General features: G+C 58.9%; 61 protein-coding genes and 1 pseudogene (1 of these 62 only partly in view). 37 read left to right on the top strand and 25 right to left on the bottom strand.

Features of this window, described 5'->3' with window-relative positions:
- Positions 1-1,332 carry the 5' portion of a sodium:proton antiporter NhaD gene (gene nhaD, locus BG841_RS05500; protein WP_083260185.1) on the bottom strand. It extends 138 nt beyond the left edge of the window, so only the first 1,332 of its 1,470 coding nucleotides appear in the window; the start codon lies at positions 1,330-1,332; its stop codon lies beyond the left edge, outside the window.
- A gap of 363 nt (positions 1,333-1,695) precedes the next feature.
- On the opposite strand from nhaD, the gene BG841_RS05495 reads away from it, so the two are divergent.
- The 6 genes from BG841_RS05495 (at position 1,696) to BG841_RS05470 (ending at position 6,206) form a co-directional block, all read left to right on the top strand.
- Positions 1,696-2,184: a GNAT family N-acetyltransferase gene (locus BG841_RS05495; protein ID WP_070056736.1), complete on the top strand. Its 489-nt coding sequence runs from the start codon at positions 1,696-1,698 to the stop codon at positions 2,182-2,184.
- Between the two features lie 52 nt (positions 2,185-2,236).
- Complete coding sequence (locus tag BG841_RS05490) at positions 2,237-2,704, top strand: DUF1643 domain-containing protein (RefSeq protein ID WP_070056735.1); 468 nt, start codon at positions 2,237-2,239, stop codon at positions 2,702-2,704.
- A 12-nt stretch (positions 2,705-2,716) separates the two neighbouring features.
- Positions 2,717-3,079, top strand: a complete 363-nt coding sequence (locus tag BG841_RS05485) for an MliC family protein (protein ID WP_070056734.1) — start codon at positions 2,717-2,719, stop codon at positions 3,077-3,079.
- Between the two features lie 87 nt (positions 3,080-3,166).
- Complete coding sequence (locus BG841_RS05480) at positions 3,167-4,717, top strand: glutamate synthase-related protein (RefSeq protein ID WP_070056733.1); 1,551 nt, start codon at positions 3,167-3,169, stop codon at positions 4,715-4,717.
- A 19-nt stretch (positions 4,718-4,736) separates the two neighbouring features.
- Entirely contained in the window at positions 4,737-5,135 is a 399-nt protein-coding gene (locus BG841_RS05475) for a GFA family protein (RefSeq protein ID WP_070056732.1), read from the top strand.
- A gap of 204 nt (positions 5,136-5,339) precedes the next feature.
- Entirely contained in the window at positions 5,340-6,206 is an 867-nt protein-coding gene (locus BG841_RS05470) for a delta-class carbonic anhydrase (protein ID WP_070056731.1), read from the top strand.
- A gap of 36 nt (positions 6,207-6,242) precedes the next feature.
- Here BG841_RS05470 and maiA read toward each other — a convergent pair whose 3' ends face one another.
- The 6 genes from maiA to BG841_RS05440 all read right to left on the bottom strand — a co-directional run bounded on the left by maiA (position 6,243) and on the right by BG841_RS05440 (position 12,320).
- Positions 6,243-6,908, bottom strand: a complete 666-nt coding sequence (gene maiA, locus BG841_RS05465) for a maleylacetoacetate isomerase (protein ID WP_070056730.1) — start codon at positions 6,906-6,908, stop codon at positions 6,243-6,245.
- Positions 6,909-6,938: 30 nt separating this feature from the next.
- Positions 6,939-7,958, bottom strand: coding sequence for a fumarylacetoacetate hydrolase family protein (locus tag BG841_RS05460; protein WP_070056729.1), 1,020 nt, complete (start codon positions 7,956-7,958; stop codon positions 6,939-6,941).
- Positions 7,959-8,023: 65 nt separating this feature from the next.
- Positions 8,024-9,331 carry a homogentisate 1,2-dioxygenase gene (hmgA, locus tag BG841_RS05455; RefSeq protein ID WP_070056728.1) on the bottom strand — a complete coding sequence of 436 codons (1,308 nt, stop codon included), beginning with the start codon at positions 9,329-9,331 and terminating at the stop codon, positions 8,024-8,026.
- Positions 9,332-9,346: 15 nt separating this feature from the next.
- Positions 9,347-9,583, bottom strand: coding sequence for a DUF2783 domain-containing protein (locus BG841_RS05450; protein WP_070056727.1), 237 nt, complete (start codon positions 9,581-9,583; stop codon positions 9,347-9,349).
- Positions 9,570-11,282 carry an FAD-dependent oxidoreductase gene (locus BG841_RS05445; protein ID WP_070056726.1) on the bottom strand — a complete coding sequence of 571 codons (1,713 nt, stop codon included), beginning with the start codon at positions 11,280-11,282 and terminating at the stop codon, positions 9,570-9,572. The genes BG841_RS05450 and BG841_RS05445 overlap by 14 nt, the downstream gene beginning before the upstream one ends.
- Before the next feature lie 69 nt (positions 11,283-11,351).
- Positions 11,352-12,320 carry an MBL fold metallo-hydrolase gene (locus BG841_RS05440; protein WP_070056725.1) on the bottom strand — a complete coding sequence of 323 codons (969 nt, stop codon included), beginning with the start codon at positions 12,318-12,320 and terminating at the stop codon, positions 11,352-11,354.
- 296 nt (positions 12,321-12,616) lie between these two features.
- On the opposite strand from BG841_RS05440, the gene BG841_RS05435 reads away from it, so the two are divergent.
- From BG841_RS05435 to BG841_RS05395, 9 genes are all read left to right on the top strand, one after another.
- Positions 12,617-13,672, top strand: a complete 1,056-nt coding sequence (locus BG841_RS05435; protein WP_070056724.1) for a TRAP transporter substrate-binding protein — start codon at positions 12,617-12,619, stop codon at positions 13,670-13,672.
- A 38-nt stretch (positions 13,673-13,710) separates the two neighbouring features.
- Positions 13,711-14,253, top strand: a complete 543-nt coding sequence (locus BG841_RS05430) for a TRAP transporter small permease (protein WP_070056723.1) — start codon at positions 13,711-13,713, stop codon at positions 14,251-14,253.
- Positions 14,246-15,541 carry a TRAP transporter large permease gene (locus tag BG841_RS05425; RefSeq protein ID WP_070056722.1) on the top strand — a complete coding sequence of 432 codons (1,296 nt, stop codon included), beginning with the start codon at positions 14,246-14,248 and terminating at the stop codon, positions 15,539-15,541. Before BG841_RS05430 ends, BG841_RS05425 begins: the two co-directional genes overlap by 8 nt.
- Before the next feature lie 12 nt (positions 15,542-15,553).
- Entirely contained in the window at positions 15,554-16,090 is a 537-nt protein-coding gene (locus BG841_RS05420) for a MarR family winged helix-turn-helix transcriptional regulator (RefSeq protein ID WP_083260184.1), read from the top strand.
- A gap of 19 nt (positions 16,091-16,109) precedes the next feature.
- Positions 16,110-16,718 (top strand): LysE family translocator, encoded by a 609-nt coding sequence (locus BG841_RS05415; protein ID WP_141737061.1) that lies wholly within the window; start codon positions 16,110-16,112, stop codon positions 16,716-16,718.
- A 261-nt stretch (positions 16,719-16,979) separates the two neighbouring features.
- Complete coding sequence (locus BG841_RS05410; RefSeq protein WP_070056720.1) at positions 16,980-17,360, top strand: nuclear transport factor 2 family protein; 381 nt, start codon at positions 16,980-16,982, stop codon at positions 17,358-17,360.
- A gap of 433 nt (positions 17,361-17,793) precedes the next feature.
- Positions 17,794-18,846: a 2,5-dihydroxypyridine 5,6-dioxygenase gene (locus tag BG841_RS05405; RefSeq protein WP_070056719.1), complete on the top strand. Its 1,053-nt coding sequence runs from the start codon at positions 17,794-17,796 to the stop codon at positions 18,844-18,846.
- A 90-nt stretch (positions 18,847-18,936) separates the two neighbouring features.
- On the top strand, positions 18,937-19,968 hold the full coding sequence (locus BG841_RS05400; protein ID WP_070056718.1) for an aromatic ring-hydroxylating dioxygenase subunit alpha: 1,032 nt from the start codon (positions 18,937-18,939) through the stop codon (positions 19,966-19,968).
- Between the two features lie 79 nt (positions 19,969-20,047).
- The gene (locus tag BG841_RS05395; protein WP_198929156.1) at positions 20,048-21,058 is read left to right on the top strand and encodes a hypothetical protein; all 1,011 of its coding nucleotides are present in this window, start codon (positions 20,048-20,050) and stop codon (positions 21,056-21,058) included.
- Positions 21,059-21,099: 41 nt separating this feature from the next.
- Here BG841_RS05395 and BG841_RS05390 read toward each other — a convergent pair whose 3' ends face one another.
- From BG841_RS05390 to BG841_RS05370, 5 genes are all read right to left on the bottom strand, one after another.
- Complete coding sequence (locus BG841_RS05390) at positions 21,100-21,576, bottom strand: MarR family winged helix-turn-helix transcriptional regulator (RefSeq protein WP_070058701.1); 477 nt, start codon at positions 21,574-21,576, stop codon at positions 21,100-21,102.
- Positions 21,577-21,809: 233 nt separating this feature from the next.
- Positions 21,810-22,445 (bottom strand): N-carbamoylsarcosine amidohydrolase, encoded by a 636-nt coding sequence (locus BG841_RS05385; protein ID WP_070056716.1) that lies wholly within the window; start codon positions 22,443-22,445, stop codon positions 21,810-21,812.
- A gap of 12 nt (positions 22,446-22,457) precedes the next feature.
- Positions 22,458-23,210, bottom strand: a complete 753-nt coding sequence (locus tag BG841_RS05380) for an Asp/Glu racemase (protein ID WP_070056715.1) — start codon at positions 23,208-23,210, stop codon at positions 22,458-22,460.
- A gap of 67 nt (positions 23,211-23,277) precedes the next feature.
- Positions 23,278-24,084, bottom strand: a complete 807-nt coding sequence (locus BG841_RS05375) for an alpha/beta fold hydrolase (RefSeq protein ID WP_070056714.1) — start codon at positions 24,082-24,084, stop codon at positions 23,278-23,280.
- Positions 24,081-25,235 (bottom strand): FAD-dependent monooxygenase, encoded by a 1,155-nt coding sequence (locus BG841_RS05370; protein ID WP_070056713.1) that lies wholly within the window; start codon positions 25,233-25,235, stop codon positions 24,081-24,083. Before BG841_RS05370 ends, BG841_RS05375 begins: the two co-directional genes overlap by 4 nt.
- Positions 25,236-26,040: 805 nt before the next feature.
- Here BG841_RS05370 and BG841_RS05365 point away from each other — a divergent pair.
- The 6 genes from BG841_RS05365 to BG841_RS05340 are packed head-to-tail and all read left to right on the top strand — an operon-like array spanning position 26,041 to position 31,707.
- On the top strand, positions 26,041-27,048 hold the full coding sequence (locus BG841_RS05365) for an aromatic ring-hydroxylating dioxygenase subunit alpha (RefSeq protein ID WP_070056712.1): 1,008 nt from the start codon (positions 26,041-26,043) through the stop codon (positions 27,046-27,048).
- Positions 27,049-27,083: 35 nt separating this feature from the next.
- Complete coding sequence (locus tag BG841_RS05360; protein ID WP_070056711.1) at positions 27,084-27,398, top strand: 2Fe-2S iron-sulfur cluster-binding protein; 315 nt, start codon at positions 27,084-27,086, stop codon at positions 27,396-27,398.
- 50 nt (positions 27,399-27,448) lie between these two features.
- Positions 27,449-28,684 (top strand): NAD(P)/FAD-dependent oxidoreductase, encoded by a 1,236-nt coding sequence (locus tag BG841_RS05355; protein WP_070056710.1) that lies wholly within the window; start codon positions 27,449-27,451, stop codon positions 28,682-28,684.
- A gap of 45 nt (positions 28,685-28,729) precedes the next feature.
- Entirely contained in the window at positions 28,730-29,548 is an 819-nt protein-coding gene (locus BG841_RS05350) for a hypothetical protein (RefSeq protein WP_070056709.1), read from the top strand.
- Between the two features lie 32 nt (positions 29,549-29,580).
- Positions 29,581-31,002 carry a purine-cytosine permease family protein gene (locus BG841_RS05345; protein ID WP_070056708.1) on the top strand — a complete coding sequence of 474 codons (1,422 nt, stop codon included), beginning with the start codon at positions 29,581-29,583 and terminating at the stop codon, positions 31,000-31,002.
- A 15-nt stretch (positions 31,003-31,017) separates the two neighbouring features.
- The gene (locus tag BG841_RS05340; RefSeq protein ID WP_070056707.1) at positions 31,018-31,707 is read left to right on the top strand and encodes a cysteine hydrolase; all 690 of its coding nucleotides are present in this window, start codon (positions 31,018-31,020) and stop codon (positions 31,705-31,707) included.
- A gap of 129 nt (positions 31,708-31,836) precedes the next feature.
- Here BG841_RS05340 and BG841_RS05335 read toward each other — a convergent pair whose 3' ends face one another.
- The 4 genes from BG841_RS05335 to BG841_RS05320 form a co-directional block, all read right to left on the bottom strand.
- Complete coding sequence (locus BG841_RS05335; RefSeq protein ID WP_070056706.1) at positions 31,837-32,250, bottom strand: carboxymuconolactone decarboxylase family protein; 414 nt, start codon at positions 32,248-32,250, stop codon at positions 31,837-31,839.
- 66 nt (positions 32,251-32,316) lie between these two features.
- Entirely contained in the window at positions 32,317-32,766 is a 450-nt protein-coding gene (locus BG841_RS05330; protein ID WP_141737060.1) for an NfeD family protein, read from the bottom strand.
- Between the two features lie 50 nt (positions 32,767-32,816).
- Positions 32,817-33,761 (bottom strand): SPFH domain-containing protein, encoded by a 945-nt coding sequence (locus BG841_RS05325; protein ID WP_083260183.1) that lies wholly within the window; start codon positions 33,759-33,761, stop codon positions 32,817-32,819.
- A gap of 90 nt (positions 33,762-33,851) precedes the next feature.
- Positions 33,852-34,769 (bottom strand): DMT family transporter, encoded by a 918-nt coding sequence (locus BG841_RS05320; RefSeq protein WP_070056703.1) that lies wholly within the window; start codon positions 34,767-34,769, stop codon positions 33,852-33,854.
- Between the two features lie 191 nt (positions 34,770-34,960).
- Here BG841_RS05320 and BG841_RS05315 point away from each other — a divergent pair, with 191 nt between their 5' ends.
- The 4 genes from BG841_RS05315 to BG841_RS05300 all read left to right on the top strand — a co-directional run bounded on the left by BG841_RS05315 (position 34,961) and on the right by BG841_RS05300 (position 38,299).
- Positions 34,961-35,248, top strand: coding sequence for an encapsulin-associated ferritin-like protein (locus BG841_RS05315; RefSeq protein WP_070056702.1), 288 nt, complete (start codon positions 34,961-34,963; stop codon positions 35,246-35,248).
- A gap of 114 nt (positions 35,249-35,362) precedes the next feature.
- Positions 35,363-37,582, top strand: coding sequence for an OsmC domain/YcaO domain-containing protein (locus BG841_RS05310; RefSeq protein WP_070056701.1), 2,220 nt, complete (start codon positions 35,363-35,365; stop codon positions 37,580-37,582).
- A 28-nt stretch (positions 37,583-37,610) separates the two neighbouring features.
- Positions 37,611-37,862 (top strand): DUF6868 family protein, encoded by a 252-nt coding sequence (locus BG841_RS05305; RefSeq protein WP_198929155.1) that lies wholly within the window; start codon positions 37,611-37,613, stop codon positions 37,860-37,862.
- 2 nt (positions 37,863-37,864) lie between these two features.
- Complete coding sequence (locus tag BG841_RS05300; protein ID WP_070056700.1) at positions 37,865-38,299, top strand: potassium channel family protein; 435 nt, start codon at positions 37,865-37,867, stop codon at positions 38,297-38,299.
- 137 nt (positions 38,300-38,436) lie between these two features.
- Here BG841_RS05300 and BG841_RS16700 read toward each other — a convergent pair whose 3' ends face one another.
- Positions 38,437-38,709 (bottom strand): hypothetical protein, encoded by a 273-nt coding sequence (locus BG841_RS16700; RefSeq protein ID WP_070056699.1) that lies wholly within the window; start codon positions 38,707-38,709, stop codon positions 38,437-38,439.
- A 38-nt stretch (positions 38,710-38,747) separates the two neighbouring features.
- On the opposite strand from BG841_RS16700, the gene BG841_RS05290 reads away from it, so the two are divergent.
- Complete coding sequence (locus BG841_RS05290) at positions 38,748-39,086, top strand: hypothetical protein (RefSeq protein WP_070056698.1); 339 nt, start codon at positions 38,748-38,750, stop codon at positions 39,084-39,086.
- A 16-nt stretch (positions 39,087-39,102) separates the two neighbouring features.
- Positions 39,103-41,826, top strand: a complete 2,724-nt coding sequence (locus tag BG841_RS05285; protein WP_070056697.1) for a cation-transporting P-type ATPase — start codon at positions 39,103-39,105, stop codon at positions 41,824-41,826.
- Here BG841_RS05285 and BG841_RS05280 read toward each other — a convergent pair.
- Together BG841_RS05280 and BG841_RS05275 are read right to left on the bottom strand one after the other, a co-directional pair.
- The gene (locus BG841_RS05280) at positions 41,804-42,241 is read right to left on the bottom strand and encodes a YcgN family cysteine cluster protein (RefSeq protein ID WP_070056696.1); all 438 of its coding nucleotides are present in this window, start codon (positions 42,239-42,241) and stop codon (positions 41,804-41,806) included. The two genes, BG841_RS05285 and BG841_RS05280, sit on opposite strands and share 23 nt — an antisense overlap.
- A 147-nt stretch (positions 42,242-42,388) precedes the next feature.
- A complete protein-coding gene (locus BG841_RS05275) occupies positions 42,389-43,363 on the bottom strand; it encodes a malate dehydrogenase (RefSeq protein ID WP_070056695.1) in 975 nt (324 codons plus the stop codon).
- 323 nt (positions 43,364-43,686) lie between these two features.
- Between BG841_RS05275 and BG841_RS05270 the strand changes: the two genes are divergently transcribed.
- Positions 43,687-44,673 carry a diaminopimelate dehydrogenase gene (locus BG841_RS05270; RefSeq protein ID WP_070056694.1) on the top strand — a complete coding sequence of 329 codons (987 nt, stop codon included), beginning with the start codon at positions 43,687-43,689 and terminating at the stop codon, positions 44,671-44,673.
- 88 nt (positions 44,674-44,761) lie between these two features.
- On the opposite strand, the gene BG841_RS05265 is transcribed toward BG841_RS05270, so the two are convergent.
- Positions 44,762-45,235, bottom strand: a complete 474-nt coding sequence (locus BG841_RS05265; protein WP_070056693.1) for a peroxiredoxin — start codon at positions 45,233-45,235, stop codon at positions 44,762-44,764.
- Positions 45,236-45,324: 89 nt separating this feature from the next.
- Here BG841_RS05265 and BG841_RS05260 point away from each other — a divergent pair, with 89 nt between their 5' ends.
- Both BG841_RS05260 and BG841_RS05255 read left to right on the top strand, forming a co-directional pair.
- Positions 45,325-46,161, top strand: a complete 837-nt coding sequence (locus BG841_RS05260) for a sulfurtransferase (protein ID WP_070056692.1) — start codon at positions 45,325-45,327, stop codon at positions 46,159-46,161.
- Positions 46,162-46,213: 52 nt separating this feature from the next.
- A complete protein-coding gene (locus BG841_RS05255; protein WP_141737139.1) occupies positions 46,214-46,504 on the top strand; it encodes a YkgJ family cysteine cluster protein in 291 nt (96 codons plus the stop codon).
- Between the two features lie 8 nt (positions 46,505-46,512).
- Here BG841_RS05255 and BG841_RS05250 read toward each other — a convergent pair whose 3' ends face one another.
- Together BG841_RS05250 and BG841_RS05245 are read right to left on the bottom strand one after the other, a co-directional pair.
- A complete protein-coding gene (locus tag BG841_RS05250; protein WP_070056690.1) occupies positions 46,513-47,193 on the bottom strand; it encodes a dienelactone hydrolase family protein in 681 nt (226 codons plus the stop codon).
- 102 nt (positions 47,194-47,295) lie between these two features.
- The gene (locus BG841_RS05245; protein ID WP_070056689.1) at positions 47,296-48,072 is read right to left on the bottom strand and encodes a DUF1499 domain-containing protein; all 777 of its coding nucleotides are present in this window, start codon (positions 48,070-48,072) and stop codon (positions 47,296-47,298) included.
- 133 nt (positions 48,073-48,205) lie between these two features.
- On the opposite strand from BG841_RS05245, the gene BG841_RS05240 reads away from it, so the two are divergent.
- Together BG841_RS05240 and BG841_RS05235 are read left to right on the top strand one after the other, a co-directional pair.
- The gene (locus BG841_RS05240) at positions 48,206-48,481 is read left to right on the top strand and encodes a hypothetical protein (RefSeq protein WP_070056688.1); all 276 of its coding nucleotides are present in this window, start codon (positions 48,206-48,208) and stop codon (positions 48,479-48,481) included.
- 165 nt (positions 48,482-48,646) lie between these two features.
- Positions 48,647-49,645 (top strand): LLM class flavin-dependent oxidoreductase, encoded by a 999-nt coding sequence (locus BG841_RS05235; protein WP_070056687.1) that lies wholly within the window; start codon positions 48,647-48,649, stop codon positions 49,643-49,645.
- Between the two features lie 26 nt (positions 49,646-49,671).
- On the opposite strand, the gene BG841_RS05230 is transcribed toward BG841_RS05235, so the two are convergent.
- Positions 49,672-49,914: an RNA recognition motif domain-containing protein gene (locus BG841_RS05230; RefSeq protein WP_070056686.1), complete on the bottom strand. Its 243-nt coding sequence runs from the start codon at positions 49,912-49,914 to the stop codon at positions 49,672-49,674.
- Positions 49,915-50,000: 86 nt separating this feature from the next.
- Complete coding sequence (locus BG841_RS05225) at positions 50,001-50,783, bottom strand: AraC family transcriptional regulator (protein ID WP_070056685.1); 783 nt, start codon at positions 50,781-50,783, stop codon at positions 50,001-50,003.
- A gap of 107 nt (positions 50,784-50,890) precedes the next feature.
- Between BG841_RS05225 and BG841_RS05220 the strand changes: the two genes are divergently transcribed.
- The gene (locus BG841_RS05220) at positions 50,891-51,787 is read left to right on the top strand and encodes a DMT family transporter (RefSeq protein ID WP_070056684.1); all 897 of its coding nucleotides are present in this window, start codon (positions 50,891-50,893) and stop codon (positions 51,785-51,787) included.
- Positions 51,788-51,882: 95 nt separating this feature from the next.
- On the opposite strand, the gene BG841_RS05215 is transcribed toward BG841_RS05220, so the two are convergent.
- Complete coding sequence (locus BG841_RS05215; RefSeq protein ID WP_083260182.1) at positions 51,883-52,344, bottom strand: RidA family protein; 462 nt, start codon at positions 52,342-52,344, stop codon at positions 51,883-51,885.
- A gap of 190 nt (positions 52,345-52,534) precedes the next feature.
- On the opposite strand from BG841_RS05215, the gene BG841_RS05210 reads away from it, so the two are divergent.
- The 4 genes and pseudogenes from BG841_RS05210 to BG841_RS17030 all read left to right on the top strand — a co-directional run.
- Positions 52,535-52,870: a hypothetical protein gene (locus tag BG841_RS05210; protein ID WP_141737059.1), complete on the top strand. Its 336-nt coding sequence runs from the start codon at positions 52,535-52,537 to the stop codon at positions 52,868-52,870.
- 64 nt (positions 52,871-52,934) lie between these two features.
- A complete protein-coding gene (locus BG841_RS05205) occupies positions 52,935-53,600 on the top strand; it encodes a hypothetical protein (RefSeq protein ID WP_070056682.1) in 666 nt (221 codons plus the stop codon).
- A 54-nt stretch (positions 53,601-53,654) separates the two neighbouring features.
- On the top strand, positions 53,655-53,873 hold the full coding sequence (locus tag BG841_RS05200; protein WP_070056681.1) for a VF530 family DNA-binding protein: 219 nt from the start codon (positions 53,655-53,657) through the stop codon (positions 53,871-53,873).
- A 132-nt stretch (positions 53,874-54,005) separates the two neighbouring features.
- A pseudogene (locus BG841_RS17030) lies at positions 54,006-54,208 on the top strand (hypothetical protein); the annotation flags it as partial.

Raw genomic sequence — 54,208 nt, 5'->3', positions numbered from 1 at the left:
GTAACCCCGGGCGGCGCCCATCAGGGCGACACCGGCGGCCGAGCCGACGGGCAGCAAACTGCCGCCTACTCCGGCGGCCAGCGTTACCAGCAGCCAGTGACCGTGGCTGATGGCCGGGTCCATTTCCAGCACCGCGAACATCACCGGAATGTTATCGACAATCGCCGAGATGACCCCGATCCCGAACGCGGCCCCGGTGGCCCCCACGTCCTCAAACAAGAACACCGAGACCAGTTGCAAATAGCCAAAGTAGCCCAGGCCCCCCACGCACATCACCACGCCGTAGAAGAACAGCAGGGTATCCCACTCGGCACGGGCGACGTTTTTGAAGATATCGAAGGGTACGACGCTGCCGATGTATTGCAGGGTCTCCTTGTCGGCTTTCTGCTCGGCAATGGTGCGTTTCTTGGCCAGCGACGATGGCAGGCTCATGCGCAGGAAGTAACCGAAGAACTGCAGGTAACCCAGCCCCACCATCATGCCGAATACCGGGGGCAGCCCCAGGAACTGGTGGCCACAGACCGCGGTGGCAATCGTGAGCAGGAACAGCCCCATGATGCGCTTGGCGCCGCGCTTCAAAAACACGTCTTCGCTGATGCTGGCGGGTTTGCCTTTGGGCACAAAGACGCTCATGGCCAGCGCCGGCACCAGGAAATTCACCATAGACGGCAGCAGCAGATCGAAAAACTCGAAGAACTCCACCTTGCCCGCCTGCCAGACCATCAGGGTGGTGATGTCGCCAAACGGACTGAACGCTCCGCCCGCATTTGCGGCCACCACGATGTTGACGCAACACATGGCGATAAAGCGGTCTTGGCCCTCGGCCACCTTGAGCACCACCGCACACATCAGCAAGGCGGTGGTCAGGTTATCGGCGATGGGGGAAATAAAGAACGCCAGAATCCCGGTCAGCCAGAACAAGGTTTGGTAACTGAACCCTTTCTGCACCATCCAGGCACGCAAGCCTTCAAACACCCGGCGCTCTTCCAGGGCGCTGATGTAGGTCATGGCCACCAGCAAAAACAGCATCAACTCACTGAAATCCAGAAAGTTGCGGCTGAACGCCGCTTTGGTCGCCGTGGGGTCGGTGCTGACGATCCCCACCAGCATCCAGATGATCCCTGCACCGATCAACACCGGCTTGGATTTGCGCAGCTGCAGTTTTTCTTCACCCACCACAACAAGGTAAGCAATAGCAAAAACAAATACGGCCAGATAGCCGGCAAGGGTATCGGTGGCGCCTAAATGGGGGATGGCTTCAGCGAGCCCGCTGGCGTAAACGGGCACCGAAAACAGGGCAGCGGCAATACACACAAATATACTTCGCAGCATGGGGGAGGGTCTCGATGTGGTTAATAAAGAGGGGCGGTCTCCAACACCCGGGGCAACGTGGGGTTGATCAGCACTGGGACATTCGGGTTGGTTGTTGTTGATCATCCCCATTAAGACGTCCAGCGGTGTTCGAAAATTGATCCGTATACTAGGGGATCTGCGCGCGCGCTGCCACCCCGTTGACGCACTTAATCTGTGCGCCACTAGCCAGCTTTGCCCGGTGCGGCCGGTTAATCACTTTTGCATTGCTCAGCAGGGCGGGCCGATGGTGTCACGCATGATTTTCGCAAATGCAATAATATCGGTACATTGGCTTGGGGAAGCCGGAAACAACAGGCGTCGAAGGGCGGAATGGGAGGTGCAATGATCATCAGAGAGGCGCAGCAACAAGACTGGGAGGCAATCTGGCCAATTTTTCAGGAAATTGTCCGTGCCGGCGACACCTACGGGTACGATCCCGCGACCACCAAAGCGCAGGCCGAGCGCCTGTGGCTGGAGGTGCCCCGTAAAACCTATGTGGTGGTAGACGGGGAGGAGATTCTTGGCACCTACTACATCAAACCCAACCAGGCCGGGCCCGGGTCGCACGTGTGCAATTGCGGGTATATGGTGGCGTCCCGGGCCAGAGGCCGCGGTCTGGCCACCACCATGTGTGAGCATTCCCAGCAGATTGCCGTAGAACTTGGTTATCAGGCGATGCAGTTCAACTTTGTGGCCGCCAGTAATCAGGGCGCGGTACGTCTGTGGCACCGGCTCGGTTTCGACACTGTGGGCCGGCTGCCCGGGGCGTTCCAGCACCCGGTCAAAGGCTATGTAGATGCGTTGGTCATGTACAAGTGGTTGTTAAATTGATGCCAACACCAGAGCTTGCGAAAAAACAGATCAGACAGAGCAGGAGGAATCGGTGCGCGCAGCCGCCAAATTTTCGGAGTGTGGACGTTACCGCTACGCCTTATGGCGTATCTGGGACGACACCCGACCCTGGGTGATGTTTATCGGCCTCAACCCCTCTGCGGTTGACGAGGTGCGCAATAACCCCACCATTAACCGCTGTATCCGTTTCGCCCAGTCGTGGGGCTATGGCGGGGTCTGTGTGGTGAATCTGTTTGCCTTCAAAGCCACCGTGCCAACCGAGATGATGAGTGCCGCCGACCCGATCGGGCCCGACAACGATCAATGGTTGACGGACCTGGCCAAAGAGGCCGGTCTGGTGGTGGCAGCGTGGGGCAATGATGGGGCGTATCTGGGCCGGTCGGCGGCGGTACAGGCTCTCTTTAGCGACCTGCACTGCATCAAACTGAACAAATCGGGTGAACCGGCCCACCCCCTGTATCTAAGCGGGACCCTGACACCGGTGCCGTACAACCGTTAATCGGAGACGCCTGTGAACCCTCTCGTATTGCTGACCTCCGCGTCGGTACTGATCTTATCCGCGTGCACCCACCCGGTCCCGCACAGTGTGAACCCGCAGGGACCGAGTGCGGTCGCATCCCCGTCACAGGTCTATCAGTGCGCAAGTGGTGTGGCGATTACCGTCAGCTACCCGTCCACCGAATCGGCGGAGCTTCACTATAAAGGCCGGACCTACCGCCTGCAGATCGCGGTGTCGGGCAGTGGTGCCCGCTACGTGGGAGACCGGCTGGAGTGGTGGGTGAAGGGCGCTGGCCCCGAAGCTGAAGGCACCCTGTTCCGCCAGCGCGCGGATGGCACCTCGGGGGACACGCTCGAGCATTGCAGCGGAGCCTGAGTGCGCGGGAATTCAGGCGGCCCGCGATGATCTTGGCTACATTAAGGGGTGCAGTTGCGGAAAATCTCCCCATTCTGGAGCTGAGCCATGAAGCCGATCGTCGCGAACAACAAACCGGCACGAGTCGACCTGAAAAAAGGCGAGGAATATTACGCCTGCGTCTGCGGTCGTTCCAACAACCAGCCCTTTTGCGATGGCTCTCACGCCGGCACCGGGTTCTCGCCCAAGGTGTTTACCGCCGAGGAATCCGGCGAGGCCTACTTGTGCCAGTGCAAGCATTCGGCGAATTTGCCCTATTGCGATGGCACCCATAAGCAATTTGACGACAGCGCCGTCGGTAAGGAAGGGCCGGGGCGTCCGGCTGATGCCGGTGAAGCCCCGGAGGCCAAAGCAACCAAAGAAGAGCCTACGGTCGAATTCATTCACCAGCTGGCGCGGGACGGGTTAACGAAGGTGGGCCACCATGGCCCGTTGACCGCGATGGGGGTACCCCGTCATTTGCTGCCCCACTGGGACGATCTGCAGATCATGACGGCGCAGCTGGCGACCCAGCCCCTGCTCGAAGACGTGGCCGTGAGCACCGAACTGGTTATCGGCCCCGGGGCGAACAAGCCGTTGACCCTGGCGATCCCGCTGTTGGTGTCCGACATGAGTTTCGGCGCCTTGTCCGAAGAGGCCAAGGTGGCGCTGTCCAAGGGGGCCGAGCTGGCCGGTACGGGCATCTGTTCCGGGGAAGGGGGGATGCTGCCCGAGGAACAGGCTGCGAACTCCCGGTATTTTTACGAACTGGCCAGTGCCCGGTTTGGTTACGACGAAGCGAAACTGAAAAACGTACAGGCGTTTCATTTCAAGGGCGGACAGGGGGCCAAAACCGGCACCGGCGGTCATCTGCCGGGGAACAAAAACGTCGGTAGAATTTCCCAGGTACGCGGCCTTCCCGAAGGTGAACCGGCGATCTCACCGCCGACGTTTACCGACTTGCACAGTGCCGGGGATTTCAGAAGATTTGCCGATCGGGTGCGCCAACTGACCGGTGGCATCCCCATTGGTTTCAAGCTGAGTGCCAACCATATTGAAGAGGACATTCAATTTGCCCTGGATGCCAGTGCCGATTACATCATTCTGGATGGCCGTGGGGGCGGCACCGGTGCGGCCCCGCAAATGTTCCGGGATCACATCAGTGTCCCCACCATACCGGCGCTGGCTCGGGCCCGCCGTTACCTGGACGCGCAAGGTGCCAGCGGGCGGGTCACTCTTATCATTACCGGTGGCCTGCGCACCCCGATGGATTTTGTCAAAGCCCTGGCGTTGGGTGCGGATGGGGTGGCCCTCGCCAACAGTGCGATGCAATCCATCGGCTGCGTCGCGGCGCGGATTTGTAATACCAACAACTGCCCGGCGGGCATCGCCACCCAGAATGCGGATTTGCGTCAACGCCTGAACGTCGACAAGTCGGCACAGCAGCTGAAAAATTTTTTCGAGGCGTCGGTGGAATTGATGCAAGTGATGGCGCGGGCCTGCGGCCACCGGGCGTTAAGCGGGTTCAGCAAAACAGATCTGGCCACCTGGCACCGCGACATGGCGCTGTTATCGGGGGTGAAGTTTTCGGGGCTGCATGAACCGGATAGCCAATGGTAAATCACCTTGGGAGGTTGCTATGAAAGGTACGTGTTTGTGCGGTTCGATAGAAGTGGTTGCAGACAGCCAGGCGGACGTGGCGGTCTGTCACTGTTCCATGTGCCGGCGCTGGTCGGGCGGCCCGATGTTTGCGGTGCATTGCGACTCAAGTGTGACTTTCACGGGGGGCGAGCCCGCCACCTACCAGTCGTCGGATTGGGCCCAGCGCGGTTTCTGCCCAACCTGCGGCACCCACCTGTTTTATCATCTGCTGCCCGGCGACGAGTACATTATCCCCGCTGGCCTGTTCCAGAACGAGCCCTTTGTGCTGACCAGCCAGATATTCATCGACGAGAAACCCCCGTATTACGACCTCAAGAACCAGACGCCTACCCTGACCGGCCAGGAGGTGTTCGAAAAATATGCCCCAAAAGCGTAGCGCGGGGCGGCGAATCGGGGAGGTATTGCTAACCTTGAAGGGTGGCCGTTGTCAGGTCTGGTCGCCAACCTGTCTGCGGAGCGTGCTGCAGAGCTGCTTGCCTGACGAGTGCCCACTTGTCCCGGTTACGCGCTGAGTTGCGCGCAGGCCGGGGGTACCCCGGGGTGCCGTTTGCACGGCATCAGCCAACTCAGGAGCCCCACCATGAAAATTCATGCCTTTTTTATACTCGCGGCCGCCACCACATTGCCTTTCAATGTCTGCGCGAAAGACGCACCCGCTATGGATGGCAAGCAGGTGTCCGAGCAGTTCGTGGCTGACCAGCGCCGCAATCTCGCCAGCAACACCGACGGCAAGGGCTTTGGGCCCCAGTCGCCCCGGGACCTCAGTTCCACGGCCGGAAGCAATCCCGTGGTGTTCAGCGTGGCGCCGGCCTACACCGAGATGAATCTTTGCGACATTCATTTTCACAAGAACGCAGAGCACAAGGGAGGAGCGTTCACCAAGTACGCCGGCAATGGGGATGGTGAAGGCTATCTGGGGGGGTATCAGTATTCGGGGCAACTGCATGAGGGCGAATTGGCGGCGGTTGAGGAGGAAGTGTGCCCCAGTGAGCATGGCAGCCTCTACCCCGGTGATACCATTGAAGTCCACTACGTCTATTCCACCGCCCGGGTCGCACCCGGTCCCACCCTGGGCTCCTGTTTTAACGATTCCATCCAGAACCCGCAACTGCGGGTGGAAGCGCAGGTGTACGTGCTGGTGAATGACAGTGAGGCCCGCAATTTTGTGGCACTAACCCGTCACGAACAAACCAATGGGCTGCATCAGGCGGTGAATCTGCCCAACGACACGGGAACCCCGGTGCAATACGCCGGTTCGACCACCGGCCCGGGCTACAACGAGGCCGGTTCGCCGTTTCAGGTCACCTGGAATGTGCGCCCCGAAGTGCTCAAAGTGAACCTCGCCACCGTGGGCGAGTGGTGCCAGGGCAACGTCTTCGAGGAAGATCACGCCCATGGGGTCCGCAATCTGGTCACCAACCCCGAGTTGCTGTCCGAGATCAGGTAGCAGCAGTCGCGGACAGGCCATGCCCGCATCCGGGAATCAGCGCCGGGGTGTGGACGAGGGGGCGGCGTCAGGCTGTGCTTCCGGTGCGGCCTGCGCGAACGCCGCCAGTGCCCGGCAGTTGGCGGTGATGCGCCGGATGGCCGGGTAAGGCGTCAGGTCACACGCGAAGCGCTCGGCATTGTACACCTGTGGCACGAGGCAGATATCCGCCAGGGTCGGGGCGTCACCGTGGCAGAAGTCGCCGCCGCCCGTCCCCCCGGACAGCATGGCTTCCAGGGCGCTGAAGCCCTCGGCGACCCAGTGGCGGTACCAGTCGAGTTTGCCGTCCTCGTCCACGCCCAGCTCCCTCACCAGGTACTTGAGCACGCGCAGGTTGTTGAGCGGGTGAATCTCACAGGCAATCAACTGGGCCAGGGCACGCACCCGGGCGCGCCCGGGTGCATCTTCGGGCAGCAACGCGGGCCGGGGGTAGCGCTCGTCCAGGTACTCACAGATGGCCAGCGACTGGGTCAGGGTGTCCCCCTGATCGGTAACCAGCGACGGCACCAGACCCTGTGGATTGCGCCTCAGGTTGGCGGTCTCCCGCTGCTCGCCTTTGACCAGATTGATGCTGGCCTGATCGTATTCGACGCCTTTGAGGTTCAGGGCGATCCTGACCCGGTAGGCGGCTGATGAGCGGAAGTAACTGTAGAGTGTGGTCATCACCGGAATCTCCTGTTTACCGCGGACGGCTCAATCGGGCTGGTACTTGACCACCTGCTGATCGATGGCGCCGAATATGCTGTGCCCATCCCGGTCGAACATCTCGATGCGGACACGGTCGCCAAAGCGCATGAACGGTGTGTGGATGGCACCGTGCAGGATCTGCTCCACCATGCGTTGTTCGGCCAGACAACTGTAGCCGACGCCGCCATCGGCCACCGGCTTGCCGGGACCGCCGTCGGGGCCCGGATTGGAAACGGTGCCCGAACCGATGATGGCACCGGCGCCCAGGTATCGGGTGCGGGCCGCGTGGGCCACCAGTTGCGGAAAGCTGAAAATCATGTCGGGCCCGGCTTCGGGCACGCCGAATTTTTCGCCGTTCAGGTGCACGGTCAGGGGCAGGTGGACCCGGCCATCCTGCCAGGCGTCCCCTAATTCATCCGGGGTGACCGCGATGGGGGAGAAGGCCGAAGCCGGCTTGGCCTGAAAGAAACCAAATCCCTTGGCCAGCTCGCCGGGAATGAGCCCCCGCAGACTGACGTCGTTGACCAGCATCACCAGTTTGATGTGTTCGGCCGCCTGCTCGGCGGATACGGCCATGGGGACGTCGTCGGTGATCACGGCGATCTCCCCTTCGAAGTCGATACCGTGATCTTCACTCACCGCTTCGATGTCTTCAGTGGGGGCCAGGAACCGGTCGCCGCCGCCTTGATACATCAACGGGTCGGTCCAGAAGGATTCAGGCATTTCGGCGTTGCGGGCCTGGCGGACCAGTTGCACATGGTTGAGGTAAGCCGAACCGTCGGCCCAGTGATAGGTCCGAGGCAGGGGGGAATGCAGTTGGGTGCAGTCCAGCGTGAAGGCCCCGTCGAGCGTGCCATTGTTGAGCTCGGCGTAGCGGGCCTCAAGGGCAGGGCTGATGACCGCCCAGTGTTCGACGGCCTGTTGCAGGGTCGGCGCGAGATCAGTGGCGCGGACGGCCCGGGTCAGATCACGGGAGACAATAATCAGCTCGCCATCCCGTCCATTGTTGAGCGTTGCCAGTTTCATGGTGGTGTGTTCCTTTTGGTCTGGGACGGAGCCGCCGGCTCCGAGTATCAGTGTAATGAGCCCGGTCAGCGCTGGTCGGGGTTGAAGTTGGCGCGCAAGGTGGACCAGACATGGACATAATCCTGCTGGCGGAAATCCGCCTGCAGCGCCGCTTCGGTGGGGTGAAACACGTAGCGGCTTTCAAACATGAAGGCCAGCGTGTTGCCCTGATACTGGGGCTCGAGCGTTGCGCTGGCCGCCTTGTCGAAGGACGCGGCATCCGGCCCGTGGGGGGACATGCAGTTGTGCAGGCTGGCCCCGCCGGGCAGAAAGCCTGCCGCTTTGGCATCGTATTCGCCGTGAATCAGGCCCATGAATTCACTCATCAGATTGCGGTGAAACCAGGGCGGCCGGAAGGTGTGCTCCGCCACCATCCAGCGGGGCGGAAAGATGACGAAGTCCAGATTCGCCATTCCGGGGGTATCGGATACCGACGTCAGCACGGTAAAAATCGACGGATCGGGGTGATCGAAGCTCACGGTGTTGATGGTGTTGAAGTGGGCCAGATTGTACTTGTAAGGCGTGTAGTTACCGTGCCAGGCGACCACGTCCAGCGGCGAGTGGTCAAGCCGGGTTTCCCAAAAGCGGCCGGAAAATTTGGCCACCACCCGAAAGTGGCCCGGCTGATGTTCGTAAGCGGCCACCGGGGCGAGAAAATCGCGGGGGTTGGCCAGCCCGTTGGCCCCGATGGGGCCGAGTCCGGGCAGCTCCAGCGGGCTGCCATAATTTTCACAGACATAACCACGGGCCACCTTGGTGCCGGCGCCCCGGCGCACCTGGAATTTGATGCCCCGGGGGATGACCGCGATTTCGCCGCTGTCGACTTCAAGCTCGCCCAGTTCGGTGCGCAGACGCAGGGCACCGAGCTGCGGCACGATCAGCAGCTCGCCGTCGGCATTGTAAAAGAAGCGCTCCACCATATCCGCGTTGAAGGCGTAGACATGCACCGCTGTGCCCGTCTGGGTGCCGGCATCGCCGTTAACGGCGATGGTCAGCAGACTGTCGATAAAATCGGTCGGGGTGTCGGGCAGCGGTGCAGGATCCCAGCGCATCTGGTTGGGATCCGCTGCGGGTCTGGCCGGAGGTGCGGTGTGTACCCGGTCATTGTCCAGGGGTTGATAGGCGCTGTGCGCCGCAGAAGGCCGGATGCGATACAGCCAGCTGCGCAGGTTCCGGTGCCGGGGTGCAGTAAAGGCCGAGCCGGTTAATTGCTCGGCGTACAGGCCGTAGGCGCACTGTTGCGGCGAGTTCTGGCCCTCGGGCAAGGCGCCCGGCAGTGCTTCAGTGGCAAAGTGGTTACGGAAGCCGCTCTGGTAATGCAGTTGATCAGCCATCAAGGTGTCCTCGTTTCAGTGCTGCCGCAGGGTTGACGCGGGCTGCTCTGCGGGCGGTGCGTTATCCTGGCCGGCAATGCCCATGGCCTCCTCCAGAACCGTTTGTTCCCCGATGTGGTTGGCAAGCAGCAAGATCAGGCGGGCGTTGATGCGCTCGCATTCCGGCCCGGAGCGCTCGCGATACAGGTCGGTCAGCGCCGCATAAAAGGCGTCGGGGTCGGTGAAGTTGGGGTTCAGCTCAAGCCGTGACATGTTGAATCTCCCGGGACGCCAGATGCATACCCAGCACCTGGTCCATGGCATGGTTAACGTGGTGGGCGTCGAAACGCGCCCAGCGGGCGGCGATATGCTGATCCGGGCGCACCAGATAACAGGCACCGGCCGTCAACCCGTAGCGCTGGGTCACCAACTTCTGAGGGTCTTCGATCAGTGTAGTACGCGGGAGACCCGCCAGCGCCGGCGCAATCGGCCCCAGCAACAACAGGTCCAGCAGCGGGCGCTCGTCAAGCAGGGTTTGCAGGGAGGGCTGCAGGGCCGCGGCCTGGTCGGCGGGCAGCCGGCCATCCAGCAGGAGCACAAACCGATCCCCCAGCTGGTTGAGCAACCAGCGCTGGCCATCGCCGCCCCCGATCGGCGCATCCTGAGCGGAGCAGCCGGGGCCCACAGCCGCCGGCATGGTGGGTTCGTTGGCCCCATTGAGTGGGGAATGGCGGTAGCGGCAAGGCAATGACAGCCGGCCGCTGTTCACCAGACTGCGCGCGAATGGAAAAGTTTCGGCCAGTTCCAGGGTGGTGTCGCGGAACAGCTTGCTGATGGGGCTCTTGGGCGTAATAAAGTCGGTGGCCCGGGTCGAGTGAAGAATGTTTTCCGCGGCCCCCTGCTGGCGCTCGGTGTTGTAGGTGTCGAGCAGTGCGGGCGGTGCCTGCCCCTTCAGCACCAGCGCCAGTTTCCACGCCAGGTTGTCGATGCTCTGGGCACCGCCATTGGCGCCGCGGGCGCCAAACGGCGAGACCTGATGGGCTGCGTCCCCCATGAAGAACACCCGGTTGTGGATAAAATGATCCATCTTGCGGCAGCGGAAGGTGTAGACGCTGGTCCACGCCAGTTCGAACTCGACGTCTGCGCCCAGCATGGCCTGCACCCGGGGGCGGATGTTTTGTTCTTGCCGTTCTTCGTCGGGGTCCGCATCCCAGCCGAGCTGGAAATCGATGCGCCAGACATTGTCGGGCTGCTTGTGCAGCAGCACGGACTGGTCGGGATGAAACGGCGGGTCGAACCAGAACCACCGTTCGGTGGGAAAGTCGGCGGTCATGATCACGTCTGCGATCAGAAAGCGATCCTGGAACACCTGGCCTGTGCTTGCCAGCCCCAGACGGTCACGGATCCGGCTGTTGGCGCCGTCAGCCACCAGCAAATAGTCACAGCTGAGTTGGTAGTCCCCGTCCTCGGTCGTCACGGTCACCACACTGTGGTCAGTCTGGCTGTCCACGTGGGTAACCTTGTGTTGCCAGCGGAGGTCGATGTACCCGGCAAGCTGCTGGGCGCGATCGACCAGATACTCTTCCAGATAGTACTGCTGCAGGTTGATGAACGCCGGAATGCGGTGGCCTTCCTCGGGCAGCAGATTGAAATCGTAGACTTCGCGTTCCTGAAAGAACACCCGGCCACGCTGCCAGGTGACCCCTTTGTCGAGCATCGGCTGGGCGCAGCCCAGCCGGTCCATGATTTCCAGGGTGCGTTTGGAAAAACAGATGGCCCGCGAACCGACGCTGACGGTGTTGTTGTCGTCCAGCAGGACGCTGGCAATACCTTGCTTTGCCAGGTCAATGGCCGCGATCAATCCCGTCGGACCGGCGCCAACAATGATCACCGGGCGGTGCGGCACGGAGGGGCAATCAAGCTCCGGCGCGCGGCGGTAAGGATAGATTGGATTCTTATAATTATCAGGCATTGTTTGCTCCGGTGACGCCGCCCGCTGACGGCGTGACACTGCCCCGGGCACAGCTCCGGGGCCACAGGGTTACTGGCGTTCGACCACGTCCTGAAGGGCGTGCCACATCTGGGTGTCGCGTTCTGCCGTCCAGATGCGCGGATCGGTGTATTCGCCGCCGGCCTCGTCGTAACAGCGGGTGATGTTAAAGGGCAGGCAATGATCAAATATCACCCAGTGACCATACTTGGGCTTCAACAGGGCGTAGGTGTCGGCGTAGCACTGCGACAGAGATTTACCCGCCGCCTTGCCGGCTCTGACGCTCTCATACATCTCGGCGAGGAAGTCCCGGGTGCCCTGAATTGCTTCCTGGCATTGTTCGGGGGTCTGCAGGGCATCCCCACGTCCCGGCACCAGTTTCTGCGGATTGAGCGCCAGCAGGCGATCCAGAGTGGCGGGCCAGTCCTCGTGGTAGGCGTCGCCGGTGTAGGGGGTGGCGCCGTATTCGACCAGATCGCCGGAGAACAGCACCTGCTCCTCGGGCAGCCAGACCACCGTGTCACCCTTGGTGTGGCCATGGCCCAGGTGGAGAATGCGTACTTCGCGCGCGCCCATGAACACGGTCAGCTCCTGCCGGAACACGATGTTCGGCCAGGTCAGTCCCGGCACCGAATCAACGCCCTTGAACAGGCGCGGAAAACGGCCCACCTCGGATTCATAGTCCTGTGCGCCACGCTCGACGATCAAATCGTAGGTGTTCTGACTGGCGTAAATGTTGTCGGCCTGATAGGCCGAGGCACCCAGCACCCGTACCGCGTGGTAATGGGTCATGACGACGTGCTTGATCGGCTTGTCGGTGACCTCGCGAATCCGGCGGATGACATCCGCGGCCATGATGGGGGTAGCCTGCGTGTCGATGACCATCACGCTGTCGTCACCGATGATGACGCCCGAGTTGGGGTCGCCTTCGGCGGTGTAGGCGTACAGGCCCTCAGCCAGTCGGGTAAAGCTGATCTGCTTTTCTTCAGTGTCTGCGTGCGATGCGAACTGTTTGCTCATGGTTGCTCCGGTCCCGTCGGGTGTTCGGTTCGGCAAGATGCCCCGATTGTTTTTTTGATCATAATAGTTTCTTTTGAAACTTCTTGTCTAATTGAGGGGGCGGTATTCGGTGGGCGGAGCGCTTGGTTCTGTTCAAAAGTTGTACTAAATCAATGGGTTTGTCTGTTGGTTATACTTAAGTCTAGGGTATTGTTTGTACAAATTAGTTGCGCGAGATACCAATGGCCGGCATGGTGGTTCTGTCGGTGCAAGCCCGGCGCTCGCTCTTTTATGGATGACAGCAGGGGTGTATAACAATGAATAAAATAACTCACCTAATGATCGGCGCTGTGGCGTCTGCCAGTCTCATGCTGGCAACTCCGGCAGTGGCGCAAACCACCATCAACGTCAGCAGTTGGGGCGGCCCCAATCACGGCATCAATACCATCGTCTGGCCAACCTGGAAAAGTTGGATAGAAGAAGCCACCGATGGGCGTGTCACCCTTCAGGTCACCGAAGGCCTCGGACCGCCCCCGTCGCAAATGGCGCTGGTGGCCGACGGGGTCGCCGACGCCAGCTGGATTTTCCACGGCCACATGGCCGGGCGCTTCAAACTGACCCAGCTGCCCGAGTTTCCCACCTTTGAGGCCTTCTCATCTGAAGTGGCCTCGGCCGCCTATTGGCATACCCACCAGGAACATCTGGCCCAGGCGCGCGAGCACCGCGGTCTGGAGGTGATGGCCATGGGGATCCACGGACCTGGACAGATATTTACCAGCAAAAAAATTGAGACCCTCGATCAGTTGTCCGGAAACCGGCTGCGTATCGGTGGCGGGGTGATGTCCGGACTGGCGAACGCGATCAACGTCACCGGTGTGGCGCTGCCGCCGACCGGTGCCTATGAGGCGGCCTCGCAGGGGGTCATTGATGGCGCCATGCTGACGCTTGAGAGTCTGCGCAGTTTCCGGTTGGCGGAAGTGTCTCCCTATACGCTGACCGTGGACGGCGGTTTCTACCGTGGCAGCTTTGCCATCGTCATGAATCCCACGGTGTGGGATCGGGTATCCGCGGCGGACCGCAAAGCCATCGAGGCGGTGTCGGGGGAGCGCCTGTCGCGCCTGTTCGGTTACATGATGGATGTGTCCGATCGGCGCGGGGTCGAGTTTGCCAAACAGCAGGGCAATACTTTCACCCAGGCTGATGAAAAAGATATCGCCATGTTGCGAGAGGTTTCCGACCGCCTGATCGCCGATTGGGCCAAGGCGGTCGGCTCGCAAGGATTCGATCCACAGGAGGCCTTGCAGTACTTCCGGCAGCGGCTTGCGGTTGAGGCTGGAAAAGACAGCATCGACGCGCTGGTCGACGCCATCTGAAACACACCAATCCAAAAAAAGCACACAGAGACTTGAACATGCAGACCACGACAACAAGCTGGTCAACCATTGGGCAGGTCTTGCAGCGCGTCCTGGAGGGGGTGGCCGGTGCCACCCTTTTCGCGTTGATGCTGCTGACCACCGTGGATGTGTGTGGCCGCTATTTTTTTAACTCGCCGATTACCGGCACCGTGGAGCTGACCCAACTGATGCTCGCGGCGCTGGTGTTTCTGGCGCTACCCATGGTGTGCTGGCGGGAAGAGCATATCAGTGTCGATCTGCTGGATGCGGTGTATCCGGCCCGTTGGGTGTGGCTGCGTCAGTTGCTGGTCAATCTGATCGTGACCGCCGCCTTGTGGGTGATGGCGGGGCGGGTATGGGTTCTCGGGATGCGGGCCTTCGATTGGGGGGACGTCACCGAGTTTTTGCGTCTCCCTACCGGTTATCTGATCTGCCTGATGGCGATATTGCTGGGCATCTCGGCTTTGCTGTCGTTGGCGCGGGCGGTTTGTTATCTGCTGGAAGGCATCGGCCGGGTCATTCAGGGTGGGCCATTGAGCCCGGGGAGACACAATGATTGAGTCGATATACGGCTTTGCGGCGCTGCTGCTGTTGGCGTTTCTCCGCGTACCCCTGGCCTTTGCCATGGGCATTGTCGGCTTTGTGGGCTACTACTACCTGACCGGCAACTGGACTGCGGCGGAATCCATGGCGGCCCGCCGAACCATCGACACTGCCATGGATTACGGTTTGTCGGTAATCCCGTTGTTCATCCTGATGGGCAACCTCGTCTCCCAGGCGGGGCTGTCAGATGCCTTGTTCCGCGCGTCTAATGGTTTTCTCGGCCATCGCAAAGGGGGGCAGGCGATGGCCACCATTGTTGCCTGTGGCGGGTTCAGCGCCATTTGCGGTTCGAGTCTGGCAACGGCCGCAACCATGGGTCGTGTGGCCATGCCGCAGATGCGCAAGTATGGCTACAAAGACTCACTGGCCTCGGCGGCCATTGCTGCTGGCGGTACCCTGGGAATCCTGATCCCGCCCAGTGTGATGCTGGTGATTTACGGCATACTCACCGAGACCAGTATCCGCGAGCTGTTTGCAGCGGGCTTTATTCCGGGATTGTTGGGGATTTTGTTTTATCTGGTGGCCGTCAAATGGGTATTGTGGCGCGATCCGGCGGCGGGACCGGCGGGGGAACGGGAAACCTGGGTGGCGCGATTGACAGCGTTGAAGAGCGTGGGCAGCACGCTGGCGCTGTTCGTATTGGTCATCGGGGGGATTTACCTGGGTATCTTCACGCCGACCGAAGCAGCGGGGGTGGGGGCCATGGGTGCGTTCGTGATCGCGCTGTGGCGCCGGACCCTTACGCCTAAGGTATTGATGAGCGTGCTGATTGATACGGTGCGGACCACCGCAATGCTGTTTGCGGTGGTGCTCACTGCGCTGATCTTTGCCAATTTCATTAACCGGGCGGGGCTGCCGAATGATCTGTTGGCGCTGGTAAACAGCGTCGATGTGGCGCCGTTTATGGTAATCTTGGTGATTCTGGCCATCTACGTGTTGCTCGGTTGTGTGTTCGAAAGCATGTCAATGCTGCTGCTGACCGTGCCGGTGTTTTTTCCAGTGGTGGCGGGTTTGGGTTACGACCTGGTGTGGTTCGGGATTCTGGTGGTAATTGTCATCGAGATCAGCCTGATCACTCCACCGGTCGGAATGAACGTTTTTGTATTGCGGGCGGTGTTACCGGATGTGAGTACGGGGACCATTTTCCGGGGGGTAACTCCGTTTTGGGTAGCGGGTACGTTGCGTGCTCTTCTGGTGCTGGTGTTTCCAGGTGTTGTGCTCTTCCTGCCACAGCTGCTTTACTAGAGAGTTGTTGTCATGGACAAGTACCACAAAAGTGCTGTGGACCGCAGCAAGGGCGCAGCCGCAGACCCGACAGGAGATGGCGGCACCCAAACCACCAAGCCGGTCCGGCAGGAGCTGGACCTTAACCAGTTTTTGCCTTACCGGCTCAACCGGTTGGCGGATCGGATCAGCGGTGAACTGGAGCGCATGTACTCGGAACGCTACGGCCTGAATGTCGCCCAGTGGCGGGTGCTCGCCTGGCTGAGCCACTGCGACGACTTGACCGCCAAGAAAATCTGCGCCTACACCAATATGGACAAGGCGCGGGTGTCACGCGCCATCCGGGCGCTGGAGGAACGGGGGCTGATCTATCGGTCGCCTTCGCCGCAGGATCAGCGCATCCACGACCTCCATCTGACGCCCGAGAGTGCCCGCATGCTGGATGATTTGATCCTCGATGCCCAGGCCTGGGAGGCCGAACTGATGTCCACACTCAGTGTGGAAGAGTATCGCAATTTGCTTAACTCCATGAGCAAACTGGAAAGACAACTGAACCGGATGGGTGATTGAGACAGGTTATGAACAGCTGATGTTAGGGTTAAAAATAGCGGTGTTTGCGTTCGCGACCTGTGCCACACCGGGGCCGGTGAACATCCTGGCCAGTATCTCCGGAGCCAACAACGGGCTCAGAGCGAATGTGCCTTTTGTGTTGGGCGCCACCGCCGGGCTGTCGCTGGTTATTCTCGTCGCCGGGTTCGGGGTCAGCCAATTGCTGAAGACCAATACGTATCTGGCCAATGCGCTGGTGCTGGTGGGCTCTGGGTATATGCTCTATCTGGCATCCAGAATGGCGCGCTCAGACACAGCGCTGGACAAAACCGCCGGTGAGGCGCGGATACCGGGGTTTTATCAGGGCTCGGTGCTGCAGATCATCAACCCCAAAGCCTGGCTGGTGTCCATGGCGGGGGCGGCCCTGTATCTGAATCGGGAGGAGTACCTGTTCACCCTGGCGTTATACGTATCGGTGTTCTTCCTGGTGTGTTTTGTGTCTGTGTATCTTTGGGTCGGCCTCGGCCGGTTGATAGCCACCAGGCTGCAAAGCAAACACTTATCGCTGTTCAACAAGTCCATGGCGGGTGTACTGGTCACCTTGGTGGTGTACAACCTGTATGACACCTTTGCCGGCTATGGGGCGTGACCACAGCCCGGGGCCGCACCGGGCAGCAGATCCCTCGATACCCATGGAAGTATCATCAGTCTCTTGAGAGACACCCGAAATGCGCCGCTGCATGGGATCTCTGCACAACCTGTCTGCACCCTTGCCTCTGGCCCCCGCCGGACTCTGATTTCCCCCTGAAGCCTTGTGAATCACTGCCAGGGCCCAAAAAGGCCCATTGGTCGGCGGGGTGTTTTTTGGTATACAAGTGACATGGTTTCGCCGTAACAATGGAGTGTCCTCATGCTGCCAAAAGACATAGTGGCGCAGTTTATCGCTGATATTCAGGCCCAACGGTTTGACCAGGCCAAGGGTTCGCTGGTGACCGAGGGTTTTGAATACGTGGGGCCGAACATGCGGTTCCTCAGCCCCGATGACATGTTGTCCTATCAGTTCGGGATGGCGGCGATCCAGAAAGACCTGATCATCCGCCAGCTCAGCGCTGACGGCGAGCATGTGTTCGCAATCCTCGATTACCGCACCAATTTTGAGCCCATTGGGGATGTACGCCTTGCGGTCTGGTTCCGAGTGCGAGGCGATAAAATCCAGACGGTCGAAGCCTTCTATAACGCTGCCGTGGTTGAAAACATGTTGGGGGGCAATCTCCCTTCCGCCGGCCACTGACAGCAATAACTTCTCACCGTGTAAACCCGCAGTTCGCCCCGCTTGCCAGCGATCGCTGAAGTGCTGCATGACCTCCGTGGAGCGCCCCGAATGACCGGCGGAAACGCCCGGCAGTAATAGCGTATACGTTATTTAGTTGTGCGCAGACTGGCTACTTGGTGAAGCGGTGCATTGACTTTCACTGCGTCACACGGACGTTCCACCTGACGAATTCTCTATAACTTTTTGATTATTATAAGTTTGTTTGTGGCGGTCTAAATGCGCCGCAGATATTGGGGGAAAGTCGTTGAACTGACAAACAATAATGTGTACGCTGAAAAAAATACAAAAAAGTCGTGGGGGAGTGGCCGGGCGAGCGCCACCAACACCGCGACGAAATTTCACGTGCACCAGGAAAGACTGATGCCGGTGCACCACGCAGGAGATAACAATAATGCCGGTCAGTGACTCCCAGTTGACTCAGATGTTTGAAGAAGTTCTTGCGCTGTCGAATGTGGACGAAACCCAGAGTGTCGCGGTGCTGAAAAGCCACTACTCGGATCAACGGACCGTGCGGGCCGCTTTCGATGCCGCTCAGAGATTGGGGGCCAAGGTCTACTCGGTAGAATTGCCAGCCTTCAACCACCCGCGGGCGATGGGCACCGATATGACGGCTTACTGCGGCGACACCCCACTGACGGGCAATCGCGCGGCGCAAACGGCGTTGGAAGCGGCCGATCTGATCGTCGATACCATGATGCTGCTGCACTCCCCCGAACAAGAGCAGATCCTCAAATCGGGTACCCGGATTTTGTTGGCGATTGAGCCACCGGAGGTGCTGGCCCGCATGATGCCCACCCGGGAAGACAGAGCGCGGGTATTGGCCTCCAAGGAGTTGCTGGAAAAGGCTTCGCTGATGCACGTGACCTCGAAGGCCGGTACCGATTTTCGTGCCCCACTGGGCCAGTATCCGACCGTGCCCGAATACGGATTCGTGGAAGAACCCGGTCGCTGGGATCACTGGCCGAGCGGGTTTCTGTTTACCTGGCCGAATGAGAACGAAGCCGAAGGGACCCTGGTACTGGATAAAGGGGACATCATCCTGCCGTTCAAAAACTATCTGCGGGAGCAGATTACCCTGGAGGTCCGGGAAGGGTTTATCACCGGCATTCACGGCGGTCTCGATGCGGAGTATTTGCGCGAATACCTGGCGTATTTCAACGACCCGGAAGTCTACGGTATTTCTCACATTGGCTGGGGGTTGCAACCGCGCGCGCAGTGGACCGCCATGGGGCTCTACGACAAGAGCGACGGCATCTGTATGGACGCGCGTGCGTTTTATGGCAATTTCCTGTTTTCCACCGGCCCGAACACCGAGGTGGGCGGCCTGCGCAAGACGCCGTGTCATCTGGACTTGCCGCTGCGTAACTGCTCCATTTACCTGGACGATGCGCCGGTGGTCCTTGAGGGTGACGTGGTCGCACCGGATGCCGCCATTGTGCGTTGACGGGGCCGCCGGATAGTGATGAGCTGTGAACCCTTAAAAATACCGTCAGCGTGATAGCTGTGAACCACGACCGACAAGAGAATTACAATAATGAGTAACTACGTACTGAATACCTGGTATCCGCTGACCTGGTCCAGGGATGTCCGCCACGAACTGAGCAGTCACCGTATCGTCGAACAGGACATCGTCGTGTACCGGACCTCCACCGGTGACGTGGTCGCTATGGAAGACCTGTGTCCGCACCGCTTTCTGCCTCTGTCGATGGGGCGTCTCAAGGGCGACACCGTGGAGTGTGGCTACCACGGAGTGACCTTTGATTGCTCCGGCAAGTGTGTGCGCGTGCCCGGTCAGGACATGGTCCCGCCCAAGGCGCGGGTAGTCACCTACCCCACCCATGAAAACATGGGGTTGGTGTGGATCTGGATGGGCGACCCCGAGTTGGCCGACACCAGCAAGGTGTTCGATCTGCCCCAATACCACGACGCCGACTGGAGTGTGGCCGAAGGCGATGCCCTGCGGATTGAAACCAACTACCTCAGTCTGGCCGATAATCTGTGCGACCCCGCCCACGTGAACTTTGTCCACTTGAGCACCCTGGGCAACGCTGCGGGCGAGGACGTCAAGGTGCAGTTCGAGGTGGAGGAAGAGAAAATCGTCACCTGGCGCTGGATTAACGATGCGCCGCCGATTCCCCTGTTTGAGAAGTTTGGCAACTTCAAGGGCAATGTGGACCGTTGGCACTACTACCACTATTACGCCCCGAGCATTGCGATCATCGACTTTGGCAGTGCCGACACCGGCACCGGTGCCCCGGAAGGCCGCCGCGATAACTGCATCCAGATTTACGCCTGCCACTTCATGACCCCGGTCGACGAGCGCACCACCATTGATCACTGGCTGCACGTGAAAAACTTCCACGCCGACGATGAGATGAACACCGCGTTGTCGAATGAGTTCCGCGTCGCCTTCGCCGAAGACAAGGCCATACTCGAAGCGGTTCAAAAGAAAGAAGAGCAGTTCGAGGGTCGGAAAAAGCTGAAGATCGCGATCGATGCCGCGCCCATACGGATGCGCATGATGATCGAGAAAATGAAAAAAGCAGAACAAACCAATCCAGCGTAAAAAAGGCGGCACGATGCATAATCCTGAACCACAACGAATCGACCCACAGCCGGTATTGATCGGTTGCAATGGGCGAGGCGTGCAGCTTTCTTCTGTGGATTCACCGGTTTCCCTTGAGGAATTGCCAATCCGAGAGCAGTTTCGTCGGGTGAAGGAAGCCGGTGTGTTTGACTACTTTGACCGCATTCCTTTGCGGGCTGATCTGGATCAGTATCTGTCCGCCATGAGCGAGTTCGATCTGCCGATACATACCGCCAGCTGGTTTTACCAGCTGGGTCGGGACGAGGCGTTGCTGGCGGACAACCTGAAAATCTGCAAAGAAGTGGGGGCCAGGTGCCACAACATCATGACCTTCAAAGAGCATGCCGACGGGCATGTGCTGAGCAATCAGGAAATCGCAGACCATTACTTAAAAACCTATGATCTGGCGGCTTCTTACGGTGTTGAGCCTTCCTTTGAACTGCATGTGAATATGTGGACCGAAAGTTTCAAACGGGTCGAAGCAGTTGCCAGTCTGGTAATGGAGCGGGGCATTCCGTTCAATTTCACACTGGACTACAGCCACGTCAACTTCAAAATCGGGAACCCCGAAGAGCAGGCGGTGTCCGAGGTGCGCGAAGACGTCGAGAATGGCACCGTGATCCTGGATCCGTTTGAGCCGGGATCCCTTTGTGAGCGCTGGCTTGAGATGGGGATCGTCAAATGGACCCAGTTGCGTTCAGTGGCACCGAACCAGCCCAAGAATCTGTGGCATCGGGAAGCGGACGGTAATTTTGCCCGGGGTATCCAATACCCGTTTGTGAAGCCGCAGCCAGGCGAATGGCATTCTGATTGGCATGCCTATTTGCTGGAACCGTCCAAGGAGGCCATCCGGAAAGCCCTCCGGTACCACATAACCCATCCGGACAGTCCACTGCGCTACATCACCACCGAAATGATCAATCTGCCGGATTACGGGCTCGGCGCCCGCTATAACTTGCTGGAGCAAAACATAGCGGCCGCGAAATTCATCCGCAGGACCTGGGAAGAAATCAAGGCGCTGCACAAGGCCGGGCTGATCGACGCGGGCCAGAAGCGGCAGCCCCAATGACCTGCGCGGTGGGCGGTTCCAGACCGCCCACCGCGCAGGTCTTAATCCGCCTGGGATTGCCCACCGATTTTTCGCAACAGATACTTCAATGCGATGCGCTCGCTCATATCCAGTTTTTCCAGGGTTTTGTCCGTGATTTCACGGGCCAGAGGAATCATCTGCTGAATCAGTTGCTCGCCGTCTGCGGTTACGCAGACGATGACCTTGCGGTTATCCGCAGGGTCGGATATCAGTTTTATCAGTCCTCGGTCCTTGAGACGCTTGACGACACCACGAATCGTCGCCTGATCAATGGCGGTTCTTTTGACGATGTCGGTCAGCGAGCTGGGGCCTTGATCCAACACGCTACACAGCACGGAAAACTGCATGGGGGTGAGATTGCTGTCACAGCTGTACTGCTGAAATATGGCGGTGTGCCTTTGGTGGGCACGGCGTATCAGGTGCCCCACTTGCTCGGCAACGTCATAGCCATCCAAAATCGCTTTGTGGTGGTTTTCTTGTTCGCTTTCAGAATGCATTCTATCCACCATTTTCAGGGCACCTTTCATACACTCGCTCTTCTTTGGGAAGCTCGACGCAAACCACAACTTGGCTGCAGGAACCTTCCTTGCAGGCTGGGCAAGCATCAAAATAGTCGTTGAATATTAACACGTGAAGACAGATAGCGTCTCGTAGGACCGCCCTTGCCGGCGCCGCTGTGGCGGTGCCGGCAAGGGCGCATCCGTGTGCAGGGATGTGTTGCTATCCGTACTCAGCCTTGCACATAGTCGAGGTACGCGGCGGACGAAATGACATCGCCGTACTTGCTGTCGATGTCGAACAGATTCGCTTCGTGGGGATCGGGGTGGCGATCACCGACGCAATCGCGCAGGACCATCACCCGAAATCCATACTGCACACCGTCCACCGCAGTGGCGCGAATGCAGCCACTGGTGGAGCAACCCATCAGCACAATGGTGTCGACCCCTTGTGCGGTCAGCGTGGCCGCCAGGTTGGTGGCGAAAAAGGCGCTGGCGTATTGCTTGCTGATCACCAGTTCACTGTCCAGCGGCAGCACTTCGTCGCAGAACGCAGCCAGCGGGTTTCCGTCGACCATGTCCTTCATCACGGGGGCTTTTTTTACCCAGATGCCACCATCGAGAAAATTGCCGGGGTGATAGCGGATGTTGGTATGAATGATCAACTCGCCCTGGTCCCGGGCCACCTGCAACACTGACTGTGCCTGACGGACGGCGTCGGGCACACCGGGGGCGTACAGCGGGGCGCCCTCGGTGGTGTAGGCTTTGGTGAAATCGATCGACAACAGCGCCGCCTTGCGGCCGAATCCGATGCGGTTGCCCCAGACGCCCTTGTAGTTGTCTGCAGCATTGACTTGTTCGTTAGCCATTAATTATTCCTCTCAGTAAGCGCCAGAAAGCAGGGCGCCGGCACCAGGCACCACCGTTTCCAGTTCCAGTGCCTTGAGCAGCTGGTAGGTGGTGGAAATGGCGGCGGTAATGACCGGTTTGCCTGTTTCGGCCTCGACCCGGGCTACGGCCGGCAATGACGGCATTTGCACGCAGGCCGACAAGACGATGGCGTCGACGCCCTCGAGGTTCATGTCAGCGACAATACCGGGCAGATTCATCGGGTCATGGCGGGCTACGTCCAGGTTATCGGGAATTTCCAGGGCCCGGTAATCAACCACTTCGAAGCCTTCGGCACGAATGTAGTCCACCACCAATTCGGTCAAAGGCTTCATATAGGGGGCTACGAGGGCAATCCGCTTGGCACCGATGACATCCAGCCCTTGCACCAGGGCACCGGCGCTGGTCACGATCGGCGTTTTGGCGCCATTTTCTTCGGTGCGGTGAGTCAGGCGGGCTTCCGACTCGCGGTGATACCCCAGACCCATGGCCATGATGGCCACCAGGCAGGCGTAACCCATCACATCAACGCGGGCGTCACTCAATTCCAGCGCACAACGATCGGATTCGGCGTCCATGGCCGCCAGCTCATCTTTGCTGACCGTTTTCATGCGCATGCGGCTGGAGTGGAAGGTGAAGCGTTCCGGGCGCACCAGCTGACGGGCGGTCAACATCGCCGGTATTTCGGTTTCCATCGTGATATTCGAACTCGGTACTATCTGTCCGATGCGGTAAGTCTTGCTCATCCTGCGATCTCCATTATTCAGGTGCGGCTCCCCGCCGGGGGGAACCTGAGTGGGGCGTGGTGGTCGCTCAGACCCGCGCCCCGAGAAAGTCTTCGAAGCCTGCGAAGAAGCCCTCAAGGTCATCCCAGGGAATCATGTGACCGGCGTTGGGCACGTGGCTGATGCGCAATGAGGGCAAGAGCTCGCGCATTTCGGCCTCATCCTCAGGCAGAATCACACCGCCTTTCCCGGCGACCATCAGCAGAGTGGGGACCTTGATGTGGGGCAGGTCGCTGTGCACGTCGTCTTCGTGGAAGCCATTGAAGGCGGTCACTATGGCGTCCGTGTAGCAGGTGTGGAGCCATTCCGCCCGCAGCTGCAATTGTTCTTCGGTCCAGGTCGGGCAGTAGGTGCGCATGTGGTTGGCGTCGCAACCCAGGGTGGCGTCGCGAATGGAATCCACATACCAGGGCAGTTTGCTGGGGTACTCGCGGCGTCCCGGCCCCGACACAGGCGGGTCGATCAGCACCAGTTTGGCGACGCCCCGGGCGCCCCGCACGCAAGCCCGGATGCCAAAGCGGGCGCCCATGGAGTGTCCGGCGAGAATGTAATTTTCCAGTCCCAAAGCATCGGCGAAAGCGATGATGTCGTCGGCGCAGGTGTCAATGTCGTACGCCAGATCCGGTCCGGTCGATGACAGGCCGCGGCCACGGACATCCAGGACATAGGTGTCGAACTGTTGACCGAGGCGTTCGGCCACGAAGCCCCAGGTGATGGCCGGACTGGTAATGCCCGGGATCAGAATCAATGGCTGGCCTTTACCACCGTAGCGCAAGTAGTGCTGGCGGATCCCATTGGCGTGCACGTTACCGCCGTATAGATAGGTGCTGCTCATGCGACACTCTCCGTTTCAATTTCCTGGGCGTAGACGTCATACCCGTACACCCACGCCGGGTCTTCCTGGGTGTAGAGCCAGGTGTTGGCGTTGGATACCTGCTGCACCCGGGAGGCGCGCTCCTTACGGCTGGCTTCGTAGAGTTCAAACGCGGTCTGGTAATCCTGCAGGCCGGTTTCCTGCAAGCAGCGGGTCAACATGGCGGCATCTTCGATGGCCATGCCCGCACCCTGGGCCATGTGGGGTTTCATCGGGTGGCAGGCATCACCCAGCAGCACCAGGCGACCGCGACTCCAGAGGGGCAGGGGGTTGCGGTTTTTCAGGGGCCACTTGGTGACGGTATCGGTGGACTCAATCAGCGCCTGCACCGTGTCGTGGTAGCCTTCGAAGGCTGCAAACATTTCCTCGCGGCTGCTGTCGACGAACGCGCCTTCGAAGTCCAGTTCTTCGTGGGGCACGCCGGTGACGTAATAGTATTCATCGCGTTTACCGCTGGTGTAATAGACCATCATGTGACGATCCTCGGACCACCATTTGACGCAGTCTTCGAAGTCCAGGTTGTATTTGCGCAGTTTGTCACCGGTGATCAGGGCGCGGTGGGCAACCCAGCCGCTGTAAATCGGTCTCTCGGGCCCCAGCAGTTCTTCGCGAATCCGGGAGTTGATGCCATCGGCACCGATGACGATGTCGGCACGGGCACTGCTGCCATCGGCAAACACCAGGTTGACGTCGTCACCAGAGTCGTCGATCGATTCCAGACGCTTGTCGAAGTGCAGTGTGCCTGGCGCAATCGCCTCGATCTGCATGGCGTGCATGTCACCACGGTGCACGGTGATGTAGGCGGCGCCGTACTCCTTGCGGGCAAACTCGCCCAACGGGATGCGAGACAGGTATTCACCGCTGGCGCCATCCCGACTGAACCAGTGACTCGGGTGGGATCCCATCGCTTCCAGTGGCTGTTCCAGCCCCAGACGGCGGAAAATTTTCATTACGTTGGGGCCAATATGAATTCCGGCGCCAAGACGGGAAAACTCTGACGCCTGTTCATAGACGTCCACTTTAAAACCGGCCTGCTGCAGCAGGGCAGCCGCAGCCGCTCCGCCAAGACCAGCGCCGACGACGGCAATCCGTGGGCTCGAGTTGGTAACCATGGGGAGGTCTCCTCGTTATTGTTGGGCTTGTTATACAAACAGCTGCAGGGAAACCCTTGCACAGCCGAGGTATAAATAGTGTATGCGCTATTTATTGGCGAAGTAAAGCATAACTTGTCTGTTTTTGTGTGAAAAATTATTTTCTGTTTATGCTTATGATTTTAATAGATTTATTATTTTGTTTGGTTGGTTTGGCGAGGGTGTCGACCTGGGTGTCTCGCCTCTGTGCGTAAGTATTTTGATCGTATTAGACGGTTTGGCGGGTGCAATTAAGTGTGTGCATCATTGTTGGGGTGCTCCGGTGCCGGCGCTGTAACGCCGTGCCGGCTGGCTGCTCACTGGCTGCAGAGCGGTTCAGCCCCCCGTGCGTTGCTGGCATACCCGGCAAGCGGCTAACCGGAGTTTTGTGAGGTGAGTTTGCTGGGGGCACGGTGGGCTTTTGCCGTCGTCTGTGGCGGGATTCGCGATGTGCGCAATACAGTGTATGCACTGTTAGGTTGCGAGGTGTTCTGAGAAAAATATGGTGCTTATGCTTCATTTATAAGTGTGGTTGTAGTCGGTAAAGTTCTTAATTTACTGATTTATAAGCAGTATTTTAAGTAGTCACCAAGGACTGATTATTTCTGTCAGAAAGTTGTTGAACAGGGCTTTAATAATGTGTACGTTGTAAATCGAAGCTTGAGGCAGTCGCGGTGAAGGGCATCACGCCGACCGAATTCGATTCGGGCACCCCGGAGAGCGCTTGCAAGCTTAAGTACTTCGGCGAGTTAGCAGCCGATCTGCGACCGAAGAGAGAGGAATAATAATGAATAAATACGCTCTTAATACCTGGTACCCGCTGGCCTGGTCGAGGGATGTCCGCCACGAACTGAGCAGTCACCGTATCGTCGAACAGGACATCGTCGTGTACCGGACCTCAACCGGTGACGTGGTTGCTATGGAAGACCTGTGCCCGCATCGCTTTCTGCCCCTGTCGATGGGGCGTCTCAAGGGCGACGCCGTGGAGTGTGGCTACCACGGGGTGACCTTTGACTGCTCCGGTAAATGCGTGCGGGTGCCCGGCCAGGACATGGTGCCGCCCAAGGCGCGGGTAGTGACCTACCCCACCCACGAAAACATGGGACTGGTGTGGATCTGGATGGGCGATCCCGAGCTGGCGGACACCAGCAAGGTGTTCGATCTGCCCCAATACCACGATGCCGACTGGAGTGTGGCTGAAGGCGATGCGCTGCGGATCAACGCCAACTATGTCAGCCTCGCCGATAATCTGTGCGACCCCGCCCACGTGAACTTTGTCCATCTGAGCACCCTGGGGAACGCCGCCGGCGAGGACGTCAAGGTGCAGTTTGAAGTGCAGGAGGACAAGATCGTCACCTGGCGCTGGATCAACGACGCGCCGCCGATTCCCCTGTTTGAGAAGTTTGGCAACTTCAAGGGTAACGTGGATCGCTGGCACTACTACCACTACTACGCCCCGAGCATTGCGATCATCGACTTTGGCAGTGCCGACACCGGCACCGGGGCCCCGGAAGGGAACCGGGACAATTGCATGCAGATTTTCGCCTGCCACTTCATGACCCCGGTCGACGAGCGCACCACCATTGATCACTGGCTGCACGTGAAAAACTTCCACGCCGACGATGAGATGAACACTGCGCTGTCGAACGAGTTCCGCAAGGCGTTCGCCGAAGACAAGGCCATTCTCGAAGCGATCCAGCTGAAAGAAGAGCAGTTCGAGGGCCGGCAAAAGCTCAAGATCGCGATCGATGCCGCACCCATGCGGATGCGCAAGATGATCGAGAGAATGACATAACCCCTTACCCCTGCAATCGCAAGATGGAGTGTGAAATGGCCACAGTTACCTACATAGACAAGTCCGGGAATGTCTACCAGGCCGAGGTGGAAGACGGCGTTACCCTGATGGAAGGCGCGGTCCACAGCAGTGTCCCCGGCATAGACGCCGAATGCGGCGGCGCCTGTGTGTGCGCAACCTGTCACATCTATATCGACGAAGAATGGCAGGCAACCGTCGGCCGTCCCAACGAAATCGAATCCATGACCCTGGAGGAGGTGGACGGTATCAAACCGTCCTCCAGACTGGCCTGTCAGATTGCCATGAGCAGTGAACTGGACGGACTGGTAGTGCACGTCGCCAACGAATAGGGCCGCAACAGTCAGTCTCGAACAACCGATAAGCAATGGTCAGGGTCTGTATGAACAACAATAAGAAAGCAGTGATTGTAGGGGGTGGGCACGCCGGTGGAAATCTGGTGATCGCGCTCCGGAAGGCCGGATTTGACGGCCACATAACCTTGGTGAGCGACGAAGGGGCGCTGCCCTATCAGCGTCCGCCCCTGTCAAAGTCGTGGCTCAACGAGTCGGTCACCCTCGAGCGGCTGTATTTAAAGCCCGCCGCGTTCTACGACGAGCAGCGGGTGCAGGTGATGCTGAACAGCACGGTCGAGCGGATCCAGCGCAATGACAAAAGACTGTTATTGGCGGACGGCACCGCACTCGAATACGACTACCTGGTGCTCGCAACAGGGGCGCGGGCCAGGCCCCTGGCGCTGCCCGGCGGCGAATTCGAGAACCTGCACTGTCTGCGTAATCTGGCCGATGCGGAACGGCTTAAGGCTCAGCTGCACGGCGCCACCCACCTCGCGGTCATCGGCGGGGGCTACATAGGGCTGGAAGTTGCCGCCTCGGCGCGCCAGTTGGGGGTGAAGGTTTCGGTGATCGAACGTGAGTCACGATTGCTGGCGCGCGTCGCCTCGGAGACTCTGTCCCATTATTACCAGCGCCAACACCAGGCCCGGGGTGTGGACATCCTGAATCGCGTCGGCGTTGCTGAGCTCAAGAGCGACGCGGGACGCTTGACATCGGTGGTGCTCGACAACGGCGTCGAAACCGCCTGTGATCTTGCCCTGGTGGGTATTGGCGCCATCCCCAACGACGAGCTCGCCCGCGCGGCGGGTTTGCAGGTTGACAATGGCATAGTGGTTGACCACCAGGCACGTACGTCCGATCCGGCTATTTTTGCGATTGGCGACGTCAGTCAACGCCCGTTACCTGTCTATAACCGCCAATTCCGACTGGAAAACATCTCCAACACGCTGGAGCAAGCGAAGATCGTAGCCGCGGTGCTGGCCGAGCAACCGCTGCCCGCCGACGAGGTCCCCTGGTTCTGGTCCGATCAATACGACATCAAACTGCAAATAGCGGGGTTGGGGATCGACACCGATGTGGACATTGTGCGCGGCGACCCCGCGAGCGACAAGTTTTCCGTATTCCGTTTCTGTGGCGACCGTCTGATGGCGGTCGAGGCGGTTAATTCGCCGGCGGAGTTCATGCTGGGCAAGAAGTGGATCGGTGCAGGAACTGCCGTGGACCGGGGATTGATCGCCGATGCCTCGGTGTCTGTCAGGGACTGCGCGGTGCTGCATTCATAAACAACAAAAACAACATCAACCTGAAGCTGAAAAGAGAAAATAACAATGAGTCAAAGCAAGGTGAATAGTTCGATTGTTATTGCGGGTGCACTGCTGGTCTCTCTCAATGCCCAGGCCGCTAACTGGAGCGATACATCCATAGGGATCAGGCACGGGGAGCGATTCGCTGAACCGGGTGCCGGCCCCCGAATCACCAAATCCATGTTCAATTTTACCCATGTGGGTGGCGACTCTTACGGGGGTAATTACTTCACCGTCGACACCATTGTATCGGACAGTCAGGATCACGCGGTCGAAGGCACGGACGGCGCTCAGGAAATCTATGGTTTCTACCAGCGCACAGTGCCTTTCTCCGTCTTGGGGGTGAATGCCAGGACCTACGATTACCTGAGTCAGATTTCCGTGTTGGCCCGAGTGGATCTGGGCTCGAAAAACACCGCCTTCGGATCGCGCCCGCGAAAATACCGGCTGGGTTTTGAGATACCGGTGCCCATCACTACCGGTTTCTGGAGTTTTTCAGTGGCTGGTTACAAGGAGACCAATTACAACGGCTTTACGGGGCAGGCGGTCAGTTTTGATCCCACCTGGTCGGTGGGCAGTGCGTGGAGTATACCGTTGGGCCCGGGCAGTTTCGGAGGGTTTGTCAGTGCCACCGGAGCCAAGGGGAAGGATGGCTTTGGCAACGAAACCAAAACAGAGCTGATGGCCCGGGTCACCTATCTGGTCGATATCGCCGGGTCAGGATTTAACGTCGGGGTGGGGTATCAGGCCTGGCGGAATATGTTTGGCAATGATGAGTCGTTGGACTCGACGGGAGGCTCACGGGAGAGCGCCCCCATGCTTATGACGGAATATCATTTCTGAACAGCTAAAACAAAAACAATAGAGGCAGAGTTATGTCAAATTCGGTAGATATGAACACTCCGCTCAGTGATGCTGAATACACCTCGGATCACGATGCACACAATGATTACTCACGCACCCGGGTGCCTGATCATGCCAAGCGCGGCGCTGGCGCGGTCTTCAGCGTTTTGGTCGGGTTTGTCACCGCGTTCTTCTTCATTCTGGTCGGTGGCCTGTTTCTGAATCAAAGCGGTGCCGCGGCAACCTGGATCGCGCTGGGCATTTCCTTTGTTTTGCTGATTGTATTTACGCTGATCGTTACCTACACAGCATCGAAAGAGGGTCTGACCGCTGAACTCCTCACGCGAGGTACGGGGTTCGGTGCTGCGGGCTCTGTTTTGACCACGTCTATTTACGCAAGCACCTTTGTGATCTATGCCGCCGCCGAGGGGCAGATCCTGGCGTATTCCGCCGCCCAGATCTGGGATCTTCCGGACAAAGTCTGGCACGTGATTGTGGCCCTGATTTTTGTACCCATGGCGTGGAACGGCATCAGTTCGATGACCAAAATTCTGGGCTGGACGGTCTTCCTCTATGTGGTTTTGCTGCTCTGGGCCATCGTGTCCGCCTGGAATACCCACGGCGGTATGCCCGAAGGGCTGTTCACGGCGATGCCTGAAGGCGCTGTCGGTGGTGTCGTCGGAGTTATTGCTGTCATGGCCGCCCTGGCGGGTACGGTGGGCATCAACCCGTTTGAAGCGTCCGACTATAACCGCTTTATCCGCCCGAGTGAGTTCAGGCGCAAGGCTCTGGTGAGCGTGGTCTTACCCTATGCGCTGCTGTTTTTTGTCGCCATGCCCCTGGGAATGTACTTCACCCTGATTACCGGCAGCATTGAGCCGTCCATTTACTTTATCGGCTTGATTGGTCTGGTGCCCGGCGTTGTGCTGGCGTGGGTATCACAGATACGGGTGAACCTGACCAACATCCACGTCAGTTCCGTGGCGTTCTCGTCGGCCTCGGATATTTTGGGAGCCCCTTCGTTGACGCGCCGGGTCTGGATCCTGGCGGTAACCGCAGTTTGCATCGGGCTTATGTGGGCCGATGTTTTGGGCAATCTGATTGTCTATCTGCAATGGACTGGCGTGTTTCTGCTGTCCTGGGTGGCTTGCGTGGTGGCGGATATTGTCGTGGTGCGGGGCATGCTGAAAATTGTCACCGGTCCGATTGAGTATCGCACCTCCCGGATTCGGCGCTATAACCCGGTGGGTATCACCGCGCTGCTGACGGGCGTATCGATCGCTTCGTATATCTGGTTTATGGTCACCGATCCGATCATTAATGGCCTGTCGGCTTACATTGGATTCGTGGTGGCCTTCGTGGTACACGTTGCATTAGCGGTGGCGACCAAGGGGCGTACCTACGTTGTAGATTCGGCCGATATTCCTGTAGCCGAGCCAGTGTTTGCAAAATAATAAGAGGGTGTACAAATGCATACCACCATTATCGATCCTGCCATACGCGCCCGCTACCGGGCATTAAAAGGGGGGCGCGAATTTGCCTACCGGGATATAGATCCCACGCGAACTGCGCACCTGGTCGTTGATATGCAGAATGCATTTGTCGAAGAAGGGGCCTTTCTAGAGGTCCCTGAAGCCAGAGACATTGTCGACAACATCAACGCGGTCACGGTCGGCTTGCGGGAGGCTGGGGGTATCAACGTGTTTTTCAGGTTTACCACCACGGCGACCGATCACTGGCCGGTATTTTTCCAACATTTCCAGAATGAGACGTTTGCTAAAACTCAGGTCGAGACGTTTCAGCACGGCTCCCATGGGCACGCTTTATACCCACGACTGGATGTGAGGGAGCAGGATCTGATTCTGGATAAAACCCGCTTCAGTGCCTTTACCCAGGGGCATTCGGACGCGTTGGACATTCTGCGGGCGCGCGGCATCGAGACGCTGCTGATTTCAGGGACACTGACCAACGTGTGCTGTGAATTGACCGCCCGAGATGCGCAACAGTTGGGCTTCAAGGTGATTATGGTGGCTGACGCCAATGCGGCGCTCAGCGAAGCCGAGCACAACTCAGCCATCAATACCGTCGCCTCGTGGAGTGCAGACATCCGCTCGGCGGCGCAAACCGTGGCCTTGCTCAAAGGGGAGTTCGTGGATTAGACCGTGTTGACGGAGCCGCACGGGGGCTGCCCTGCGGGGGCGGGGATTTGGGCCTGATCTTTCTGGTTGGGTCCAAATCCACCGCTTCGCCTATGTTAACGGTTTATACCTGGTGGACCTGCTAAGTGTTTATTCCAGCCCCGTGGTATCCACCGTCAGGCCTTGCTCCTCAAAGATCTGTTTGGCGACCGTCAGCGCGTTCAGCACACTCGGGAACCCGGTGTAAGGGATCAGGTGCATGATGCAGCCGACGATCTCTTCTGGGGTCAGGCCCACCGTCAGTCCGGTCTTGATGTGCATGCCGATTTGCGGTTTGCCTTGCGCCACCAGCGCGGTGATGGTGGTCAGGACTTTTTGTTTGTTATCCAGTCCCGGGCGCGAGTAAATGCCGCCAAATGCAAACTCAACCACGTACTTGGTTAAATCCGGGGCAATGTCCTTGAAGGCTTCGCCGATGTCCATTTCACCGGTAGGGTTGTCATCCGGAGAGGCGGTCAGTTCCTGGATTTTGTCGATCCCTTGCTGATACAGATCGGTGCTCATTACAGATGTTCTCCTGAAATTATAGGCTGTCGCGACCCGGGACGGTGCCAAGGGAACGCCTGAAAATCAAGGCGTTGGTTTTTCCCTCAGCACCGCCTGATTGTTGACGAACGCCGTAATCGATACGGTTGCACCTTCGACCCGTGCTTCGGGGTCGATGGCATCAATGTTTTGAATGCCCCAATAGGTGCCGTTGGCGAACACCGAGTAGGTGCCGTTGCTGCCCAGGTGCAAGCGGCCTTCGGTGGCGGTGAAGGTGTGCATGGCGTCGGATTCGGCGTTTCCAGGGGTCAGATAGCGGCTGCGCAGCAAAAACATCAACACCGCCCCGACGAGGGTGGAAAGCAGCAATTGCAGCCCCAGATTCAGGTCCGGCATCATCAAAGTCAGCAGGCCGGTCAGAATCGCACCGATACCGAACCACAGGACCACAAAGGTGCCAATGAACATCTCGGCAATCACCAGGGCGACCCCCAGGGATACCAACAGCCACCAGCTCAGGGACAGCTCAATCATGCGTTTCTCCAAACCGAGCCGGTCGTGCACCCCGGCCGCTCATCCAGGGGTTATGGGTTTTTCTGGGCGCCGATCATGTCCTTCAGCAGGGCCAGGCTGCCCACCAGTTCGGTCGCTTCGTAGGGCACAATGACCTTGTTCTGGCTGTCGCTTGCGGCGATGCCTTCCCAGGCCGCGATGCGTTCCTTGGCAAGGATAAAGTTAGCGGCGTCCGGGTTTTCCCGCAGGCCTTCGGAAATCAGTTCCAGCGCCTGCTTCTGGCCGGACGCCATGAGAATTTCTTCCTGGCGGGCCGCTTCCGCCAACAGCACTGCTTCTTTTTTCTTGGCTTCGGCCATCCGCTCCAGCGCTTCGGCCTGCATATACGCCTGAGCGCGGTCGCCTTCCGCCTGATAGATGGTGGCGTTTTTGTCGGCTTCGGCCTTGGTTTCGATGGCCCGGCGTTCGCGGGTCGCCTGCAGTTGCAGTTCCATGGCCTGCTGCACGTTCGCGGACACCGAAATGTCACTGATCTCGACCCGGGTCACCTTGGCGCCCCAGCCACCCGATGCGGCATCCAGGGCATTGAGCAGCGCCTGGTTCATCTCGTCGCGGCTGGACAAAGTATTATCCAGTTCCATTTTACCGATTTCCGAGCGCAGCGTGGTTTGCGCCAGCTGGGAAATGGAGTCGTTCAGATCCTTGATTTCGTAGGTGGCTCTCTGGGCATCGTTGATGCGCAGAAACACCACACCGTCTATGGTGATCTGCACGTTGTCGGCGGTAATCACCTGCTGTGAGGGAATGTCGATCAGCTGTTCCTGGGTGTTGAACCGGGTTCTGACCTGATCCACAAACGGCACCACAACATTGAGGCCGCCGCTCAGCACCCGGTGGAAGCGACCCAGGCGTTCAATCACCTGAACTTCGGCCTGGGGTACGATGCGTACCGTTTTGATCAGGGTTACAACAACCAGTACCGCCAGAATACCAGCAACGATTAATACACTGTCCATAATGCAAGGAGCCTGTTTGTGGGGGGGCCAAGGGTCGAGCCTGAGGGGTGAGACTATACCGCAGTTAAGCCCTTAATTGGCAACGGTTGTTTACATTCTGCTCCGGCCAAGGGTCAACAGGGTAACACCGGTGGCGATCAGCGTGGCACCCAGCAACAGACCTTCGGGCGGTGCTTCACCCAGCAGGAAGATAGCGACCGGCACCCCCACCAGGGCACCGACCGAGCCCAGCAGGCTGAGCAGGACCGGTCCGCCGGTTTTCTGCAGCAAGAACAGCAGCAGAAACATCCCCGCAAACACCACGGACTGCAGGGCAATCAGGGCGAGCGGCAGGTGCCGGTCTAAGGGCACGACGAGCGAGAATCCGGGCAGCAGCCCGGCAGCCAGCAGCATCACTGCGGCGGTGATCAGTACCCCTGGCACCAGCGCATCGGCGGCCACCCCCGGCGGCCACCGCAGGGTGCGGTACAGATTGCCGATGGCCAGCAGGACAGGGCCGCCCAGGGCCAGCAGGATCCAGAACACATCGGCGTCGGGCGCGGCAAGCTTGTTCGCCGCCAGTATGCCGGCTCCGGCCAGCGCCGCCGCCACCCCGGTGGCGCGGGGCGCCTGAAACCGCTCCATGTGGAGGACCAGGGCGCCCACATAGGTCAGCAGCGGCGGCAGCGAGATGATCAGCGCAACGAAGCCGGCGCCCACATGGGGGATGGCTGAAAAAAAGATCAGGTTGGCGCCGGCCACCCCCAGCAGGGCCGAGACCAGGTAGTATTCCAGCGTGCGCGGGGTCAGCGGTGGCAGGTTCCGGCGCAATGCGGCCACGGTCATCAGCACCAGCGCCGCACCACTGATGGACCAGCACAAAAATGCCAGCGGCGGCAGCTGGGCCTCGCCCGCAAGCTTTGCCAGGTTGGTGGACAGCCCCATCAGTGCGCCCCCGGCCAGCAGATAGAGTAACGGGGCCAGTCTGGCTCCCTTGGGGGTGGATACGAAGGTGGCCGGATTGGTCATTGGCGGCACTCCCTGCCCGTTGTCGACGCCCCGTTGCGGGGCCTCAATCCCGAGGCCGCCCCCTTGGGTACATCGCCGCCGTTGCCGACGGCAGACTGAGCTATGATGAAGGGAGACGTAGCTCCGGAACGTCCAGAATCAGGCATAGAAACCCCTTTATTCGACTGATCGACCAAGCAGGGATAACCACCATGGCAAATGAAGGCTATCACGAGCCCATCAATGAGCTTACCGATGAAACCAGAGATATGCACAGAGCCGTCACCTCGCTGATGGAGGAGTTGGAGGCCATCGACTGGTATAACCAGCGTGTGGATGCGTGCAAGGACGACGAATTAAGAGCGATCCTGATCCACAATCGGGACGAAGAGAAAGAGCACGCCGCAATGGTGCTGGAGTGGATTCGCCGCCGTGATCCCAAGTTGGATGAAGAACTGAAAGATTATTTGTTCACCAGCAAAACCATTGCCCATAAATAACGCTCCGGGGGGAAATCCGTGGGCAAAAAACCAAGACGAGGGACGCCGAAAGCTGGATAATAATGGCGACCTGCGGCCCGCGCGCGCCCAAATCTTCCCACCGGTACCCTCGCAATGGAAATCAACGTTAATTATCTCGACAACCTCCGGGTTGAAGCCAAGTTTGACGACTTCACGGTGATTGCCGACCAGCCCATACGCTACAAGGGCGACGGCTCGGCCCCGGGCCCGTTTGACTATTTTCTGGCGTCTTCAGCGTTGTGTGCCGCCTATTTTGTGAAAGTGTATTGCCTGGCCCGTGACATACCCACGGACAACATCCGCCTGTCGCAAAACAACATTGTCGATCCTGAAAATCGCTACAAACAGATTTTCAGGATCCAGGTGGAGTTGCCCGAAGACCTGCCCGAAAAGCACCGCCAGGGCATTGTGCGGTCGATCGACCGCTGCACGGTCAAGAAAGTCATACAAACCGGTCCCGAGTTCCAGATTGACATCGTCGACAACCTGGCGGAGGACGCGCAGGCGCTGCTGCTCACCAAGCCTGAGGGCGATGCACAAACCTACATCGTCGGTAAAGACGCACCCCTGGAGCAGACCATTGCCCATATGACCGGCATCCTGGCGGATCTGGGGATGAAGATCGAGATCGCGTCGTGGCGCAACATCGTGCCCCACGTGTGGTCTCTGCACGCCCGGGATGCGGCCTCGCCCATGTGCTTCACCAACGGCAAGGGTTCCACCAAGGAGAGCGCGCTGTGTTCGGCCCTGGGGGAGTTCATCGAGCGGCTGAACTGTAACTTCTTCTACAACGATCAGTTTTTTGGTGAAGACATCGCCAACAGCGCGTTTGTCCATTACCCACGGGAGCGCTGGTTCAAACCGGGACCCAATGACGAACTGCCGCTGGGCATTCTGGATGATTACTGCCTGGACATTTATAACCCGGAGGGTGAGCTGCGCGGCTCCAACCTGATCGACACCAATTCGGGCAACACAGCGCGCGGGGTGTGTGCCTTGCCCTTTGTACGCCACTCCGACGGTGAGGTGGTGTACTTTCCCACCAATCTGATCGAGAACCTGTACCTGAGCAATGGCATGAGTGCAGGCAATACCCTGTACGAAGCCCAGGTGCAGTGCCTGTCCGAAATTTTTGAACGGGCGGTGAAAAAGCAGATCATTCAGGAAGAAATCGCGCTCCCGGACATTCCCCTGCAGGTACTGGAAAAGTACCCGAACATTCTCGAGGGGATTCGCGCACTGGAGGCGCAGGGGTATCCGGTGCTGGTCAAGGATGCCTCTTTGGGCGGCCAGTTCCCGGTGGTCAATGTCACCCTGATGAATCCGAAAACCTGCGGGGTGTTTGCCTCCTTTGGTGCCCATCCGACCCTGGAGGTGGCCCTGGAGCGCAGTCTCACCGAGTTGATGCAGGGGCGCAGCTTTGAAGGCCTCAACGATTTCCTGCCGCCGACCTTCAACAGTAATGCGGTCACTGAACCGAACAACTATGTGGAGCACTTTATTGATTCGTCTGGCATCGTTTCCTGGCGTTTCTTCAGTGCCCGGGCAGATTATGAGTTCACCGAGTGGGACTTCTCCGGCACCAACGAAGAAGAGGCCGCTTACCTGTTCGGTATTCTCAAAGACATGGGCAAAGAGGTGTACACCACCGTGTACGACGATCTGGGCGCGCCGGTCTGCCGGATGCTGGTGCCAGGCTACTCTGAAGTCTATGAGATCGAGGATCTGATCTGGGACAACACCAACCGGGCCCTGGCCTTCCGGGAAGACATCCTCAACCTGCACATCCTGAACGACGAGCAACTGGCAGCGCTGGCGGAGCGTCTGGAAGACAGCCAGATCGACGAGTACACCGACATCATCACCCTGATCGGCATCGAGTTCGATGAAAACACCGTGTGGGGGCAGCTCACCATTCTGGAGCTGAGGCTGCTGATCAATCTGGCGCTGCAACAGCACGAAGAAGCCCTCGAGCGGGTCGACATGTTCATTCAGTACAACGACAACACGGTGGAACGCGAACTGTTTTACCGGGCCATGAACGCGGTGCTGGAAATCACCCTCGATGACGATCTGCAGCTGAGCGATTACGAGGGTAATCTCCGGCGCATGTTTGGTGAAGCGGTGATGGATGCGGTGGTTGGCTCGGTGGATGGCAGGGTGCGCTTCCACGGTCTGACGCCAACCAATATGCAGTTGGACGGCCTGGACAAACACCTGCGTCTGATCGACAGTTATAAGAAATTGCACGCCGCCCGCGCCGCCCGGGCAGGGATTGACCTGACCCGCACCATGGGGGCGCAGAGCGCGTAGCGCGGGCCAATAATGAGCAGAAGGACAGATGATGATCACGCTTCCACAGTTAACCGAGGTACTGGGCTGGGCATCCTTGATCAATCTGGCCTACCTGCTGCTGGCCACTGTCACCGTGGTGTTTATGAGGGAGTCGCTGGCGGCCGTTCACAGCAGGTTGTTCGCCATTGACCGGGCGCAACTCCCGGCGGCGTATTTTCGTTATCTGGGGCATTACAAGATCGTGACGCTGGTGTTTATGGTGGCGCCCTACCTGGCGCTGAAAATCATGGGTCATTAGCAATGGTCGCGGTGTTCGTGCTCAATTCGTTCGTGGTGGCGGTTGTCGTCATCTTCCATTACGAGTTTCTTTATCGTCTTACGCTGTACATCCCCAGAATGAAAGTACATCACCGCTACCGGATCGTTTTTGGTGTGTTCGGAGCGCTGATTGCCCATGCTGTGGAAGTCTGGATATTCGCATTGGCGTATTATTTTATGATCACAGCGGACGGCTGGGGGCACCTGAGCGGGAGTATTGATGGTAACCTGATGGATTGCGCCTATTTTTCTTTCACCGTGTTCTCGACGCTGGGCTTTGGCGATATCGAGCCCATCGGCAATCTCCGCTACCTGACCGGGATTGAGTCGCTCACCGGTCTGGTGCTGATCACCTGGAGCGCCTCCTTCCTGTTTTTCGAAATGCAGCGGCACTGGGGGGCTGAAAGACCGGCCTAGCAGCGGCGGTCAGAGCGACGGTTGAGTTCGCCACCACACAGGCTCCATTTGGGCGCATGCCACTGCTGGATGCAGCAGAGTTCACTATACTCCAGCAGATGCCAGGTAATCAGGAGTTCCCCATGAAACCTCCTAGGTCAGCCCCTGCCTTTCTGGTTGCGGTGGTCCCCTGTCTCGCTCAGGGCCCAGTGGCAACGGATAGTGACAAGCACACGGTGTTGCTGGATAACCCGGGTGTCCGTGTCCTCGAGTACCGAAACAAAACGGGAGAGGTAACGCAACACCACCAGCACGCAGCCTTTGTTCTCTGCACTCTCGCACCCTGCGACAGGATGATTCATGGACCCGGTGGCAAGGACCTCGGCCGCAGCATTCAGGCCGGCGAGAATGTTGGCAGCATCCCCACCCATGCCATGACTGCTGAATCAAAGCCGGCCGGGAGGGCGTCATGCCGATAGCGGTGTGCAGCGTGTCACGCGCGTGTTTTGATCGCCGCGCGCGGCATCACGACCCGGTGCAACTCTGGAGCCAGCTGTCGGGCCAGAGTGCCAACCAGATGACCATCAATGTTGCCTGTACGGAGGAGTGCTATGGCCGCTCTTACGATGTATTGTCGCGGCTGTTATTACCGGATGTGTGGTCTGCTGAGGATGTGGCGACGCTTCAAGTCAGCCTGGCGACGGCCTTGGCGACGTATTTCCAGGTGCCCATAGACGGGGTGGTCGTGGTGACCAGCCTGGTAAGGACTGGGCATGTGGTCGAAAACGGTGAGCTTCAGCGGTGGTAGTGCGGGTGGCGCACCCATGAGCAACCGTCACAACTGGCATGAGCTGTTCCCTGAACAGGTGTTGACCGAACTGGCGACCACGCCGGCCGGGCTGAGCGCCGGCGAGGCACAGGAGCGGCTTGCTGCCTGTGGGCCCAACCGGCTCACCGACACACGCCGGCGCAGTGTAATGCGCCGTTTCCTGGCCCAATTCCACAATATTCTGATTTACGTGCTGTTAGGGGCTGCCGGTGTGACTGGTTTGCTCGGGCATTGGCTGGATACCGCCGTGATTCTGGCGGTGGTGGTGGTCAACGCCATCATCGGTCTGGTGCAGGAAGGTAAGGCTGAAAAGGCGATTGGCGCCCTTCGCCGGATGCTGGCGCCACGGGCGGCGGTCATGCGCGAGGGGCAGCGCCACACCGTTGCCGGCGAACAACTGGTACCCGGCGATATCGTATTGCTGGAGGCCGGGGACAAGGTCCCCGCTGATCTTAGGCTGCTCAAGGCCCATGGTTTGAAGGTGCAGGAAGCCATTCTGACGGGTGAGTCGGTTGCGGTGGACAAGCACCCCGATCCGGTTGCAGCGGATGCGGTCCTGGGCGACCGATTCTGCCTGGCCTTCAGCGGCACCACCGTCACCCATGGTCAGGCTGTGGGAGTGGTGGTGGCGACGGGCATGCGTACTGAGATTGGGCGCATCAGCAGCCTGCTGGCCGACGTGAAATCCCTGACCACACCGCTGGTCGAGAGCATGGCCCGCTTCGCCAAGTGGCTCACCCTTGTCGTTCTCACCATTGCCGTGCTGATTTTCGCCTTTGGGCTGTGGGTATTGGATCGCGAGGTGACCGAGCTGTTTATGGCGGTGGTGGCGCTGTCCGTGGCGGCAATCCCGGAAGGCCTGCCAGCGGTGCTTACCATTACCTTGGCGGTGGGCGTGCAGACGATGGCGCAACGCAACGCCATTATCCGTCGCCTGCCGGCCATCGAAACACTGGGTACGGTGGCGGTCATTTGTACCGACAAGACCGGTACGCTCACGCGCAATGAAATGAGCATTGTGTCGGTGGTCCTGGCCGCACGCTGCTACAACCTTGCGGATACCGGTTACCAGCCGCGGGGCGACATCATGGCGAATGGGGAGGTAATCGATCCGGCGAATCATCCGCAGCTGGCGGAGCTGGGCCGGGTTGCAGCTCTGTGTAACGATGCCGCGCTCAAAAAAGATGGCCAGGGCTGGATTGTTGAAGGCGATCCGATGGAGGGGGCATTGCTGGCGCTTTCCGGAAAAGCGGGGCTCAATGCGGATGGCGTCCGCAGGCAATGGCCGCGCATCGATGTGCTTCCCTTCGATGCCAGGCGTAAATACATGGCCAGCTTGCATCATGGCCCCGACAGGCAAGCTTTTATTGCCGTCAAAGGCGCACCCGAACAAATATTGTCCATGTGCACGGCGCAGCGCACCACGGCGGGTAATACCAGCCCGCTGGACGATTCTTACTGGCAGCAACAGGCCGAGACAATCGCGAGCCAGGGGCAGCGCGTGCTTGCGCTGGCAGCCTTGCCAGTTGCGCCTGAGCATGCCGTGCTGGCGTCGGACGATGTCACCGGAACGCTGGTTTTTCTCGGCTTGGTGGGGTTGATTGATCCGCCGCGCCCGGAAGCGATAACGGCAGTGGCGCACTGTCAGGCAGCGGGCATTCGGGTAAAAATGGTCACCGGTGACCACGCCGCCACTGCGGCGGCGATTGCGGCGCAGATTGGCTTGCAAAACACCGGCAGAGCGCTGACCGGTGCCGATTTGGACGGGCTTGATGATGCCGCGCTGGGTAGGGCGGTACTGGACACCGATGTTTTTGCACGCACCAGCCCGGAACACAAACTGCGTCTGGTGATGGCGATTCAGGCACAGGGTATGACCGTGGCGATGACCGGGGATGGGGTCAATGACGCGCCGGCTCTCAAGCGCGCGGACGTGGGCATTGCAATGGGGCAAAAGGGCAGCGAGGCGGCCAAGGAAGCGTCCGATCTGGTGCTGGCGGATGACAACTTCGCGTCGATTGCCGTTGCCGTGCGGAAGGGCCGCACGGCTTATGACAACATCAAGAAGGTGATCAGCTGGGCGCTGCCAACGAACGCAGGCGAAGCGGCGATCATTATCGTAGCGCTGATGCTCGGCATGGCACTGCCGATCACGCCGGTGCAGATTTTATGGGTCAATATGATCACTGCCGTATCGCTGGGCATCGCTCTGGCGTTCGAGCCGACCGAGGAAAACACCATGCGCCGGCCACCGCGCCCACGCAATCAACCGCTGCTGACGGGCACACTGGTGTGGCACATCGTGTTGGTGACCGCATTGTTCCTGGGCGGTGTGTTCGGGATTTATACCTATGCGCTCGCGCAAGGATATGCGCAGGAGCTGGCGCGTACCCTGGTGATGAATACCCTGGTGGTGATGGAAATATTCCACCTGTTTTTTATCCGCAATATGTACGGCACCTCGTTAACCTGGCAGGCTATTCGCGGCACCAGGGCGGTGTGGCTGGCGGTGCTGGTGGTCACGGCCGGGCAGTGCGCGGTGACCTATGTGCCGTCTCTGCAAGCGGTCTTCACCACGCGGGCCGTGGCCTTGCAGGACGGCGCGCTGATCATCGGCATCGGCATGACGCTGTTTGCCGTTATCGAAATCGAAAAGCAACTGCGCATCCGGCTATCGGTGCCACTGAAACAGCGAGCTAGATCGACCAGGTTTCAATGATGTGCTGGTGCATTTTTCGCCGCGGTACTTCGTTGACGGGCACCGCGGTCAGGCACACGGTAATGCCTTTTTTACGCATGCGTTGACGGGTGCCGGCCAGCAGTGGGTGCCAGGCAGGGAGGGCCTCGCCCCGGTGGATGCGGCGATAGGCGCAGGTGTCCGGCAGCCAGTCGTATTTGGCAATGTTTGCGGGTGTCAGTTGATGGCAGTGGGGAACCGTTTTAAGGCGGTTTTTGTAGTCGCGGCACCGGCTGCTTTCGATATCCAGCAGCTCACAGGCTACGTTATAGACAGTGACTTCGTTCTGATCGACCTCACGAATCAAACAGCATTGCGCACAACCATCGCAGAGCGCTTCCCACTCTTTGGCGTTCAGCTCCCCCAAAGAATAGCGCTCCCAAAAATTTTCACGCACGTCTTGTTACGCCTCCAGTAGCAAAAGGAAGCGGGCTATTAGACGACAATCGCGCTATTTAGTCTATTTTTCGCCGATTTTTACGACATTTACCTATGCGAGGAGGGAGGTGACGGGCACCGAGGGGCGCCCGTCACTCGGGACTGTTTAGCCCAGCAGGTGTTCCACCGCCGCGCGTTCTTCCCGCAGTTCCTGTTCGGTGGCGTTCATGCGCTCACGGCTGAAATCGCTGACTTCCAGGTCTTGCACGATCTCGTACTTGCCGCCTTTGCAGATGACCGGGTAGGAGTACATGATGCCCGGCTCCACGCCGTAGCTGCCATCGGCAGGGATACCCATACTCACGATGCCATCGCTGCCCAGGGCCCAGTCACGCATGTGATCGATGGCCGCCGATGCCGCTGACGCCGCCGAAGAGGCCCCGCGCGCCTTGATCACTGCCGCGCCGCGTTGCTGCACGGTAGGGATAAAGTCGTTCTCGTACCACTCACGATCGACCAGATCCAGGGCCGGCTGCCCGGCGACCTTGCAGTGGGCCAGATCCGGGTATTGGGTGGCGCTGTGGTTGCCCCAGACGATCATGGACTCCACGTCGGTGGAGTGCTTGCCGGTCTTGTCGGCCAGCTGAGACTTGGCCCGGTTGTGGTCCAGACGCATCATTGCAGTGAACTGCTTCGGATCCAAATCGGGGGCGTTGCAGGAAGCGATCAATGCGTTGGTGTTGGCCGGGTTGCCCACCACCAGTACCTTGATGTCGGGGCTGGCGTTGTCGTTAATGGCTTTACCCTGGGCGGAGAAGATGGCGGCGTTGGCCTCGAGCAGATCCTTGCGCTCCATGCCGGGTCCGCGCGGACGCGCACCAACCAGCAGCGCATAGTCGGCATCCTTGAAGGCCACATTGGCATCGTCACTGATTACGATGTCTTGCAGTAGCGGGAAGGCGCAGTCTTTCAGTTCCATTACCACGCCCTTCAGCGCTTCCATGGCCGGGGTGATTTCCAGCAGCTGGAGAATGACCGGCTGATCTTTGCCGAGCATATCGCCCGCAGCGATGCGAAACGCCAGGGAATAGCTGATTTGGCCGGCGGCGCCGGTAATGGTAATGCGCACGGGGTCTTTCATCGTAGCTCCTTAGGTTGTCATTATGAAGGCGAAGCCGGCATCCGGGTTGCCAAAAGGGTTGAGCCGGCCTTGCATGCAACTCAGGTATGATAAACCAGCTTGGACTTAGACCATATCATTAATTGCTGGCACTCCCCAGTAGCAGTGGTTCCCCGCCATCAGCACCCGTTCTGTCATGAATTCCCGGCAGCAAGACACGGCCCGATCATTGGTAATGCTCAGTCACACGTGCCAAAATTCAGCACCCCGAATCAGGCCGCCGGGAGCGCCGGAGGGCGGGGGAATCGCAATACATTCGATCGACAGAGACAGGGTCAAGCAGCATGGCAGATCAGATCAGAGTAGCAATTGCCGGTTATGGTAATTTGGGGCGGGGCGTGGAAGCCGCGCTGGCACAAAATCCGGACATGCAGCTGGTGGGTGTATTCAGCCGGCGCGACCCGGGCAGCGTGACTCTGCTCGACAACAAGGTGCCTGTGTACGCCATGGCGGATATTGAACAGCACCAGGACAAGGTGGATGTGATGATCCTGTGTGGCGGCTCGAAATCCGATTTGCCGGAGCAGGGGCCCTATCTGGCGCAGTTTTTCAATACCGTCGACAGTTTTGACACCCACTCCAGAGTCAATGAATACCATGCGGCGCTGGATGAGTCGGCGCAAAAGTCCGGAAAGGTGGCGCTTTTGTCGGTGGGTTGGGATCCCGGTCTGTTTTCCCTGAATCGCCTGTTTGGCGAGACCATTTTGCCGGAAGGAGAAACCTACACTTTCTGGGGTAAGGGCCTGAGCCAGGGCCACTCGGATGCGGTGCGCCGTGTGGCCGGTGTTAAAAAGGGCGTTCAATACACACTGCCCTCGGAAGAGGCGATCCAGCGGGTGCGCAACGGTGAACAGCCCGAACTGACCACCCGTGAAAAGCATGTGCGCGAGTGTTATATCGTGTTGGAAGACGGCGCCGATGCAGACACGGTGCGCACCAGCATCGTGACCATGCCGGACTATTTTGAGCCCTTCGATACCAGGGTGCATTTCATCGATGAGGCGACTTTCGACGCCGAACACAGCGCCATGCCCCATGGCGGATTTGTGATTCGCAGTGGGGCAACCGGAGCACAAAGCAAGCAGACCATCGAGTACTCGCTGGCGCTGGGCAGTAACCCCGAGTTCACCGCCAGTGTACTGGTTGCCTACACCCGTGCGGTCCACAAACTGGCCCGTGCCGGGGAGCGCGGCGCAAAAACGGTATTTGATATTGCCCCGGGTCTGTTGTCTCCCAAAGAGCCCGCGCAATTGCGGAAAGAATTGCTCTGACCGAAGAGGCAAGCGTTTGCCCCGCGCTATGAAGAATACACCCGGGTTCGGTCAGAGCTGCTGGCCGATCCCGGGTCTGGAAGTCAGGTTATAAGCTCGCCAACACCGCCTCTGCTTTGCTGACTTCGAACTGTTTCGGGGCTTCCACATTGAGCTGGGTGACTATGCCGTTGTCAACGACCATCGCGTATCGCTTTGAACGAACTCCACCGAATCCGGCGGTGTCCATGTCCAGCCCCAGCGCTTTGGTAAAGCTGGCATCGCCATCCGCTAACATCATGATGGCGGAAGCATTCTGCGCTTCGCCCCATGCATTCATGACAAACGCATCGTTTACCGATACGCAGGCAATAATATCAATGCCTTTTGCCTTGAACTGGTCCGCCAGAACGACGTAACCTGGCAGATGGGCGTGGGAACAGGTTGGCGTAAATGCGCCGGGAACCGCAAACACAATCGCCTTTTTATCAGCAAACAATTCATTGGTCTGATGGTTCACCATGCCGTCGCTCGTCAATTGGCTCAAGCTGGCGGCGGGTAGTGGTTGGCCTTGTTTGATCATCGCTGTTTTCCATATTGAATGAGTAGGCTACAGTCTAGACTCAAAGATTGGATATAACGAACAGACTCTCCCCGTCATCGGAGCATGCGATGAAGTTTCCCCTGGTTACAACGGACTGGTTAGCCGGCAACCTGAACAAGGACAACCTTGTGATTCTTGACGCCAGCATGGTAAGTGTTGTTGGCAAGGAACCCTTGGTGTATGACCCGCCAGTTTTTATTCCCAACAGCAAAAAGCTGGATCTGGAACACGCATTGTGTGACCGCCAGTCCGCGATGATTCATGCGTTTCCCACCGAAGAACAATTCACCGCGGAAGCGCAGAGGCTGGGAATAAATACAGACAGCACCGTTATCATCTATGACAATCAGGGTGTCTATTCGGCGCCGAGAGCCTGGTGGATCTTTCAGACCATGGGCCACGCCAACAGCTACGTGTTGGATGGTGGCTTACCGCAATGGCTTGCCGAAAACAGGGCAACCGTCTCCGGTCTGTCGCAACAGCCGTGTACGCCCGGCAACCTCAAAGGCGTGTTTCACGCCGACAGGGTTTGCGACTCGGGGTATCTTGTGGACAAGATGGCGGCCAACCGGGTACGGGTGGTCGATGCACGCTCGGCAGCGCGTTTTAACGGCACGGCGCCAGAGCCAAGAGCCGGGGTGCGCAGCGGGCATATCCCGGGCTCGCTGAACATGCCATTTGCGCAGGTGCTGGATGGGGACCGCTTCAAGAAACCGGCGCAACTGAGGGCGCTATTTTCACAGGCACTGCCTGCGGAGCACCAGCAGGCGGTTTTTTCCTGTGGCTCGGGTATTACCGCCTGCATTATTTTAATGGCGGCGGTTATTGCCGGTCGCACCAACTGCGTGCTCTACGATGGGTCGTGGGCAGACTGGGGCAGCAATACGGCACTTCCCCTGGGCTAAGCCGGCCAACCCGGTGCCCGTCCCTTACAGAAAAGGTGTGTCTAAACGAATGATGATTGCAACGGCGACCCTGCCAGAGGCCAGCGTAACTTGTGCGAGTTGCGAGGCTTGCTGCTGTCGCCTGGAAGTGATGCTGATCACCGATACGGGTGTTCCGGAGCGGTTTATTGAGACCGACCAGTGGGGGGGCCGAACCATGGCGCGCTCGGACGACGGCTGGTGTGCCGCATTGGATCGTAACACCATGGCCTGCTCGATCTACGAGCAACGGCCGCTGATCTGCCGGGAATTTGAAATGGGCGGCTACGAATGTCTCGCCGAGCGCGCCGCCCATGACCTATAACGGCTGCGTTACGACAGGTTCGCCTTGAAGAATGCCGTCATCCGCTTCCAGGAATCCTGTGCGTACTCTTCGTTGTACACTTCTTTGCGGGTGTTGTTGAAGAACGCGTGTTCCGCGCCGGGGTAGATGTGCATTTCGACGTCTTTGCCGGCCGTTTTCAGGTCTGCCTCGAGCTTATGGGCCGTTTCCACCGGGACGGAGCGATCGTTTTCTGCAAAAAAGCCCAGTACCGGGGCGTTCAGAGCAGCCAGATCCGGGTGAACATCGGGATGGACCCCGTAGTAGTTAACGCAGGCGCCGACCTTGTCATTGGCACACGCGGTATAGAGTGACAGCTGCCCGCCCATACAGAATCCAACCGTACCTACCTTGTTGCCGGTGGACGCCTCGAGTCCGAGCAGGTAGTCGATGGCGCCACGCAGATCCTGTTCGGTGCGATCGATGTTCAGCGCCATCATCATCCGGCCTGCCTCATCCGGGCTGGATGCGGCTTTGCCATGGTAAAGGTCGGGCGCCAGGGCCACAAACCCTGCTTCGGCAAACCGGTCGCAGACTTCCTTGATGTGTTCGACCAGCCCCCACCATTCCTGCAGCACGATGACTGCGGGTCCACTGCCGGTCCCGGGGATGGCAAGGTACCCCTTGCTCGTTACGCCGTTACTGGCGAACTCAACCATTTTTCCTGTCATTGCATTCCCTCCCTGAGGATTGATTAACCGTGACGGTTGGCACTGACTGTTATGGTGGCAGTGCTGTTAACTATATGTTTAATAGGTTTTTTCTCGTAAGGGTCAGTGCGTTCGGCCGTCCAGTTCGGTCAGAAACGCGTGTATGCGTGCCGCGTTGGTGCCCAGGTCACTCTTGCCGAGGCGTGAGGCCGAACGCATATCTACCCGAACACCTTCAGTCGTTGGTGTCAGGCGGATCACTACGTCGTCTTTGAAACCGAACCAGGGCGTGGTTGCAGTGGCTTCAATAGTGTCGGCGGTTACCGCAGCGACCGCCCAGCCTCGCTCCCGCACCAGGGCTTCTGCCACGCTCAGTACCTGACCCATGGCCTGATCGATAACGAGGGGGCCGATCAGGGGGTAGGCCATTTGCTGCTGGCGGGCGGTTGCTGCGCCGGGGTGGTCTACTTCATTGGGTGCCGCCTCGCGCACCGCGGCCAGAGCCCTGAACACGGGAGGGCTGGTCAAGTCGGTGCTGATGTCGTGGATGGGCGGGACGCTCTGTGCGCGCTGGCTCATTTGCATGGGGACGGTGAGTGTTGCGAGCACGGCCAGACTGACCAGCGCGCCGACCAGCGCGACACGCCAGTGGCGGCCGAAGCTCGCGCTGAGCAGGGTAATCACACCGAGCACACCGGCTCCTGCGGCCAGCTGCGCACCCTGGCGCAATAACGTGAACGCGGTACCCAGGGCTACCCAGCCTTGCCGGTACGCGGGCCCGGCACCAAGCAACAGCAGGGTGGCAGTCAACAACATGAGTGCGCTCAGCCAGGCGCACCATACCGTCCAGCGTCTGGCCCGGCGCGTCAGGCGCGAGGCTGGTTGTGTGATTGGAGGCATGCCGGTGCTCCTCGTGTTCGGGGTTGTCGCCATTCGCGAAAGTGCGGAGTCCTGGATTCGTTGCGGCGGAGTGACTTGCCTAATCATAATGCTATGCTGGTCAGCCTGCACGATAAGGAGACCCAAGGAGTCAATGTCATACGAAGTTGAACCGAAAACCCTGGCTGAACTGGAGGCCATGCACACCGGTACATTGATGAACCGGCGTAAAGCGTTGCTCAGATGCCCGGAAACATCGGAACTCCCGCCAGACGAAAAAGCCGCACCCTTCGGCAAGATCCGCTTCAAGGATACCGCCGTATGGCAACAAGCCTACCGGGAGCTGAAGAGTGTACTGGACAAACGGGAACACCTGCCCAACAAGCAGGAACGTAAAGCGATGCGCCAGGCGCGGGCGAAACGACGCTAATGCCCACACCTACACCACGAACATCCTCTGCGCCGCCTGCGCAGCCAGTGCCGTAAGCGTAATTGCGACGATGGTCGGCCAGATGCAGTGTGTTATGGTCGTGGTCAGTCAGCGTCACGCAGAACGCTCGAATCGTACGGCAGAAACGTAAAGGGGTTGTTGGCAATGGAGTTAGAGCAGGTGGCATTTTCAGTGCTGGATCTGGCCTCGACAAGAGATACAGACCAAGGCCCGGCATACGCCTTGCAGCGCTCTATGGAGCTGATCCAGCACGTGGAGCAGCTGGGTTTCACCCGCTACTGGGTCGCCGAGCATCACAATATGGACGCCATCGTCAGTTCCGCCACCGCAGTGGTGATCGGGTATCTGGCGGGGGGCACTCAGCGCATTCGGGTTGGTGCCGGCGGTGTGATGCTGCCCAACCACGCCCCCATTGTCATTGCCGAGCAGTTCGGTACCCTCGAAGCGCTGTACCCCGGGCGTATCGATCTGGGTCTGGGGCGGGCGCCCGGCACCGACCCGTTAACCGCCCAGGCTCTGCGTAAGAACCTGAGTGGCAGCGTGGACGATTTTCCCGCGGACGTCGCCGAGCTGCAAGCTTTGCTGGGGCCGCGCCAACCGGGCCAGAAGATCATTGCCATGCCGGGTGTGGACAGCAATGTCCCCTTGTGGCTGCTGGGCTCCAGCCTGTTCAGTGCGCAGCTGGCGGCTCAAAAGGGGTTGCCTTATTCGTTTGCGTCCCATTTTGCGCCGCGTTTCATGATGCAGGCGATCGAGTTGTACCGCAGCCAGTTCCGTCCGTCGGCGGTGTTGGACGAGCCTTACGTGATGCTGGGGGTGCCGCTGGTGGCAGCGGACACTGACGAACAGGCGGAGTTTCTGGCCACCACTACCTATCAGCGCATCCTGGCGCTGATCCGCGGACAGAGCCTGACCATGCGGCCGCCGGTGGAGACTATGGAAGGGCTTTGGCAACCCCATGAAGAGCAAGCCGTCAGGGATTTTCTGGGGCTGGCGATGATCGGCAGCGGCGACACCGTCAAACAACAGTTGCAAACCCTGATGCAGCACACCCGTGCGGATGAGCTGATCTTCACCTGCGACCTGTACGAGCATCGGGACCGGTTGCGTTCGTTCGAAATATTGGCGTCCCTGAAGGACTGACCGGGCCAAATGGCCGCGCCCGGCGGTTACTGATCCTGAGCGACTTTGACCCGGATCCGGTTGGTGGCCACCCGGGTTTCGTGCAGCCGCGCCCGGGCCAGCTTGGCCTCTTTCACATTCGGCATTTCCACAAAGCCAAAGCCTTTGGACTTGCCGGTTACTTTGTCCAGCACCAGGGTGCACTCAGTGACCGTGCCATGGGCGGCAAACAGCTCCCGGATTTCCTGCTCGGTGGTGGAACGGGCGAGATTACGAACTAATAGTTTCATGATAGGCCATATAAGCGGGTAACCAGGGACCGATTGTTCCAGTATGGGCGCTCAAGAACAAGCGGTTTTGTGAGACAAAAAAACGACTACACGTATTGCTGACGACGATACTGTTCCGGTGTGCAGCCCGCATGGCGCTGAAACATGGTTATAAAAGCGGAGCTGCTGCTGTAGCCCAAGTCAAATGCCAGTGCTTTGATGGACTGGCCCTGCTCAAGCGCCTCAATGGCGGCAAGAAAACGCAATCGTTGGCGCCACTCGCCAAAACTCATTCCCAGCTCTTGATTAAAATGACGGGCCAGTGTGCGTTCGCTCACGAACACCTGTTTTGCCCAGGCTGCCAGAGAACGAGTGTCGCCGGGATTGGTGCGCAGTTGATCGAGAACCAGGTTGACCGCAGTACCGGAGCCATAGGGCAGATAATCGGATTCCCGAGGTGCCAGGTGTAACTGGTCCAGCAACACTTGCGTGAGGTTAAGGTCCGCTTGACTGACAGGGGTGGTCACATCGCGCTCGGCGAAATCGTTCAAAATTGCTCTGAGCACGTTATTCATGGACACCGCACAGGGACTTTCCGGCAACGCGCGACAGTCGTCCAGGCCAATATAAACCGACCGGTAGACCACCGACTCCCGGTTGTAACAGCTGTGTAACGCGTTGGGCGGAATCCACACCGCATAGTTCGGTGGCGACATGAACGGCCGGCCGTCGATCTCCAGCTGCATCACGCCACGGGCGGTAAAATTCAGCTGCCCCCAGCGGTGACGGTGGGCGGCAGCATGGGTATCAGCACCAAACTCGTCGTAGCGAAAATACACCCGTGCGGGAAGCTCACGGAGCGTCGGAATTTCAATGTAATTTTTATCCATCTTGTCCTAAACCAGCGCCATGTTGTCCGAAAATCAGTATAGCCTTCGATAGTGACAAGAGGATAATACCAGCGCTGGTTTCTCTTTTATTTTTTGAGGCTGTGTTCATGTATTACGCGTTTCCGCTACTGGCAGTGTTGTTTTGGGCGGTCAACACCGTGGTCAACAAACTGACCGTGGGGGTGATTTTTCCGGCGGAGATCGGGTTTTATCGTTGGCTGTTCGCCGCGGCTCTGCTGACGCCTGTATTGTTGCGCCCGACATTGCGCGCCTGGCCGGTGGTTAACGCACATCTGGGCAAGATTTTTGTGTTGGGCCTGCTGGGTATGGCGGTGTATCAGAGTCTGGCCTATTTTGCGGCCCCGAAAACATCCGCCACCAACATGGGCATTGTACTGGCGCTGATGCCGGTTATGTCATTGATTATGGCGATGCTGACCCTGGGGTTTCGGCTGACCATGGGGGCGGTGGTCGGATCGGTGTTTTCCTTTGTGGGGGTATTGATCGTCATCACTTCAGGGGATCTGGGTACCCTTGCCCAGCAAGGCATTAACGGCGGCGATGGTATGATGCTGGTGGCTGTGTTTGCGTACGCCGTATACAGCACCTTGCTGAAGCGGTGGCAGATCCCACTGACCGCTATGCAGTTACTGTACGCACAGGTTCTGGTCGCTGTGGTGGTGTTGTTTCCGATGTTTCTGCTGTCGCCCAAGGCAGGTCTCAACGGTGATAATCTGCCGCTGGTGTTGTACGCCTGTGTGTTTGCGTCCATCGGCGCGCCCTTGGCGTGGATGACCGGCATCAAGCACCTGGGGCCCAGCCGGACCACCGTGTTCTTCAATCTCACACCGGTGTTGACCGCGATAATTGCTGCGTTTTGGCTGAGTGAGACCCTGGGCATGCACCATTTTGCCGGCGGCGGACTGACCCTGTTTGGGGTGCTGTTGTCCGAGCGCTGGACCCGGCCGGTGCGGGGGCCAGCTCGACTGCAAGCTCCGCTTTGACGGAGCGGGTAGAGTTTCGCCAATACAAAAAACGGCGACCCCAAAGGGTCGCCACTGCAGTAAATTGCCGGGTGTTATAAACGCGCGGTTATGGGTTAATCGTTGCCAACGACCGCGATGCATTCAACTTCGGCGCGGGCACCAAATGCCAGTGCAGAAACGCCAATCGTGCTGCGCGCCGGGTAGCGGCCTTCGGAGAAGTAGGAGCGGTAAATCTCGTTCATATCCGACCACTCTGACATGTCGGTCAGCATGGCCAGGCACTTGACGACATTGTTCATGCTCAGGCCATGGGCTTCCAGGCTGGTTTTAATGTTTTCCATCACTTGCCTGGCCTCCGCTTTCATGCCGCCGGGTGCCAGTTCCAGAGTGCCCGGAATATTGCCGACCTGGCCGGATAAATACACGACATCACCGACGCGGACCGCCTCGGAGAACGGCATGGTCGTGGGCAGAATTTTTCCTGAGTTGAGGTATTCGACTTCCGTGGCGTGCAGAGCAGTGCTGATCGACAGACCCACCATGAGGAGGGCCGCCATGGTTATATTTTTTATCATTGCGTATTACTCCAATCAGTCCATGACAATTTGAAGCTAGTCCTGGTTTTATAAGTTTTTATTTTTCAAGGCAATTTACGCAACAGCCACCCTACTCAAGGTGATTGGGGGTGTCAATTATAGCGGCCATGCCGCCTGTCTATTCGACCTGGGGTTGGCTAAAATATAAACAGGTGTGTCTCAGGGGGCTGTGCCGCCCTCACGGATGGTGCTGGATGGCAAGACGTTTCAGAGCCGGTTGGGACCAAAGGGGGAACCCGCAGACATAGACGACAGACTGGTGTTTCGCGACGGTTTGTTTGTGTCCGAAGAGTGCGAGCGCCGCTGTGGTTATGCCCCGGCAAAATACTGGGTACGAGTTGAGGGCGAGCGCATTCAAATGATGGCAGAAGCGCCGTGTCTCAACGCCGACGCCGTTATTGTCTGGCGAGGAACGGTTACCGGCGACGAAATCGAAGGCACTTATACCTGGGTCAACAAGCGCTGGTACTGGACGTTCGAGAAAGAGTTCTGGTTCAAGGGCTGACTGGTGGATACGGTCACTGCAGCCAGGCAGCCCTGAGCCTCCGGTAGCCAGACAGGGAAGGATTATGCCGGTTAACAAAAAGCTGACCGGGTTATTGAAACTGGCTATTCTGGTGGCGCTGATCGTCGCCGGTAATCTGCTGACCCAAGGGTTTGTGGAAGGACTGGATATTGACATCCGGCCGTCCAACGAAGCCATGCTCCATCGCATCATTCTCACGTCGGTGGCCGCCTACGTGGTGTTGCTGGCGATTCCGTTCGTGCCCGGCATAGAGATCGGACTGGCGCTGATGATGATTTTCGGTCCCAAAATCGTGCCGCTGGTGTATGGTGCCACCTTGTTATCCCTGAGTTTGGGGTTTTTAGTCGGGCGCTATATTCCGGAGCCGGCGGTCGCCCGGTTTCTGCACGACCTGCATTTGTTCCGGGCGGCGGCATTTCTGGAAAAGTTACACGGGCTGGACAGCCGCCAGCGACTGCAGCGGATGATTCAGCAGTCGCCGCGACGGCTGGTGCCCATGCTGTTGCGGCACCGCCATCTGGCGTTGCTGGTGGCCATCAATTTTCCCGGCAACGTGGTGATCGGTGGCGGCGGCGGGCTGGCGTTGGCTGCCGGCATGAGCCATCTGTTTTCCCCCCTTCGTTTTGTACTGTTGGTGGCACTGGCGATTTCTCCCGTTCCCTTGTTGTTGCTGGTGTTCGGGGAGCGGCTAACCAGTTGGCCCATTTAGGACCCTCAAACGCATTAATAAATCACAGGCAAACTCAGGAGAGCATCATCAGGTATGACTGGCGAGCAACCGAATAACCCACTGCACGGAATTACCCTGGAAATGGTGGTGATCCGACTGAAGGAGCACTATGGCTGGGAACGGCTGGCCGGGCAGGTCAACATCAACTGCTTCAAAAGCGACCCTTCGGTAACATCGTCCCTTAAGTTTTTGCGCAGAACGGCGTGGGCCAGGGAGAAAGTCGAGAGGCTGTATCTGGCAACGTTTCTCTGAAGTATGGGGGGAGGCGCTGATCCGATGAGACCTGGTGCCTCTTTGGCGCCGGAGGAGTTTGCTTAACCCCTTATTTTGCGACAGACTCTTTAGCCGAATACCTACAGAACCATACCTTCAAGGACTGAAGATATGCGCAAGGCAACCGGATTGCAGTTCACCGCCCGTGTCGGTGAACTTCCCCTCGATGTGTTTGCTCTGGTCCGTTTTACCCTGACCGAACGGCTGTCCGCGCTGTGTCACGGCCGTCTGCAGCTGGCCAGCACCGACCCCGCCATTGCCGCCGGTGCGGTGCTGGAGCAGCCGGTGGAGCTGGTGATCTGGCAGGACGGCAA

Source organism: Marinobacter sp. X15-166B (assembly GCF_001752365.1).
GTDB lineage: Bacteria > Pseudomonadota > Gammaproteobacteria > Pseudomonadales > Oleiphilaceae > Marinobacter.
The sequence above is the reverse complement of the archived record's forward strand: the minus strand, read 5'-3'. Positions and strand labels throughout refer to the sequence as shown.

What these genes read in the sequence shown, in the direction of transcription:
- BG841_RS05495 (WP_070056736.1), top strand. Translation starts at nt 1,696, where the DNA reads ATGATCATCAGAGAGGCGCAGCAACAAGACTGGGAGGCAATCTGGCCA.
- BG841_RS05480 (WP_070056733.1), top strand. Translation starts at nt 3,167, where the DNA reads ATGAAGCCGATCGTCGCGAACAACAAACCGGCACGAGTCGACCTGAAA.
- BG841_RS05475 (WP_070056732.1), top strand. Translation starts at nt 4,737, where the DNA reads ATGAAAGGTACGTGTTTGTGCGGTTCGATAGAAGTGGTTGCAGACAGC.
- BG841_RS05470 (WP_070056731.1), top strand. Translation starts at nt 5,340, where the DNA reads ATGAAAATTCATGCCTTTTTTATACTCGCGGCCGCCACCACATTGCCT.
- maiA (WP_070056730.1), bottom strand. Translation starts at nt 6,908, where the DNA reads ATGACCACACTCTACAGTTACTTCCGCTCATCAGCCGCCTACCGGGTC.
- BG841_RS05460 (WP_070056729.1), bottom strand. Translation starts at nt 7,958, where the DNA reads ATGAAACTGGCAACGCTCAACAATGGACGGGATGGCGAGCTGATTATT.
- hmgA (WP_070056728.1), bottom strand. Translation starts at nt 9,331, where the DNA reads ATGGCTGATCAACTGCATTACCAGAGCGGCTTCCGTAACCACTTTGCC.
- BG841_RS05450 (WP_070056727.1), bottom strand. Translation starts at nt 9,583, where the DNA reads ATGTCACGGCTTGAGCTGAACCCCAACTTCACCGACCCCGACGCCTTT.
- BG841_RS05445 (WP_070056726.1), bottom strand. Translation starts at nt 11,282, where the DNA reads ATGCCTGATAATTATAAGAATCCAATCTATCCTTACCGCCGCGCGCCG.
- BG841_RS05440 (WP_070056725.1), bottom strand. Translation starts at nt 12,320, where the DNA reads ATGAGCAAACAGTTCGCATCGCACGCAGACACTGAAGAAAAGCAGATC.
- BG841_RS05435 (WP_070056724.1), top strand. Translation starts at nt 12,617, where the DNA reads ATGAATAAAATAACTCACCTAATGATCGGCGCTGTGGCGTCTGCCAGT.
- BG841_RS05430 (WP_070056723.1), top strand. Translation starts at nt 13,711, where the DNA reads ATGCAGACCACGACAACAAGCTGGTCAACCATTGGGCAGGTCTTGCAG.
- BG841_RS05425 (WP_070056722.1), top strand. Translation starts at nt 14,246, where the DNA reads ATGATTGAGTCGATATACGGCTTTGCGGCGCTGCTGCTGTTGGCGTTT.
- BG841_RS05420 (WP_083260184.1), top strand. Translation starts at nt 15,554, where the DNA reads ATGGACAAGTACCACAAAAGTGCTGTGGACCGCAGCAAGGGCGCAGCC.
- BG841_RS05415 (WP_141737061.1), top strand. Translation starts at nt 16,110, where the DNA reads ATGTTAGGGTTAAAAATAGCGGTGTTTGCGTTCGCGACCTGTGCCACA.
- BG841_RS05410 (WP_070056720.1), top strand. Translation starts at nt 16,980, where the DNA reads ATGCTGCCAAAAGACATAGTGGCGCAGTTTATCGCTGATATTCAGGCC.
- BG841_RS05405 (WP_070056719.1), top strand. Translation starts at nt 17,794, where the DNA reads ATGCCGGTCAGTGACTCCCAGTTGACTCAGATGTTTGAAGAAGTTCTT.
- BG841_RS05400 (WP_070056718.1), top strand. Translation starts at nt 18,937, where the DNA reads ATGAGTAACTACGTACTGAATACCTGGTATCCGCTGACCTGGTCCAGG.
- BG841_RS05390 (WP_070058701.1), bottom strand. Translation starts at nt 21,576, where the DNA reads ATGCATTCTGAAAGCGAACAAGAAAACCACCACAAAGCGATTTTGGAT.
- BG841_RS05385 (WP_070056716.1), bottom strand. Translation starts at nt 22,445, where the DNA reads ATGGCTAACGAACAAGTCAATGCTGCAGACAACTACAAGGGCGTCTGG.
- BG841_RS05380 (WP_070056715.1), bottom strand. Translation starts at nt 23,210, where the DNA reads ATGAGCAAGACTTACCGCATCGGACAGATAGTACCGAGTTCGAATATC.
- BG841_RS05375 (WP_070056714.1), bottom strand. Translation starts at nt 24,084, where the DNA reads ATGAGCAGCACCTATCTATACGGCGGTAACGTGCACGCCAATGGGATC.
- BG841_RS05370 (WP_070056713.1), bottom strand. Translation starts at nt 25,235, where the DNA reads ATGGTTACCAACTCGAGCCCACGGATTGCCGTCGTCGGCGCTGGTCTT.
- BG841_RS05365 (WP_070056712.1), top strand. Translation starts at nt 26,041, where the DNA reads ATGAATAAATACGCTCTTAATACCTGGTACCCGCTGGCCTGGTCGAGG.
- BG841_RS05360 (WP_070056711.1), top strand. Translation starts at nt 27,084, where the DNA reads ATGGCCACAGTTACCTACATAGACAAGTCCGGGAATGTCTACCAGGCC.
- BG841_RS05355 (WP_070056710.1), top strand. Translation starts at nt 27,449, where the DNA reads ATGAACAACAATAAGAAAGCAGTGATTGTAGGGGGTGGGCACGCCGGT.
- BG841_RS05350 (WP_070056709.1), top strand. Translation starts at nt 28,730, where the DNA reads ATGAGTCAAAGCAAGGTGAATAGTTCGATTGTTATTGCGGGTGCACTG.
- BG841_RS05345 (WP_070056708.1), top strand. Translation starts at nt 29,581, where the DNA reads ATGTCAAATTCGGTAGATATGAACACTCCGCTCAGTGATGCTGAATAC.
- BG841_RS05340 (WP_070056707.1), top strand. Translation starts at nt 31,018, where the DNA reads ATGCATACCACCATTATCGATCCTGCCATACGCGCCCGCTACCGGGCA.
- BG841_RS05335 (WP_070056706.1), bottom strand. Translation starts at nt 32,250, where the DNA reads ATGAGCACCGATCTGTATCAGCAAGGGATCGACAAAATCCAGGAACTG.
- BG841_RS05330 (WP_141737060.1), bottom strand. Translation starts at nt 32,766, where the DNA reads ATGATTGAGCTGTCCCTGAGCTGGTGGCTGTTGGTATCCCTGGGGGTC.
- BG841_RS05325 (WP_083260183.1), bottom strand. Translation starts at nt 33,761, where the DNA reads ATGGACAGTGTATTAATCGTTGCTGGTATTCTGGCGGTACTGGTTGTT.
- BG841_RS05320 (WP_070056703.1), bottom strand. Translation starts at nt 34,769, where the DNA reads ATGACCAATCCGGCCACCTTCGTATCCACCCCCAAGGGAGCCAGACTG.
- BG841_RS05315 (WP_070056702.1), top strand. Translation starts at nt 34,961, where the DNA reads ATGGCAAATGAAGGCTATCACGAGCCCATCAATGAGCTTACCGATGAA.
- BG841_RS05310 (WP_070056701.1), top strand. Translation starts at nt 35,363, where the DNA reads ATGGAAATCAACGTTAATTATCTCGACAACCTCCGGGTTGAAGCCAAG.
- BG841_RS05305 (WP_198929155.1), top strand. Translation starts at nt 37,611, where the DNA reads ATGATGATCACGCTTCCACAGTTAACCGAGGTACTGGGCTGGGCATCC.
- BG841_RS05300 (WP_070056700.1), top strand. Translation starts at nt 37,865, where the DNA reads ATGGTCGCGGTGTTCGTGCTCAATTCGTTCGTGGTGGCGGTTGTCGTC.
- BG841_RS16700 (WP_070056699.1), bottom strand. Translation starts at nt 38,709, where the DNA reads ATGGGTGGGGATGCTGCCAACATTCTCGCCGGCCTGAATGCTGCGGCC.
- BG841_RS05290 (WP_070056698.1), top strand. Translation starts at nt 38,748, where the DNA reads ATGCCGATAGCGGTGTGCAGCGTGTCACGCGCGTGTTTTGATCGCCGC.
- BG841_RS05285 (WP_070056697.1), top strand. Translation starts at nt 39,103, where the DNA reads ATGAGCAACCGTCACAACTGGCATGAGCTGTTCCCTGAACAGGTGTTG.
- BG841_RS05275 (WP_070056695.1), bottom strand. Translation starts at nt 43,363, where the DNA reads ATGAAAGACCCCGTGCGCATTACCATTACCGGCGCCGCCGGCCAAATC.
- BG841_RS05270 (WP_070056694.1), top strand. Translation starts at nt 43,687, where the DNA reads ATGGCAGATCAGATCAGAGTAGCAATTGCCGGTTATGGTAATTTGGGG.
- BG841_RS05265 (WP_070056693.1), bottom strand. Translation starts at nt 45,235, where the DNA reads ATGATCAAACAAGGCCAACCACTACCCGCCGCCAGCTTGAGCCAATTG.
- BG841_RS05260 (WP_070056692.1), top strand. Translation starts at nt 45,325, where the DNA reads ATGAAGTTTCCCCTGGTTACAACGGACTGGTTAGCCGGCAACCTGAAC.
- BG841_RS05255 (WP_141737139.1), top strand. Translation starts at nt 46,214, where the DNA reads ATGATTGCAACGGCGACCCTGCCAGAGGCCAGCGTAACTTGTGCGAGT.
- BG841_RS05250 (WP_070056690.1), bottom strand. Translation starts at nt 47,193, where the DNA reads ATGACAGGAAAAATGGTTGAGTTCGCCAGTAACGGCGTAACGAGCAAG.
- BG841_RS05245 (WP_070056689.1), bottom strand. Translation starts at nt 48,072, where the DNA reads ATGCCTCCAATCACACAACCAGCCTCGCGCCTGACGCGCCGGGCCAGA.
- BG841_RS05240 (WP_070056688.1), top strand. Translation starts at nt 48,206, where the DNA reads ATGTCATACGAAGTTGAACCGAAAACCCTGGCTGAACTGGAGGCCATG.
- BG841_RS05235 (WP_070056687.1), top strand. Translation starts at nt 48,647, where the DNA reads ATGGAGTTAGAGCAGGTGGCATTTTCAGTGCTGGATCTGGCCTCGACA.
- BG841_RS05230 (WP_070056686.1), bottom strand. Translation starts at nt 49,914, where the DNA reads ATGAAACTATTAGTTCGTAATCTCGCCCGTTCCACCACCGAGCAGGAA.
- BG841_RS05225 (WP_070056685.1), bottom strand. Translation starts at nt 50,783, where the DNA reads ATGGATAAAAATTACATTGAAATTCCGACGCTCCGTGAGCTTCCCGCA.
- BG841_RS05220 (WP_070056684.1), top strand. Translation starts at nt 50,891, where the DNA reads ATGTATTACGCGTTTCCGCTACTGGCAGTGTTGTTTTGGGCGGTCAAC.
- BG841_RS05215 (WP_083260182.1), bottom strand. Translation starts at nt 52,344, where the DNA reads ATGATAAAAAATATAACCATGGCGGCCCTCCTCATGGTGGGTCTGTCG.
- BG841_RS05205 (WP_070056682.1), top strand. Translation starts at nt 52,935, where the DNA reads ATGCCGGTTAACAAAAAGCTGACCGGGTTATTGAAACTGGCTATTCTG.
- BG841_RS05200 (WP_070056681.1), top strand. Translation starts at nt 53,655, where the DNA reads ATGACTGGCGAGCAACCGAATAACCCACTGCACGGAATTACCCTGGAA.